The organism is Candidatus Methylomirabilota bacterium (assembly GCA_035315345.1).
Taxonomy (GTDB): domain Bacteria; phylum Methylomirabilota; class Methylomirabilia; order Rokubacteriales; family CSP1-6; genus CAMLFJ01.
Map to the genome: position 1 here is coordinate 1 of DATFYA010000016.1, position 55,841 is coordinate 55,841.

At 71.2% G+C, this 55,841-nt stretch carries 56 protein-coding genes (1 of these 56 running past the window's edge); 32 read left to right on the forward strand and 24 right to left on the reverse strand.

The window, feature by feature from the left end; translation table 11 throughout:
- Nucleotides 1-292: 292 nt before the first annotated feature.
- Both VKN16_02410 and VKN16_02415 read left to right on the forward strand, forming a co-directional pair.
- Nucleotides 293-994, forward strand: a complete 702-nt coding sequence (locus VKN16_02410; GenBank protein ID HME93056.1) for a hypothetical protein — start codon at nt 293-295, stop codon at nt 992-994.
- Nucleotides 991-2,079, forward strand: coding sequence for a mandelate racemase/muconate lactonizing enzyme family protein (locus VKN16_02415; protein HME93057.1), 1,089 nt, complete (start codon nt 991-993; stop codon nt 2,077-2,079). The genes VKN16_02410 and VKN16_02415 overlap by 4 nt, the downstream gene beginning before the upstream one ends.
- A gap of 28 nt (nt 2,080-2,107) precedes the next feature.
- On the opposite strand, the gene VKN16_02420 is transcribed toward VKN16_02415, so the two are convergent.
- The 4 genes from VKN16_02420 to msrA form a co-directional block, all read right to left on the reverse strand.
- A complete protein-coding gene (locus tag VKN16_02420; protein HME93058.1) occupies nt 2,108-2,455 on the reverse strand; it encodes a hypothetical protein in 348 nt (115 codons plus the stop codon).
- A gap of 167 nt (nt 2,456-2,622) precedes the next feature.
- Complete coding sequence (locus VKN16_02425) at nt 2,623-2,922, reverse strand: hypothetical protein (GenBank protein ID HME93059.1); 300 nt, start codon at nt 2,920-2,922, stop codon at nt 2,623-2,625.
- Entirely contained in the window at nt 2,919-4,130 is a 1,212-nt protein-coding gene (locus VKN16_02430; GenBank protein ID HME93060.1) for a CaiB/BaiF CoA-transferase family protein, read from the reverse strand. Before VKN16_02430 ends, VKN16_02425 begins: the two co-directional genes overlap by 4 nt.
- Nucleotides 4,131-4,169: 39 nt before the next feature.
- A complete protein-coding gene (msrA, locus tag VKN16_02435; protein ID HME93061.1) occupies nt 4,170-4,820 on the reverse strand; it encodes a peptide-methionine (S)-S-oxide reductase MsrA in 651 nt (216 codons plus the stop codon).
- A gap of 75 nt (nt 4,821-4,895) precedes the next feature.
- Between msrA and VKN16_02440 the strand changes: the two genes are divergently transcribed.
- Nucleotides 4,896-5,570 (forward strand): HAD-IA family hydrolase, encoded by a 675-nt coding sequence (locus tag VKN16_02440; GenBank protein HME93062.1) that lies wholly within the window; start codon nt 4,896-4,898, stop codon nt 5,568-5,570.
- An 11-nt stretch (nt 5,571-5,581) separates the two neighbouring features.
- Here VKN16_02440 and mtgA read toward each other — a convergent pair whose 3' ends face one another.
- Nucleotides 5,582-6,298 carry a monofunctional biosynthetic peptidoglycan transglycosylase gene (mtgA, locus tag VKN16_02445; protein ID HME93063.1) on the reverse strand — a complete coding sequence of 239 codons (717 nt, stop codon included), beginning with the start codon at nt 6,296-6,298 and terminating at the stop codon, nt 5,582-5,584.
- A 23-nt stretch (nt 6,299-6,321) separates the two neighbouring features.
- Between mtgA and VKN16_02450 the strand changes: the two genes are divergently transcribed.
- Both VKN16_02450 and VKN16_02455 read left to right on the forward strand, forming a co-directional pair.
- Nucleotides 6,322-7,488: an amidohydrolase gene (locus VKN16_02450; GenBank protein ID HME93064.1), complete on the forward strand. Its 1,167-nt coding sequence runs from the start codon at nt 6,322-6,324 to the stop codon at nt 7,486-7,488.
- On the forward strand, nt 7,485-8,789 hold the full coding sequence (locus VKN16_02455; protein ID HME93065.1) for a TAXI family TRAP transporter solute-binding subunit: 1,305 nt from the start codon (nt 7,485-7,487) through the stop codon (nt 8,787-8,789). The genes VKN16_02450 and VKN16_02455 overlap by 4 nt, the downstream gene beginning before the upstream one ends.
- Here VKN16_02455 and VKN16_02460 read toward each other — a convergent pair.
- From VKN16_02460 to VKN16_02495, 8 genes are all read right to left on the reverse strand, one after another.
- Nucleotides 8,786-9,439, reverse strand: a complete 654-nt coding sequence (locus tag VKN16_02460; GenBank protein ID HME93066.1) for a hypothetical protein — start codon at nt 9,437-9,439, stop codon at nt 8,786-8,788. The two genes, VKN16_02455 and VKN16_02460, sit on opposite strands and share 4 nt — an antisense overlap.
- Nucleotides 9,440-9,447: 8 nt before the next feature.
- Nucleotides 9,448-10,302, reverse strand: coding sequence for a hypothetical protein (locus VKN16_02465; GenBank protein HME93067.1), 855 nt, complete (start codon nt 10,300-10,302; stop codon nt 9,448-9,450).
- 13 nt (nt 10,303-10,315) lie between these two features.
- Nucleotides 10,316-10,606 carry a hypothetical protein gene (locus VKN16_02470; protein ID HME93068.1) on the reverse strand — a complete coding sequence of 97 codons (291 nt, stop codon included), beginning with the start codon at nt 10,604-10,606 and terminating at the stop codon, nt 10,316-10,318.
- Nucleotides 10,607-10,803: 197 nt separating this feature from the next.
- Complete coding sequence (locus VKN16_02475; GenBank protein HME93069.1) at nt 10,804-11,517, reverse strand: ABC transporter substrate-binding protein; 714 nt, start codon at nt 11,515-11,517, stop codon at nt 10,804-10,806.
- A 128-nt stretch (nt 11,518-11,645) separates the two neighbouring features.
- On the reverse strand, nt 11,646-12,041 hold the full coding sequence (locus VKN16_02480) for a response regulator (GenBank protein HME93070.1): 396 nt from the start codon (nt 12,039-12,041) through the stop codon (nt 11,646-11,648).
- A 121-nt stretch (nt 12,042-12,162) separates the two neighbouring features.
- The gene (locus VKN16_02485) at nt 12,163-13,257 is read right to left on the reverse strand and encodes a heparan-alpha-glucosaminide N-acetyltransferase domain-containing protein (protein ID HME93071.1); all 1,095 of its coding nucleotides are present in this window, start codon (nt 13,255-13,257) and stop codon (nt 12,163-12,165) included.
- Nucleotides 13,258-13,288: 31 nt separating this feature from the next.
- Nucleotides 13,289-14,926 (reverse strand): thiamine pyrophosphate-dependent enzyme, encoded by a 1,638-nt coding sequence (locus VKN16_02490; GenBank protein ID HME93072.1) that lies wholly within the window; start codon nt 14,924-14,926, stop codon nt 13,289-13,291.
- A gap of 26 nt (nt 14,927-14,952) precedes the next feature.
- Nucleotides 14,953-16,161: a CaiB/BaiF CoA-transferase family protein gene (locus VKN16_02495; protein HME93073.1), complete on the reverse strand. Its 1,209-nt coding sequence runs from the start codon at nt 16,159-16,161 to the stop codon at nt 14,953-14,955.
- A gap of 56 nt (nt 16,162-16,217) precedes the next feature.
- Here VKN16_02495 and VKN16_02500 point away from each other — a divergent pair, with 56 nt between their 5' ends.
- Genes VKN16_02500 through VKN16_02515 form a run of 4 tightly spaced genes read left to right on the forward strand, consistent with a single transcriptional unit; the run spans nt 16,218 to nt 20,008 of the window.
- Nucleotides 16,218-17,012: an aldolase/citrate lyase family protein gene (locus VKN16_02500; protein HME93074.1), complete on the forward strand. Its 795-nt coding sequence runs from the start codon at nt 16,218-16,220 to the stop codon at nt 17,010-17,012.
- Between the two features lie 19 nt (nt 17,013-17,031).
- Entirely contained in the window at nt 17,032-18,342 is a 1,311-nt protein-coding gene (locus tag VKN16_02505; GenBank protein HME93075.1) for an ABC transporter substrate-binding protein, read from the forward strand.
- Nucleotides 18,339-19,196 (forward strand): sugar ABC transporter permease, encoded by an 858-nt coding sequence (locus tag VKN16_02510; protein HME93076.1) that lies wholly within the window; start codon nt 18,339-18,341, stop codon nt 19,194-19,196. The genes VKN16_02505 and VKN16_02510 overlap by 4 nt, the downstream gene beginning before the upstream one ends.
- Complete coding sequence (locus VKN16_02515; protein HME93077.1) at nt 19,193-20,008, forward strand: carbohydrate ABC transporter permease; 816 nt, start codon at nt 19,193-19,195, stop codon at nt 20,006-20,008. The genes VKN16_02510 and VKN16_02515 overlap by 4 nt, the downstream gene beginning before the upstream one ends.
- Before the next feature lie 59 nt (nt 20,009-20,067).
- Here VKN16_02515 and VKN16_02520 read toward each other — a convergent pair whose 3' ends face one another.
- Nucleotides 20,068-20,496, reverse strand: a complete 429-nt coding sequence (locus VKN16_02520; protein HME93078.1) for a YbaK/EbsC family protein — start codon at nt 20,494-20,496, stop codon at nt 20,068-20,070.
- A 123-nt stretch (nt 20,497-20,619) separates the two neighbouring features.
- Here VKN16_02520 and VKN16_02525 point away from each other — a divergent pair, with 123 nt between their 5' ends.
- Together VKN16_02525 and VKN16_02530 are read left to right on the forward strand one after the other, a co-directional pair.
- Nucleotides 20,620-22,539 (forward strand): acyl-CoA dehydrogenase family protein, encoded by a 1,920-nt coding sequence (locus VKN16_02525; protein HME93079.1) that lies wholly within the window; start codon nt 20,620-20,622, stop codon nt 22,537-22,539.
- Nucleotides 22,540-22,601: 62 nt separating this feature from the next.
- Complete coding sequence (locus VKN16_02530; protein ID HME93080.1) at nt 22,602-23,396, forward strand: enoyl-CoA hydratase; 795 nt, start codon at nt 22,602-22,604, stop codon at nt 23,394-23,396.
- On the opposite strand, the gene VKN16_02535 is transcribed toward VKN16_02530, so the two are convergent.
- Entirely contained in the window at nt 23,383-24,093 is a 711-nt protein-coding gene (locus VKN16_02535) for a hypothetical protein (GenBank protein HME93081.1), read from the reverse strand. The genes VKN16_02530 and VKN16_02535 overlap by 14 nt on opposite strands.
- A 167-nt stretch (nt 24,094-24,260) precedes the next feature.
- Between VKN16_02535 and VKN16_02540 the strand changes: the two genes are divergently transcribed.
- The 9 genes from VKN16_02540 (at nt 24,261) to VKN16_02580 (ending at nt 33,784) form a co-directional block, all read left to right on the forward strand.
- Nucleotides 24,261-25,646 (forward strand): ABC transporter substrate-binding protein, encoded by a 1,386-nt coding sequence (locus tag VKN16_02540; protein ID HME93082.1) that lies wholly within the window; start codon nt 24,261-24,263, stop codon nt 25,644-25,646.
- Between the two features lie 167 nt (nt 25,647-25,813).
- On the forward strand, nt 25,814-28,048 hold the full coding sequence (locus VKN16_02545; protein ID HME93083.1) for a hypothetical protein: 2,235 nt from the start codon (nt 25,814-25,816) through the stop codon (nt 28,046-28,048).
- Nucleotides 28,049-28,069: 21 nt separating this feature from the next.
- Nucleotides 28,070-28,951: a branched-chain amino acid ABC transporter permease gene (locus VKN16_02550; GenBank protein HME93084.1), complete on the forward strand. Its 882-nt coding sequence runs from the start codon at nt 28,070-28,072 to the stop codon at nt 28,949-28,951.
- Complete coding sequence (locus VKN16_02555) at nt 28,948-29,937, forward strand: branched-chain amino acid ABC transporter permease (GenBank protein HME93085.1); 990 nt, start codon at nt 28,948-28,950, stop codon at nt 29,935-29,937. Before VKN16_02550 ends, VKN16_02555 begins: the two co-directional genes overlap by 4 nt.
- Nucleotides 29,938-29,939: 2 nt before the next feature.
- Nucleotides 29,940-30,692 carry an ABC transporter ATP-binding protein gene (locus VKN16_02560; protein HME93086.1) on the forward strand — a complete coding sequence of 251 codons (753 nt, stop codon included), beginning with the start codon at nt 29,940-29,942 and terminating at the stop codon, nt 30,690-30,692.
- 5 nt (nt 30,693-30,697) lie between these two features.
- On the forward strand, nt 30,698-31,411 hold the full coding sequence (locus tag VKN16_02565; GenBank protein ID HME93087.1) for an ABC transporter ATP-binding protein: 714 nt from the start codon (nt 30,698-30,700) through the stop codon (nt 31,409-31,411).
- On the forward strand, nt 31,411-31,758 hold the full coding sequence (locus VKN16_02570) for a hypothetical protein (GenBank protein ID HME93088.1): 348 nt from the start codon (nt 31,411-31,413) through the stop codon (nt 31,756-31,758). The genes VKN16_02565 and VKN16_02570 overlap by 1 nt, the downstream gene beginning before the upstream one ends.
- Complete coding sequence (locus VKN16_02575) at nt 31,758-32,882, forward strand: NAD(P)/FAD-dependent oxidoreductase (GenBank protein ID HME93089.1); 1,125 nt, start codon at nt 31,758-31,760, stop codon at nt 32,880-32,882. Before VKN16_02570 ends, VKN16_02575 begins: the two co-directional genes overlap by 1 nt.
- Nucleotides 32,879-33,784 (forward strand): cyclopropane-fatty-acyl-phospholipid synthase family protein, encoded by a 906-nt coding sequence (locus VKN16_02580; GenBank protein HME93090.1) that lies wholly within the window; start codon nt 32,879-32,881, stop codon nt 33,782-33,784. The genes VKN16_02575 and VKN16_02580 overlap by 4 nt, the downstream gene beginning before the upstream one ends.
- Nucleotides 33,785-33,801: 17 nt before the next feature.
- Here VKN16_02580 and VKN16_02585 read toward each other — a convergent pair whose 3' ends face one another.
- Nucleotides 33,802-34,413 carry a haloacid dehalogenase-like hydrolase gene (locus VKN16_02585; protein HME93091.1) on the reverse strand — a complete coding sequence of 204 codons (612 nt, stop codon included), beginning with the start codon at nt 34,411-34,413 and terminating at the stop codon, nt 33,802-33,804.
- A gap of 13 nt (nt 34,414-34,426) precedes the next feature.
- Nucleotides 34,427-34,885, reverse strand: a complete 459-nt coding sequence (locus VKN16_02590; GenBank protein ID HME93092.1) for a maleylpyruvate isomerase N-terminal domain-containing protein — start codon at nt 34,883-34,885, stop codon at nt 34,427-34,429.
- Nucleotides 34,886-34,996: 111 nt separating this feature from the next.
- On the opposite strand from VKN16_02590, the gene VKN16_02595 reads away from it, so the two are divergent.
- The gene (locus VKN16_02595; protein ID HME93093.1) at nt 34,997-36,526 is read left to right on the forward strand and encodes an AMP-binding protein; all 1,530 of its coding nucleotides are present in this window, start codon (nt 34,997-34,999) and stop codon (nt 36,524-36,526) included.
- Nucleotides 36,523-38,130, forward strand: a complete 1,608-nt coding sequence (locus tag VKN16_02600) for an adenylate/guanylate cyclase domain-containing protein (GenBank protein HME93094.1) — start codon at nt 36,523-36,525, stop codon at nt 38,128-38,130. Before VKN16_02595 ends, VKN16_02600 begins: the two co-directional genes overlap by 4 nt.
- Here VKN16_02600 and VKN16_02605 read toward each other — a convergent pair whose 3' ends face one another.
- Together VKN16_02605 and VKN16_02610 are read right to left on the reverse strand one after the other, a co-directional pair.
- A complete protein-coding gene (locus tag VKN16_02605) occupies nt 38,131-38,523 on the reverse strand; it encodes a hypothetical protein (GenBank protein ID HME93095.1) in 393 nt (130 codons plus the stop codon).
- A 29-nt stretch (nt 38,524-38,552) separates the two neighbouring features.
- Nucleotides 38,553-39,770: an MFS transporter gene (locus tag VKN16_02610; GenBank protein ID HME93096.1), complete on the reverse strand. Its 1,218-nt coding sequence runs from the start codon at nt 39,768-39,770 to the stop codon at nt 38,553-38,555.
- Between the two features lie 119 nt (nt 39,771-39,889).
- Between VKN16_02610 and VKN16_02615 the strand changes: the two genes are divergently transcribed.
- The 4 genes from VKN16_02615 to VKN16_02630 all read left to right on the forward strand — a co-directional run bounded on the left by VKN16_02615 (nt 39,890) and on the right by VKN16_02630 (nt 43,537).
- Nucleotides 39,890-40,894, forward strand: coding sequence for a class 1 fructose-bisphosphatase (locus tag VKN16_02615; protein HME93097.1), 1,005 nt, complete (start codon nt 39,890-39,892; stop codon nt 40,892-40,894).
- Between the two features lie 27 nt (nt 40,895-40,921).
- On the forward strand, nt 40,922-41,848 hold the full coding sequence (locus VKN16_02620) for a class I fructose-bisphosphate aldolase (GenBank protein HME93098.1): 927 nt from the start codon (nt 40,922-40,924) through the stop codon (nt 41,846-41,848).
- A gap of 17 nt (nt 41,849-41,865) precedes the next feature.
- Nucleotides 41,866-42,822, forward strand: a complete 957-nt coding sequence (locus VKN16_02625; protein ID HME93099.1) for a cyclase family protein — start codon at nt 41,866-41,868, stop codon at nt 42,820-42,822.
- 70 nt (nt 42,823-42,892) lie between these two features.
- A complete protein-coding gene (locus VKN16_02630; GenBank protein ID HME93100.1) occupies nt 42,893-43,537 on the forward strand; it encodes a hypothetical protein in 645 nt (214 codons plus the stop codon).
- A gap of 136 nt (nt 43,538-43,673) precedes the next feature.
- Here the strand turns inward: VKN16_02630 and VKN16_02635 are convergent, their stop codons facing one another.
- The 5 genes from VKN16_02635 to VKN16_02655 all read right to left on the reverse strand — a co-directional run bounded on the left by VKN16_02635 (nt 43,674) and on the right by VKN16_02655 (nt 48,472).
- A complete protein-coding gene (locus tag VKN16_02635; protein ID HME93101.1) occupies nt 43,674-44,891 on the reverse strand; it encodes an ABC transporter substrate-binding protein in 1,218 nt (405 codons plus the stop codon).
- A gap of 58 nt (nt 44,892-44,949) precedes the next feature.
- A complete protein-coding gene (locus VKN16_02640; protein HME93102.1) occupies nt 44,950-45,906 on the reverse strand; it encodes a branched-chain amino acid ABC transporter permease in 957 nt (318 codons plus the stop codon).
- A 98-nt stretch (nt 45,907-46,004) separates the two neighbouring features.
- Nucleotides 46,005-46,886, reverse strand: a complete 882-nt coding sequence (locus VKN16_02645) for a branched-chain amino acid ABC transporter permease (GenBank protein ID HME93103.1) — start codon at nt 46,884-46,886, stop codon at nt 46,005-46,007.
- Between the two features lie 138 nt (nt 46,887-47,024).
- A complete protein-coding gene (locus tag VKN16_02650) occupies nt 47,025-47,738 on the reverse strand; it encodes an ABC transporter ATP-binding protein (protein HME93104.1) in 714 nt (237 codons plus the stop codon).
- A complete protein-coding gene (locus tag VKN16_02655; protein ID HME93105.1) occupies nt 47,738-48,472 on the reverse strand; it encodes an ABC transporter ATP-binding protein in 735 nt (244 codons plus the stop codon). The genes VKN16_02650 and VKN16_02655 overlap by 1 nt, the downstream gene beginning before the upstream one ends.
- Before the next feature lie 121 nt (nt 48,473-48,593).
- On the opposite strand from VKN16_02655, the gene ettA reads away from it, so the two are divergent.
- The 6 genes in view from ettA to VKN16_02685 are tightly spaced (at most 52 nt apart) and all read left to right on the forward strand, a layout consistent with a single transcriptional unit that may run on beyond the window.
- Entirely contained in the window at nt 48,594-50,273 is a 1,680-nt protein-coding gene (gene ettA / locus VKN16_02660; GenBank protein HME93106.1) for an energy-dependent translational throttle protein EttA, read from the forward strand.
- Nucleotides 50,274-50,298: 25 nt separating this feature from the next.
- Nucleotides 50,299-50,931 carry a pyridoxamine 5'-phosphate oxidase family protein gene (locus tag VKN16_02665; protein ID HME93107.1) on the forward strand — a complete coding sequence of 211 codons (633 nt, stop codon included), beginning with the start codon at nt 50,299-50,301 and terminating at the stop codon, nt 50,929-50,931.
- Nucleotides 50,932-50,938: 7 nt separating this feature from the next.
- The gene (locus VKN16_02670) at nt 50,939-52,090 is read left to right on the forward strand and encodes an FAD-binding oxidoreductase (GenBank protein ID HME93108.1); all 1,152 of its coding nucleotides are present in this window, start codon (nt 50,939-50,941) and stop codon (nt 52,088-52,090) included.
- Between the two features lie 52 nt (nt 52,091-52,142).
- Nucleotides 52,143-54,839 carry a GAF domain-containing sensor histidine kinase gene (locus VKN16_02675; GenBank protein ID HME93109.1) on the forward strand — a complete coding sequence of 899 codons (2,697 nt, stop codon included), beginning with the start codon at nt 52,143-52,145 and terminating at the stop codon, nt 54,837-54,839.
- Nucleotides 54,836-55,492 carry a response regulator transcription factor gene (locus VKN16_02680; GenBank protein ID HME93110.1) on the forward strand — a complete coding sequence of 219 codons (657 nt, stop codon included), beginning with the start codon at nt 54,836-54,838 and terminating at the stop codon, nt 55,490-55,492. Before VKN16_02675 ends, VKN16_02680 begins: the two co-directional genes overlap by 4 nt.
- Nucleotides 55,493-55,532: 40 nt before the next feature.
- Nucleotides 55,533-55,841: the 5' portion of a response regulator gene (locus VKN16_02685; protein HME93111.1), read on the forward strand. 75 nt of this gene lie beyond the right edge of the window; 309 of the gene's 384 nt are visible here — the first part of the coding sequence; its start codon is at nt 55,533-55,535; its stop codon lies beyond the right edge, outside the window.

The window sequence follows — 55,841 nt, forward strand, 5'->3', positions numbered from 1 at the left end:
TCACCGACATGTACGCCAAGGCCGTCCAGGGCATGAAGGCGGAGGACGCGGTGCAGTGGGCGGACACGGAGCTGAAGAAGATCTACGGAAGCTGAGCCCGATGCCGGCGGGCTCCTGACCATCGGGGCCCGCCGCGCGTGATGTCGCCCCCGCTCCGATCTCGACCGACCGAGGCCGTCCGATCGATTCGTCCGCCCTGATCCTGCTGGCCGCGAAGATCGCGGCGTCGGCCTTCTTCGTCCTCGGCGGGACCGCGGCCGCCGAGTGGCTGGGGCCGCGGCTCGGCTCCATCGTGGGCTCGACGCCCCAGCTGGCGATCCTCTCGCTCATCTTCTTCACCATCGAGCAAGGTCCCGCGTTCGCCGCGGAGAGCGCATTCTGGACCATTCCCGGCATGGGCGCGGCGGTGCCGGTCTACCTGGGCTATCTCGCGGCGACGCGGCTGGTTCCGGCCCCGCGCCTCCGCTCGGTGGCCACCGCGGTGTCGGTCGGCACCGCCACCTTCGTGGCCGCGACGCTGCTGCTCAGCGCGCTGCCCCTCGGGCCGCTGACCGCGGTGCCGTTCGCGGCCGCGGTCTGCCTGGGCGCGGGCGTCCTCGTGCGGCACCTGCCGGACACCGCCACGCTGCGGCGCGGACCCACGTCGATCCCGCTGCTGGTGATCCGGGTGGCCGTCTCGGCCCTCACCGTGCTGGTGGTGACGTCGGTGGCGCATCTGCTCGGGCCCAAGTGGTCGGGGCTGGTGGTGGGCTTTCCGGTCAACGGCCTGCCGGTGATCGCGCTGCTGCACGCCCGCTACGGCCCCGAGGTGATCATGCCGTTCATCCGCATGTTCCCCATCGGGGCGTTCGGCATCTGTCTGTTCAACCTGGTGGCGTGGTGGACGCTGGTGCAGATCGGGCTGCCGGCCACGATCGCGCTCGCATATGCGGTGGACGTCGCGTATCTGGCGGCGGTAGCCTGGCTGCGCCGGCCTCGCCCGGTCACGACATGAAGATCCGAGACCTCCAGGCCGATCACTATCGCATCACGCTGCCGGTGGCGCTCTCCGACTCGACCCACGGGATCATCGAGGACTTCGAGCTGCTCACCGCGCGCGTGCGCGACGCCGACGGCGTCGAGGGCGTGGGCTACACCTACACGGTGGGCACCGGCGGCGCCGCGGTGCGGGCGCTGCTGGCGCGCGATCTGGCCCCGCGGCTCGCCGGCCGCGAGGCCGAGGACATCGAGGCGCTCTGGCAGCTCATGTGGTGGGCGCTGCACTACGGCGGCCGGGGCGGGGCCCAGGCGCTCGCCATCTCGGCGGTGGACATAGCGCTGTGGGATCTGCGCGCGCGGCGTCAAGGCGCGCCGCTCTGGCGCGTGCTCGGCGGGTTCGATCCGCGCGTGCCTTGCTACGCCGGCGGCATCGATCTCGAGCTGCCGCTCGACGCGCTGCTGCGCCAGACCGAGGACAACCTGGCCCGCGGGTTCCGGGCCATCAAGATGAAGGTGGGCCGGGCCGCGCTTCGGGAAGACGTCGAGCGGGTCCGGGCCATGCGCGCGCATCTAGGCCCGGATGTCCCCCTGATGGCGGATGCCAACATGCGGTGGAGCGTCGACGAGGCCATCCGCGCGGCGCGGGCGCTCCGCGATCAGGACCTGGTCTGGCTCGAGGAGCCCACGATCCCCGACGACGTGCCGGGCCACGTCCGCATCGTGCGCGAGGGCGGGGTGCCCATCGCGGCGGGGGAGAACCTCCACACCCTCCACGAGTTCCGCGCGTTGATCGCGGCCGGCGGGGTGACCTTCCCCGAGCCCGACGTCACCAGTTGCGGCGGCATCACCACGTTCATGAAGATCTGCCACCTCGCCGAGGCCTTCAATCTGCCGGTGACCTCGCACGGGGCCCACGACGTGACGGTGCACCTGCTCGCCGCCGTCCCCAATCGCTCCTATCTCGAGGCGCACGGCTTCGGACTGGACCGCTACATCGAGGTCCCGCTCCAGATCCAGGCGGGGCGCGCCATCGCCCCCGACCGGCCGGGCCACGGGGTGGTCTTCGACTGGGCCGCCCTCTCGCCGCTCCGGGTCGACTGAGTCGTCGGCGCCGAGCTCGACCCGGCCGTCAGCGGACGAACGAGGGGCTGGTCTTGTCCGCCTTCGGGGCGGGATCGATCGGACCCGGATCGGTGGGGCTCGGCAGGTGGCGCTCGATCAGTCGCCAATGCCGGACCGCGAGGAGACACGAGGCGAACGCAACCTCGGCGCGTGCGTCGGCGGCCGAGCGCTGGATGTCCACGTGCCCGGTCGTCAGGTCCACGTCCCGCACCTGGGCGTCGAATTGCGGCGACGTCTGACGCGTGTAGCTCACGCACGTGGCGACGTCGGCGCGCGACTGCTCCGCGTAGTCGGGCGGCCAGGCGTAGCCGACCGTCAACACCGCGACACTTCCGAGCACGATGGCCCTGATCATGGCTGGCTCCTCCGCGTACCGGGGGAGCAAGAGGTGGGCCAGCGGAAGAACGAGGGAATCGGGCGGATCGAGGGAGGACGGCGCGCGCCGGGTGCGTCAACGTGGAACCACCACGGAAAATTCTGCCCGGTCAGCGCAGCGGTCGCGTCAGAGCGGCGGTAGCGTCGTCAGGACAGCGCGGGCGGCTCCGGGAACTGCTGGTCCACGAGGCGATGGTTGCGGAGGCCGATCGCCTCGCGCTGGATGATCAGGGTATGGCGGGCCTCGAGGGCCCGCCGCCGCGCGTCGCGGTACCGGGCGAGCGCGGTCTCGCGCGCGATCGCCGGCGCGCGCCCGAGGTCCTCACGCAGCTCGGCGCAGAGGCGCAGCGCGGCCTCCAGGCGCTCCCCCGCGCGCCCCAGCGTGGCCGCCTTCTCCGCGAGGATCTCCTTCTCGGTCCGCTGGAGGGATTCCTCGCGGGCGTTCACGCGGGTCCCTCGATGACGCCGGCGGCGATCAGCTCCTGGATGCGCTCGTCCTTGTAGCCGAGCACATCGCGCAGCACCCGACGGGTGTGCTCGCCCACCCGGTAGGCCGCGGGCGCGCGCGGATGGGTGGGCTGGCCGTCCACGTGATAGGGGCTCGCGGTCACCCGCAGATCCTGGCGGCCCGGATGCGGCAGCACCGGGAAGAACTGGCGCACGGCCAGATGCTCCTGCGCGATGACCTCGGCCGGCCGCAGGACCGGGGCGCAGGGGATGCGGGCCTCGGTCAACGCGGCCAGCGCGGCCTCCGCGCTCGGGAAGGTATCGAGCCAGGCGGTGATGATCTGGCGAAGCGCGCGCCAGTTGTTCCGCCGGGTCAGCGACGAGGTGAAGCGCGGATCGCGGCCCAGCTCGGGCCGCTGCATGAGGCCGAGCAGCCGCTCCCACAGCCGTGGGGCGCCCACGACCTGCATGGCCATGTAGCGGTCGCCGATCTGGTGGACGATCATGCCGGGACGGGGGTTGCCGTGCTCCGCGCCGCCGTTGAGCACCGAGGCGTAGGTGACGCTGTCGGCGCCCACCAGCGCCTCCAGCATCGACACGTCGAGATGCGCGCCCCGTCCGGTGCGCGCCCGTCGCCAGAGCGCGGCCATGATGGCCCCCATCGCGTGCGCGGCGGCCAGCACGTCGGCGGCCTGCAGATTCGAGGCGCGCGGGGCGGCCTCGTCGCCCTGCTCCAGCGCCATCATCCCGGAGGCGGCGTTGATGATGTGGGCGAAGGCAGGCCGCTCCCGCCACGGACCGGTCTGGCCGAAGCCGGAGATGGAGCAGTAGACGATGTCGGGCTTCACGGCGGAGACCGCGGGATAGTCGAGGCCCAAACGGCCCACCACCCCCGGCGCGAAGTTCTCGATGAACACGTCGGCGTGCGTGGCGAGCCCCAGCACGACGTCGCGGCCCTCGGGACGGCTCAGATCCACCGCCACGCTCTCCTTGCCCGCGTTCACCCGTGCGAAGTAGGTGGACTGGTCATCGCGGCCGGGCTCGATCTGGTGCGGGTTGCGGCGCATCTCGTCGCCCTCGACGGGCCGCTCGATCTTGATGACGCGCGCGCCGAGGTCTGACAGCAGGCGCGTGCAGTAGGGGCCGGCCAGGACACGCGTGAGATCGACCACGACGAGGCCGTGCAACGGCAGGGACGAGTCGGACATTTCCCGGCGAGTATACCGTCGGACGCGGAGCGGTGCTCCCTAGGCCGACTGGACCAGTCCCGCCGGGCAGGCGACGCCGGTGCCGCCGATGCCGCAGTAGCCCCACGGGTTCTTGGCCAGATACTGCTGGTGGTAGTCCTCCGCGTAGTAGTATTCGGGCGCCGGGCGGATCTCGGTGGTGATCGGTCCGTAGCCGGCCTTGTCCAGCACGGCCTGGTACGCCTTGCGGGAGGCCTCGGCGGCGCGCTGCTGCGCATCGTCGTAGCAGTAGATCGCGGAGCGGTACTGGGTGCCCACGTCGTTGCCCTGGCGCATGCCCTGGGTCGGATCGTGGTTCTCCCAGAACGCGCGGAGCAGCGTCTCGTAGGAGACCTTGGCCGGATCGAACACCACCATCACGACCTCGGCGTGCCCGGTCGCGCCGCTGCAGACCTCCTCGTACGTCGGATTGGGCGTGTAGCCGCCGGCGTAGCCCACGGACGTCGAGTACACGCCCGGGATCTCCCAGAACTTGCGCTCCGCGCCCCAGAAGCAGCCCATGCCGAAGACCGCGCGCTCCGTGCCCGCGGGGAACGGGGGCGAGAGCCGGGCGCCGCTGACGAAGTGGCTCTCCGGGACCGGCATCTTCTCGGCGCGACCGGGAAGGGCGTCGGCCGGACCCGGCATGGCACGCTTGCGCAGACCGAACATGGGTGTTCCTCCTTGGGCTAGAGCCTACCTCAGGCGGGCCGTCGCAGCCACTCTGCTATGCTCGGAGGAGTCGACATGAGCGACAACGGCGCGGCCGCGCAATCCCGTCCGGGGACGATCCGGGCCGTCATCTTCGACATGGATGGCGTCCTCGTGGACTCCGAGCCCTTCGGCTTCGAGGCCCTGCGTCGGGTGATGACGCGTCATGGCCTGCCCTACTCGGAGGAGGAGAACGCCGAGTTCCTCGGCCGCACCACGCTCGATTCCTGCCGGATCCTGAAGGCGCGGCACGGCTTCGCCGCATCGGCCGAGACGCTGGCCGACTGGTACGTCGAGCACATGCTGGAGCAGATCGGGCGCGGACCGATCCCGATGGCCGGCGTGCCCGAGGTGCTGCGTCAGGTGCGGGCCGCGGGCTACCGCATGGCGCTGGCGTCCTCCGCGGAGGTCCGCGTGATCGAGGCCAACCTGGTCGCCCTGGCGATCCGCCCGCTCTTCGAGGCCGTCGTCTCGGGTACGCAGGTGGCCCGCGGCAAGCCCGCGCCGGACGTGTTCCTGGCCGCCGCCGACCGTCTCGCGACGCCGCCCGCGCAGTGCCTCGTCATCGAGGATTCGCGGAACGGTCTGCTGGCCGCCAAGGCCGCGGGCATGCGCTGCGCGGTCGTGCCCTGCAGCTACACCCGCGGGCAAGATCTCCGCGAGGCGGATCACCGGCTCGACGCCCTGCCCGAGCTGCTCGCGCTCCTCTAGGAGCGGCGCGCTCAGATCTGCTTCCAGAGGAACGCGGCGCGCCCCATTCGCCGCTCGATCACCGCCACGCGATGCTGGTAGGCCGCGCTGGCCGACCCGGGGCGCCAGGCGGCGGGATTCGGCAGGATCGCGGCCAGCTGAGCGGCCTCGCGTTCGTCCAGGTCCGCCGCCGGCTTGCCGAAGTAGCGCTGGCTCGCCGCGCCCACGCCGTAGATGCCCGGGCCCAGCTCGACCACGTTCAGGTACAGCTCGAGAATGCGCCGCTTGGGCAAGGTCCGCTCGAGCTGCCAGGTGAGCAGCGCCTCCTTCGTCTTGCGCAGCGGGTTGCGGGATCTGGAGAGCCACAGGTTCTTGGCCAGCTGCTGGGTGATCGTGGACGCCCCGCGCGGCAGCTCGCGGTCGCGCAGGGCGTCCTCGAGCGCGCTCTGCATCTCGTCGAGCGCGAAGCCGTGATGGCTGAAGAAGTTGACGTCCTCGGCGACCAGCACCGCCCGCTTCACCGCGGGCGAGATCGCCGCGTAGGGTGTCCACTCCCGGGCCACGCGATCCGGCCGGCCGCGGGCGCGCTGCAGGGCCCGGTACTGCTCGATGAAGGCGGTCGTCGCGGGGCGCTCGATGGCGAGGCGACGGACCGACGGCCAGGCCCAGATCTCGACGGCCAGCCATCCGGCGATCGCCAGCATCGCGATCACCGCCAGGCGCCCGGCCCACCCGCGTCGGCTGCGCATGACCCATGGTATCGTGGGGCCCCATGAACGCCCTCAAGCAGCGCGTCGCGGGCGCGGTGGATCGGCTCGGTGACGAGCTCACCGCGCTGTCGCACCGGATCCACGCGCATCCCGAGCTGGCGTTCGAGGAGACGCGGGCGAGCGGCTGGCTCCGCGAGTTCCTGGACACGCAGGGCTTCCAGGTGGAGCCGGGCGTGGGCGGCGTCGGCACCGCGTTCCGGGCGACCCTCGAGACCGGCCCGGGCCCGACCCTGGCGATCCTCTGCGAGTACGACGCGCTGCCCGGCGTCGGTCACGCCTGCGGTCACAACGTGATCGCGGCCGCGGGCGCCGGGGCGGGCGCCGCGCTCATGGCTGCGCGCGACGGCCTGCCGCCCGGACGCATCGTGGTGATCGGCACGCCGGCCGAGGAGCGGGGCGGAGGCAAGGGCGTGCTCGTGGAGGCCGGCGTCTTCCGGGACGTGGACGGGGCGATGATGATCCACGGCTTCGATCGCACGCTGCTGCATCAGGACCTGCTCGGGGTCGTCCGCGCGACGTTCGAGTGGGCGGGCAAGGCCGCGCACGCCTCGGCCGATCCGTGGGAGGGCGTCAACGCGCTGGACGCCTGCGTGCAGACGTTCAACGCGGTCAGCATGCTGCGGCAGCAGATGCGGCCGGACTGCCGCATCCACGGCGTGGTCGCGGACGGCGGCGCGGCCGCCAACATCATTCCGGAGCGCGCGGTGGCCGACTTCAACGTGCGCGGGCCGAGCCTCGCGTCGATGTGGGCCCTCTACCGCCGCGTCGTCGCGTGCGCCGAGGCGGCCGCGGTGGCGACCGGCGCGCGGCTCACGGTGACGCAGCACCGGGACGTCTACGAGCCGCTGAAGCGCAACCAGGCGCTGCTCGACGTCTTCGCGGACAACCTCGGCGCGGCCGGGCTCGGCGAGGGGCCGCCCGCGCCCGACCGTCTGGCCTCCTCGGACATCGGCAACGTGAGCCAGGTCACGCCGACGATCCACGCGTGGATCGCGATCGCTCCGCTCGGCACCGCGATCCACACCCGCGAGTTCGCGGCGGCCGCCGCGGCGCCGGGGGCGCGCGCCGGACTGCTGGCCGGGGCCAAGCTGATGGCCCTCAGCGCGGTGGACCTGCTGGCTGACCCGGCCCGGCTGGCCGCGATGAAGGAGGAGTTTCGGGGCCGGTGAAGAGCCGGTTCACGCGCTGGACCCTCGCGGTGGTGCTCACCGTCGCGGTCGTCTGGGTGAGCCTCCTCGTCATGGATCCGTTCCCGCCGCGGCGGATCATCGTCGCGACCGGCCAGCCCGACGGCACCTACGACGCGCTCGGGCGGGAGTATCAGCGGCGCTTGCGCCGCGAGGGCCTCACCGTCGAGCTGCGGCGCACCGCGGGCTCGGTCGAGAATCTGGATCTGCTCCGGCGCGGCGGGGCCGACGTGGCCTTCGTGCAGGGCGGCATCTACCAGCCCGCCGAGGATCCCCAGCAGCGCCTGCGGGGCATGGCCGCGATCTACCGCGAGCCGCTCTGGATCTTCTACCGGGGCCAGCCGATCGGCGACGGGCTCGCGTCGCTCGCGGGCCGGCGGCTCTCGATCGGGGCGCCGGGCAGCGGCACCGAGGCGGTGGCGCGCGCGCTCTTCGACGCGCTCGGGCTGTCGACGGGCGGAGCGAACGTGGAGCGCCTGACCTCGGCCGAGGCGCGCCGCGCGCTCGAGGAGGAGCGCATCGACGCCGCCTTCTTCGTGGCCTCCTACGCCGACGTCAACGTCGTCGCGCTGCTCCATCGCCCGGACGTGCACCTGCTGGGCTTCACCCGCGACGTGGCCTTCGCGCGGAACTTCCGCTATCTCACTCCGGTCCGCCTGGACCAGGGACTGCTCGACCTGAAGGTGGACCTGCCTCGCCATGAGGTCACGCTGATGGCGCCGGCGGCGTTGCTGCTCTGCCGCGAGTCCCTACATCCGCGCGTGGTCGAGCAGATCCTCACGATCGCGCGCGACGTGCACGGGGCCGGCAGCCTCATCGATACGCCCGGACGCTTCCCGACCCGCGAGGGGGTGGACGTCCCGCTGCACGACGCGGCCGACTCGTTCCTCACCCGGGGCGAGTCGCTGCTCTCCCGCGTGCTCCCGTACTGGGCGCTGCGCTGGTTCCTCCAGATGCGCCTGCTGGTCCTGCCGCTGTTCGCGGTGTGGGTGCCGCTGTTCGGGATCATGCCGATGCTGCTGAACTGGCGGGGCAACCGCGTGCTCCAGCAGCTCTACGCGGCCCTGCGCGACGCGGAGGCGGAGGTCGCCACCGCCGGCGGAGAGGCCGCGCTGCGCGACGTCATCGCGCGGATCGAGGCGCTGCGCAATCGCATCGAGGGGCTGGCCCAGCGGCTGCCCCTGAAGCACCAGCGGGATCTCTATCACTGCCGCCTGCACGTCTCGCTGGTGCTGGCGGAGGCGCGGGAGCGCCTCACCGGAATGGTGCAGCAGCCCTTCTAGCGGGGACGGACGCGCGTGGATCTGGCTCCCACGGGCACCGCGCGCGCCCGCCGCCGGCGGCCGCCCCGCCCGGTCGCGCGACGCCGGACGCGATCGCTCACGAGAATGAGTGCGAGCCCCACGCAGAACCCGCCGACCCCGATCCAGACCGTGGGGAGGTGACCGGCGAGCCGCAGGCCCATGTAGTCGACGGTGCGCTCTCCGCCGGTGCCCGCGGACCCGGCCAGCCGCGCGCCGGCCACCACGAACGACGCGAGCGCGGCCAGGGGGAGCAGCACGCCCTGGAGACCGACCACCAGGCAGGTGCGGGCGACCACGTGGCGGATCAGGGGCGCCCGGCCGATGAAGAGGATGGCCAGGACCGTGGCCATCGCCCACACGCCCCACTTGATCGGCTCGCTCATCGTGCCGGGCTTGCCCGCGTTGACGATGACCGCGATCAGCAGCAGCGACACGCCGCCCGACGCGGCGCCGCCGAGCGCGCTGGCGACCCCCTTGGCCAGGCGGATGGGCCAGTGGCGCGGTCTCGTGCTCCGCCCCGGCCTCGGAGTCAGGCGGGGCGGCTCCTTCAGCAGCAGGTTCCACAGGAGCAGGCTGGCCCCGAGATAGAACAGGAGGCCAAACAACACCAGCAGGTTGGTGCCGGGCATGCGCGCGTCTAGGGAGCCTTCCAGATCACCCGCTCGGCGGCGTCGCCGAGGGCCACGGTGGGCACGCCGCCCTGTCGCAGCAGCATCGCGACACGCTGCTTGCCGTCCCGGTCGTGCAGGCTGAGGAACGGCAGCTGGAAGTCCGAGCTGACCCGGAGCCAGAGACGTCCCTTGCCGCCGCTGTCGGTCAGGTTCAGCGTGGGCTGACCGTCGCCGGTCACCGCGAGCATCGCGCGGCCGTTGCCCTCGCCGTCGTACAGCCAGATCGCGGGCGGCCCTGCGGGCTCGAGCCCCATGGCGGTGCGGCGACGGCCGTTGCGATCGTAGAGGGTGAGGCCGGTCGCGCCCTCGGCGGTGAGGGCCAGGAGCGAGCGCGGCCGCCCGGCCTGGTCGAGCAGGGTGAGGCTCGGGCGGCCGTCGCCGTACGCGCGCAGCTCGACGCGCGGCCGATCGGCCTGGTCGAGCAGGGCGAGCTGCGCGGTGCCGTCGGCGCGCACGGTGAGCCCGGCGCGCACGCGGCCGCTGGCGCGCTCGGACAGCTCCACGCCGGCCTGTCCGTCCCGGCTGACGCTCAGGAGCGCGCGCTCCTGCTGCGTGTCGTCTGCGAGCGCGAGGGCCGCGGTGCCGTCGGGCCGCAGCCCCAGGGTGGCGCGTACGTTGCCGGCGCTGTCGCGCAGCACGAACCGCTCCGCCTCGACGGCGTTGCCCACCGGGGCGGGAGCGGTCTGGCCCATCACGAGGAGCGCGGCCAGGCCGACGACGGTCAGGGTGCCGTACCGCCGCAGGCGCCGGTTCTCGCGCTCGAGTCGGTCGATTCGGCGAGTCAGGGCATCGGTCACCGCTTCGCTTCGGGTGTCGCTCACGGTCCTGTTCCTCCTACTTCTGGTCGGTCTTCTTGTCTGTCCTCTTGTCCGGCACCGCCGCCTGCAGCGTGACCGTGTCGCCCACGATGAGGAACACCACGGTGCCGTTCGAGGCCTGGTAGGTCCATTGCTCCACCGGGCCCAGCTTGTTGACCTCGCTCGGCTTGCCCAGCGCCCGCTCGAGGTCGGCGCGCGCGGTGATCCCGCGCGACTTGTCGAGGAGATCTTCCTTGCTGCGGCTACAGCCGGTGACGAGGCCCATCGCAAGCATCCACAGCAGCACCGCCGTCATCACGCCGCGCATCGTGCGCTCCTCTCGGTCGTCGGGCCGGGGCCCCGCCGAGTCTATCAGAGTGACGAGCGGCAGCAACCGGCCGGGGGCCTTCGGGGAGGAGCAGAGGAAGGGACGCGGTGGGCCGGCGTCAGCGACCGGCGGGCGAGCGGGGGGGCGCGCACCGAGGCGGGGCCGTCCGGGCCCGCGGCTCGGGGAGACCCCGACGGCTAGGGCGTCGTCTCGGCGGGACTCTGTTCGGGGTCGGCGGCCGGCGCCGTGGGAGCGATGGACGCGGGCATCGCGGGCGCGGCGGCGGTGGGCGCCGGCGCGGGCGCCGGGCGGGCGGCCCGGGGCGCGTCCGCGTACTTGCTCTTGAGCTCGCGCACCAGCGCCGCGTACGACGAGGCGCGAATGATCTTGTCGAACTGGCCGCGATAGTTCGCCACGAAGCTCACGCCCTGAACCGCGACGTCATAGACCATCCAGCGCGAGCCGACCAGGTGCAGCCGGTAGTCCACCCCGATCTCGGTGCCGCGGCCGGTGACGATCTTGGAGCGGACCGTCGCGAACTCGGCATCGACCGTCTCGCCCAGGTACACGATCTGCTCGCCCGTATAACCTTCGAGCCGGCCGATGTAGGCGCGGCCCAGCAGCTGCTTGAACACCGCCACGAACTCGCTCTGCTCCTGCGGGGAGCGCTCGCGCCAGTGCAGGGCCAGCGCCCGGCGGGCCATCTCCGGGAAGTCGAAGAGGCGGTCGGCGATGCGCTGCACCTCCGCGCGTCGCCGCTCCTGGCTGATTGGTGCAGCTAGCTGTGAGTCCTGCACGATCTGCAGCACCCGGTCGGTCGCGCTCTGCACCACCTGGAGCGGGGCCGCGTCCGGCTGAGTAGCGCCACCGCCGGCCGCGAGCATGAGCCACATCGCGAGGGCTTTCTGCATGGCCGCATGGGGAGCATGGCCCATGCCACGCAGTGCCGCCGCCAAGCGTCAGATTTCGTGAAGGTCGGCGCACCGGCCGCGACGCGGATTCGTCAGCGGCGGGACGTTCGTCAGGAGCCCGACGGGGTTCAGGGGAGCGAGATGGAGAGTGTCTCCCGCGCGACGCGTTGCAGCTCGGTCAGGTCGAACGGCTTGGTGAGCACCGGCACTGGCACGTCGCCGATGACGCCCGAGCCGTCGGCGTACTCCGACGCGCCGGTGATGAAGACGAGGCGCCGGAGCAGATCCGGCCGCTCCTGCTCGAGCTCGTGATAGAAGCCGAAGCCGTCGAGCTCGGGCATCCGCAGATCGCTCAGGATGAGATCGTAGTCCCGGCCGGCGATCCGCTCGAGGGCCACGATGCCGTTCGGGGCGGTGTCGACCTCGTAGCCTTCGCCGCCCAGCATGTCGGCGATGAGCCGGGCGATGATCGTCTCGTCGTCCACGACGAGAACCTGCGGGCGACGGGCCGGGCGCTCGGGCATGCTCTCGTGGTCAGCAAGAGCCGCGCCAGACATCATTCGCCGTGAAATCGTCCGCTTGCCGGGCAGACGCCCGCCCGCGGCACACAAATCGTCAGCGCCTCGTCCCGGAATGAGCAGCGACTCAGCGCCAGGCCGGCTGCAGGCGGCGCGAGGCCGCGCCGCGGATGCCGAGCCAGAGCTTTCCCAGGAACACGAGGAGGACCATGAGGACCGCATTGGCCAGCGAGTACTGCCACCAGTCGTTGAGCTTCCAGCCGAGCCATTCGCTGGTGAGGGAGAAGACGATGAAGTGGTGGAGGAAGTAGAGCATGAGCGAGGTGCGCCCGAGGATCACGAGCCAGCCCGCGGGCAGTCGGCGCACCTCGACCAGGTAGTAGGCGAGGCCGAGAGCGCAGAACACGGCCCCGAAGCCCAGCAGATTGGTGACCCCGCGCGGGGTCCAGTGATTGTTCAAGATGAAATCGCGCTTGAAGGCGAGCGAGAGATGGACCGGCGTGCCGTGCGCGGCGTCCCAGGCCGCGAAGGCGAGCAGGAGCGCGACGCCGGCGCCACTCATGAGCCAGAGATAGCGCGCGCGCCGCTGCGCGGTCTCCTGGTGGGCCCACGCCCAGCCGAGGACGAGGCCGACCCAGACCAGCGAGATCCACGGCCACGGCGGGAACTCGAAGAAGAGGGTCCGACCGATCACCGGATGGGCGGGCAGCCAGCCGACGAGCGCCGGGAACGAGACCGAGAACAGCACGTACAGCCCGATCGCCACCGCGAGCAGCGCGTAGCGGGCAACCCGGTGATGGAGCAGCCGCATCGGCGGGAAGCCGAAGATGATGCCGAGGCCGATGGTCTGCAGCACGCCGCCTTCCCAGAAAGGCTCGTCGCGGAATACCAGGAAGTTCAGGAGCCACGAGGCGAGCACGAGCCGCGCCCCGCGCTGGAGGAACTTGGCGGCGACTCCGCGGTCCATCGACGCGCCGCCGCCCGCGGCGGCCCGCCGCGCGTAGGACAGCGGCAGGCAGAAGCCCACCAGGAACAGGAAGAGCGGCGCGCCGACCGCCATGCTCGTGTAGATCAGGTTGTAGCGCGGCCAGCCCATGGTGCCGTCCTGCCACCAGCGCCCGGTGTGGTTGACGATCATCAGCACCAGCGCGAAGCCCCGCACCGCGTCCAGGAACTGCAGACGCTCCGCCGGGGCGCGCTCCACGAGGGCCGGCGCCGCCATGGCTCCCGCTCCTTCGTCCGAGCCGCTCCGGTTACCGCGGGACCTTGACCGGGCTCCGCCGCGGGGTGAAGAACTTCGGCCGATCCATCCGCCCCACCGGTACCTCCACCAGGGCCGGCCGGTCTCGGTCGATCGCCTCGCGGACCAGCCGTCCGACCTGCGTCGGCTCGGTGGCGCGCAGGCCGAGCACGCCGAAGGCGTCGGCCAGCTTCATGAAGTCGGGGTTGGCCAGCTCGGCCCCGTACTGTCCGCCCCAGGATTCGTCGAGGTCGCGCGCCACGTTGCCGTACGAGCCGTCGTTGAAGACCACCGCGACCACGTTGATGCGGTGGCGCACCGCGGTCGACAGCTCCTGGGCGTTGAAGAGAAAGCCCCCGTCGCCCGACACCGACACCACCGGCCGATCCGGGCGCGCCACCTTGGCGCCGAGCGCCACCGGGTAGGCGTAGCCCAGGTTGCCGGAGTACGACGACGACAGGTACGTGCGCGGCTCGTACACCGGCCAGAACGGCCGCGAGTAGTAGCCGATCTGGGTCATGCCCGCGACCAGGATGGCGCGCTCGGGCATGCCCGCGCGCAGCGACCGGAGGATCGACGCGTTGGGCTCCATCGTGTCGTCGGCGGCGATGCGCGCGCGCAGCGCCTCGTGCTCGGCCTTGCGCGAGGCGCGGGGCGAGAACGCGGCGCGCAGCCGCTCGAGCAACGCCTCGAGCGTGGCCCGCGCGTCGCCGACCAAACCCAGGGTGTCCGGGTGGCTGCGGCCGATCTCACGCTCGTCGGCGTCGATCTGGACGATGCGGGTGCCGGGCTTGAACGACACGGTCGCGAGACGGCTGCCCACCGCCAGCACCACGTCGGCCTCGTGGATGTGCGCGCGCAGCGGCGACTCGCGCCAGAACGCGGCGCCCAGCGAGAGCGGGTTGTGATCGCTCACCGCGCCCTTGCCCTCGGCGGACTGGGCCACTCCGGCCTGCAGGTGCTCGGCCACCGCGGCGAGGGCGTCGTGGGCTCCGGAGAGATGGACGCCGCCGCCCGCGTAGATCAGCGGAGCCCGCGCGGCGAGCAGCAGCTCGGCCGCCCGATCGATGTCCCGCGCGGCCGCGGCGGGCCGCTCGATCTCGGCGGGCGGCAGCAGCTCGGCCAGGCCCTCGTCCTCCATGGTCTCGGGCGGCATCTCGATCTCGACCGGGCGCGGCCGTCCCGAGCGGAGCTGCCGCGCCGCCTCGCGAACCGCGGCGGGCACGTCGGCCACCGCGAGGATCCGCCGCCGCCACTTGGTGACCGGGGCGATGCAGTCCTGCTGATCGTTGACCTCGTGGAGGAGGCCGATGTCCCGGCCGATGCTGTCGCGGGGGATCTGACCGGAGAGCATCAGCACCGGGGAGGAGGCGGAGTACGCGGTGGAGAGGCCGGACAACGTATTGAGAAGCCCTGGTCCGGGCACCACCAGCGCGGTGCCGAAGTCGCCGCCCGCGCGCGCGTAGCCGTCCGCCATGAAGCTGGTGGCCTGCTCGTGGCGCGTGGTGATGAAGCGGATGCGCGGCTCGTCCCGCAGCGCGGCCATCACGCCGTAGAGCTGGACGCCGGGCAGCCCGAAGACCACCCGCACGCCCTCGTTGTAGAGCGAGCGCACGAGCGCCTCGCCGCCGGTCATGGGTGTCGCCGCCATGGTCGCTGCCTCCTCCCGGCTGCGCCTCAGGGCGCCTCGATGGCGCCGGCCTGGGCCAGCTCGTCGATGTCGCGGTCCTTGTAGCCCAGCAGCTGCGTGAGCACCGTGCGGGTGTGCTCGCCGACCCGATACGGGGCGGCGCCGGCCGGCGCGGTGGCCCGGCCGTCGATCTGGAACGGAGTGGCGGTCACGCGCACCTCGCCGCGCCCCGGGTGCGGGACGGTGGGGAAGGCACCGCGCGCCTTCAGGTGCGCGTGCTCGGCGACCTCCTGCGGCATGAGCACCGCCGCCGCGGGAATGCGCGCGCCGCGCAGCGCGTCCAGCGCCTCGTCCACGCTGGCGAACCGCGCGAGCCACTCCCCGATGATGTCGCGCAGCGCGGGCCAGTGGCGCCGGCGCTGATCCGGCGTCGCGAAGCGCGGGTCGGTGGCCAGGTCGGGCCGGTCGAGCAGCGCCTGCAGGCGCGGCCACAGCGCGGCCGCCCCGCCGGTCTGGAGCGCCAAGTGACGCCCGCCGACCGCGAAGACGCCCATGGCCGGCCGGGGCGAGCCCTGCGACTCGCCGCCGTTGAGCACCGCGGCGTACGAGACGTCGTCGGCCGCGATGAGCGCCTCCAGCATCGAGACGTCCAGGTACGCGCCCTGCCCGGTGCGGTCGCGGCGGCGCAGGGCGGCCAGGATGGCCCCGAAGGCGTGGGTGCCCGCCAGCACGTCGGCGGCCTGGAGGTTCGACGCGCGCGGGGCGTCCAGATCGCCCTGGTCGAGGTGCATCATCCCGGACGCCGCGTTGATGATGTGGGCGAAGGCCTGCCGCTCGCGCCACGGGCCGGTCTGACCGAAGCCGGAGATCGAGCAGTAGACGAGGTCGGGCTTGATCGCGGCCATCGCGCCGTAGCCGAGGCCGAGCTTGTCCGCCACCCCGGGGGCGAAGTTCTCCACGAAGACGTCGGCCACGCGGCAGAGATCCGCGATCACCCCGCGGCCCTGCGGGTGGCTCAGATCGACCGCCACGCTCTGCTTGCCCACGTTGATGCGGATGAAGTAGGTGGACTGATCGGCGCGGCCGGGCTCGACTTGCAGGTGGTTCTTCCGCATGTCGTCGCCCTCGCCAGGGCGCTCGATCTTGACGACGCGCGCGCCGAGGTCGGCGAGCAGGCGCGTGCAGTAGGGGCCGGCGAGCACGCGGGTGAGATCGAGGATCACGAGGTCGGCGAGGGGACCGGCGACGTCGGGCACCGGCAGAGTATAGCGCGCGGATTGACGGGGCGCATCCGCCCCCCTAGACTCGCCGCATGCGACGCAATCGACTGCGTGAGCGGCTGCGGGCGGGCCGGCCCTCGCTCGGCACGCACGTCCACTCCGCGTGGCCGGCGGTGGTGGAGCTGGTCGGCCACACCGGCCTCTTCGACTACGTGGAGTTCGTGGGCGAGTACGCGCCCTACGATCTCTTCGCCCTCGAGAACCTCGCGCGGGCGGTGGACACCTTCGACCACATGACCGCGATGTTCAAGGTCGAGCAGCAGCCGCGCACGTATCTGGCCGTGCGCGCGATCGGGGCGGGGATCCAGAACCTGCTCTTCGCAGACCCGCGGACCCCCGAGGATGTGCGCGAATGCGTGCGCAGCGTGCGGGCGGAGACGCCGGAGGCCGGCGGCCTCCACGGCGTCGGCATGCGCCGCGACGTCGGCTACGTGGTCGACGTGGGCTCGCCCGCGTTTGTCCAGGCCCTCGACGACGCGGTGGTGGCGATCATGATCGAGAAGGCCTCCGCGGTGGACAACCTAGAGGCGCTGCTGTCGGTCCCGGGCGTGGACATGGTGCAGTTCGGGCCCGCCGACTACTCGATGAGCATCGGCCTCGCCGGGCAGTGGAATCATCCGCGCGTCGTCGAGGCGGAGCGTCACGTGATCAAGACGGCCCTGGCCATGGGCATCGCCCCGCGCGCGGAGATCTCGCATCCGAGCGAGGCGAAGGCCTATCTCGACCTCGGCGTCCGCCACTTCTGCATGGGCTGGGACGTGAGCATCCTGTTCGACTGGCTCAGGAGCGAGGGCCGCGCCCTGCGCGATCTGCTCGGCGCGGGCTGACCCGCCGAGCCACCCGACCATGATCCCCGGCCCGGGGCGCTCCGTCGTCTCGCTCGGCCGCCCGACCCTCCTGCTCCTGCTCGCCCTCGGCCTGCTGTCGAGCGGCTGCGGCGAGCGCCCGGCCGCCGGGGCCCCGGTGACCCTGGTCTTCAAGCACGCCAAGATCCTCGGCCCGAGCGATCCGGTGCCCGGTCTGCTGCGGCGCTTCGAGGCGGAGCATCCGGGCGTGCGCGTGGTCAGCGAGGCGCTGACCTGGAGCAGCGACGAGCAGCACCAGTTCTACGTGATCAACCTCGAAGGTGGCACGCCGCCCTTCGACGTGATGATGCTCGACGTGATCTGGGTGCCCGAGTTCGCGCGGGCGGGCTGGATCCTGGAGCTCACGCCCTTCGTCCCGCCGGCCGAGATCGACGCGCATTTTCCCTCGGCCATCGAGCCCGCGCGGGAGAACGGTCGCCTCTGGGCCCTGCCGTGGTTCATGAACGTGGGCTTGCTCTACTACCGGAGCGATCTGCTCGCCCGCTACGGCTTCGCGCCGCCCCGCACCTACGACGCGCTCGTCGAGCAGGTCCGCCACATCCGCGCGCGGGAGAGCGACGCGCGCCTCGACGGCTATCTCTGGCAGGGCAAGCAATACGAAGGCGGCATGGTCAACGTGCTGGAAGCGCTGTGGGCCAACGGGGCGCGGCTCCTGGACGACGCGGGCCGCCCCTTCCCGGACCGGGAGCGCGCGCGCGAGTCGCTCGCGTTCCTGCGCGGGCTCATCGAGAGCGGGATCAGCCCCGCGTGGGTGACCGCGGCCGACGAGGAGCTGACGCGCCGCCCCTTCGGCGACGGCCGGGCCATCTTCCTCCGGAGCTGGCCGTACGCGCTCGACCTCTTCGAGCTGCCGGACTCGCGGGTGCGCGGCAAGGTCGGGGTGACCGCGCTGCCGCGCCTCGCCCACGGCCCGGTGGGCGCCGCCTCGACCGGCGGGGCCCATCTCGCGGTGAGCGCGGGGAGTCGGCATCCGGCCCTCGCGGTGGAGCTGGTCCGCTTCCTCACGAGCGAGGCCGCCCAGCGCGCGATGACCGAGGGGGCGGCGCTGCGGCCCTCGCGCCCGGCCCTCTATCACGACCCCGCGCTGGTCGCGCGCGACCCGAGCCTGCCCGCGCTGCTCGGCCTGACCGAGCGGGGGCACCCGCGCCCGATCACGCCGTACTACCTGATGCTGTCGACCACGCTGCAGCCCGAGTTCTCCGCGGTGCTGGTGGGCCGCAAGTCGCCCGAGCGGGCCATCGCGGACGCGTCGGTCCAGATCGATCACCTGCGGCGGGCCATCCGCCCGTGACCGATCGCCGCCTCGGCTGGCTCCTGCTCGCGCCCGCGCTGGCGGTCCTGGGCGGGCTCACCGTGTATCCGGCGCTCTGGGTGATCTGGCTCTCGCTGCACTACCGCATTCCGGTGTTCTCGATCTCGCGCTGGGCCGGCCTCGATCACTACGCGTTCCTCGCGGTGGACCCCCGCTTCTGGAGCGCGGCGTGGGTGACCGCGGTCTTCGCGGTGGTCTCGGTCGCGTTGGAGTGCGCGCTCGGCCTGGCCATCGCGCTCGGCCTGCGCGGCCAGCGCCGCGCGCGCCGGGTCGCGCTCGGGCTCCTGCTCCTGGCCTGGGCCCTGCCGTCGGTGGTGACCGCAAAGATGTTCGAGTGGCTCTACCATCCGGCGGGCGGCCTCGTGAACTTCATGCTCGGCGGCCGGCTCATCAACTGGCTGGGCGACCCCGCCCTGGCCCTGCCGGCGCTGATCGGGGCCGACGTGTGGCGCTCCAGCCCGTTCGTGGCGCTGCTCTGCTACGCGCGCCTGCTCACCATCCCCGGCGAGTTGTACGAGGCCGCCCACGTGGACGGCGCGGCGGGCTGGCAATCGTTCGCGCGGATCACGTGGCCGCTGGTGCGCCCCCTCCTGCTGGTTGCGTTGCTCTTCCGGACGCTCGACGCCCTGCGGGCCTTCGACATCATGTTCGTGCTCACCGGCGGCGGGCCCGCCGGGAGCACCGAGACCCTCACGGTCTACGCCTACCGCTCGCTCTTCCAGACGCTGCAGGTGGGCTTCGGCTCGGCGATCGGGGTCGTCGTGTTCGCGCTGGTCATGCTGGTGGCGGTGGCCTACCTGCGGCTGATCGACGCCGAGGAGCGTCCCGCGTGAGGTCGGGCCGCCGGCGCGACGGCCTCGTGCTGGTCGCCCTCGCCCTCTATGCCGCGCCCTTCTTCTGGCAGGCCTTGACCTCGCTGCGCCCGGACGCCGAGCTGCTGCCGCTGACGCACCTCTGGCCGAGTCGGCTCACCCTCGTCCATTACGACGCGGTGCTGCGCCAGAGCATGATGCCGCGCGCGCTGCTGAACAGCTTCGGCATCGCCCTGCTCAGCACCGCGCTCGCGGTGGGGCTCGGCGCGCTCGCCGCCTACGCGCTGGCCCGGCTGCCGGTGCCGGGCCGCCGCGTCATCCTGCTCGGCATGATCGCGGCCACCGCGTTTCCGCAGATCGCCACCGTGAGCCCGCTCTACCTGCTGCTGCGCGCCCTCGGTCTCCGCGATACGTGGCTCGCGCTGGTGCTGGCCGACGCGTCGTTCACCCTGCCGCTGGTGATCTGGCTGCTCGCCGGGTTCATCCGGGAGATTCCGCGGGCCCTCGAGGAGGCGGGCGCGGTGGACGGCGCCGGCCGGCTCGGCGTCCTGCGCTGGGTCGTGCTGCCCCTGGTCGCGCCGGGCATGGCCTCGGCGGGGCTACTGGCCTTCCTGTTCTCCTGGAACGAGTTCCTCTTCGCCTACAGCTTCACGGCCAGCGAGGCGAGCCGGACCGTGCCGGTGGCGCTGGCGCTCTTCCCGGGCGTGTTCGAGGTGCCCTGGGGCGACATCGCGGCTGCGTCACTGCTGGCCAGCCTGCCGCCGATCGTCATCGTGGTCGCCTTCCAGCGCTACCTGGTACGCGGCCTCCTCGCGGGCGCGCTCCGGGAGTAGCTCGGTGGCGAGACCGAGCTCGGTGACGACGGCCGGACCCAGGTCACCCCGGGCTGCGGCTACGGCTCGGGAGCCAGCCCCGGGACCACCGAGGCGTTGGGCAGCGCGCGAAAGACCTCGGGCGCGATCTTCACCTTGAGCGACCGGCTGCCTCCGCCCAGGATGATCCAGGGCAGGGGCATCAGGCCCTCGTCGACGTAGATCGGCAGGTCCGGGGGCAGCGCGAACACGGTCACCCCGCCCAGCATCATGCCGGTGAGGGCGCGCGTCTCCTCCGGATCGGCGAAGGATAGGCGGGAGACGCCCAGCAGCTTGCGCACGGTGTGATTGACGTCCACCCGCTTCGTGGCCCGCACCACGCAGGCGCAGTAGCGCTTCGGCTCCTTCTTGGAGCCGACGATGATGGTGTTGGCCGACTGCTCCATCGGATAGCCGTACTGCGCGCAGAAGGCCGCGGTGTCGGCGTACTGGGGGTCGATCTCGACCATCTCGTGAGCCAGGCCGAGGCCCGCGAGTGTCTGGCGAACGCGCTGCTCGATCAGATCGTCGGCGATGATGGATCCTCCGAAGGGAGAATACCGCCGGCTGGGCGCATCCGCTAGAATGGAAGGATGGAGACACACGAGACGCAGGCGGCGAGCGAGTCGGAGTCCCGACGGGTAGCCGAGCAGTCGCGTCAGGAGGCCTGGGAGGGCCGCGGCTTCCTGCGCGAGCTCTTCCTGGGCCGCCTGGCCCTCGATCTCATCCATCCGTTCCCGGACGCGGGCAAGGAGCGACCGGAGTTCGCGCGCTTCGTCGACGGCCTGCGCACGTTTCTCCGGGAGGAGGTCGATCCGGTCGTGATCGACCGGAGCGGCGAGTACCCGCCGCCGGTGCTGGACGGGCTGCGCCGCCTCGGCGCCTTCGGCATGAAGATTTCGAAGGAGTACGGCGGCCTCGGCTTCACCGTCTCCGAGTACTGTCGGGCCATGGAGCTGGTCGGCAGCTACGACGGCAACATCGCCGCGGTGCTCTCGGCGCACCAGTCGATCGGAGTGCCCCAGCCGCTGAAGCTCTTCGGCACCGACGCCCAGAAGGCGCGCTATCTGCCCCGCTGCGCGGCCGGGGCGATCTCGGCGTTCGCCTTGACCGAGCCCGGCGTGGGCTCCGACCCGGCGAGCCTCTCGACCACCGCGGAGCGCCAGGGCGATCACTACGTGCTCAACGGCGAGAAGCTCTGGTGCACCAACGGCACCATCGCCGAGCTGCTGGTGGTGATGGCGCGCGATCCCCAGACGCGCCGGATCAGCGCGTTCATCGTCGAGACCGGGTGGGAGGGCGTGCAGGTCGAGTACCGCTGCCGCTTCATGGGGCTCCGCGCCCTCGCCAACGGGATCATCACCTTCCGCAACGTGCGGGTGCCGCGCGAGAATCTCATCGGCCGCGAGGGGCAGGGGCTGAAGATCGCGCTGGTCACGCTCAACACCGGCCGGCTCACACTGCCCGCGGTGTGCGCGGGCGTGGCCAAGCGCTGCCTCGAGATCTGCCGTGGCTGGGCGGCCGCCCGCGTGCAGTGGGGGGCGCCGATCTGGAAGCACGAGGTGATCGGCCAGCGCATCGCCGACATGGCGGCCACCGGCTTCGCGATGGACTCGGTGGCGCGCCTCGCCGCCGCGATGGCCGACCGCGGCGGCTACGACATCCGGCTGGAGGCGGCCGCGGCCAAGGAGTGGAACACGGTGCGCGCCTGGGAGCTGGCCGACCAGACCCTGCAGATTCGCGGCGGGCGCGGCTACGAGACCGAGTCGTCGCTGGCCGGCCGCGGCGAGGCCCCGATCGGCGTCGAGCGCATGATGCGCGACCTGCGCATCAACCTGATCTTCGAGGGCTCGAGCGAGATCATGCATCTGTTCATGGCCCGCGAGGCGGTGGACAAGCACCTGGAGGTCGCGGGCGCCCTCATCGATCCCCGTCGCGCCGCGGCGGAGAAGCGCGCGGCGCTGCCCGGGGTGGCCGCCTTCTACGCCCGCTGGTACCCCATGCTCTGGCTGCGCGGCCTGGCCGCGCCCGGTCGCTTCGGCGAGTTCGGAGCGCTGGCGCGCCACCTGCGCTTCGTGGAGCGCAGCGCCCGGCGCCTCGCCCGGGCCAGCTTCCACGGCATGCTGCTCTACCGCGCCCGCATGGAGCGCAAGCAGGCGTTCCTCTTCCGCAGCGTGGACATCGTCATGGAGCTGTTCGCGATGGCCGCCGCGGTCACCCACGCGGCCCGGCTGGCCGACGGCCGGTATCCGGAGGCCGAGCGCGCGCGCGAGCTGGCCGATCTGTTCTGCCGGAACGCGGAGCGCAAGGTGCGGCGGCTCTTCGCCGATCTCTGGCGCAACGACGACGCGCTCAAGAACCGGCTGGCCGCGTCGGTCATGGAGGGCGGGCACGCCTGGCTCGAGCGCGGCATTCTCCCGCTCGGCTTCTCGCCGGCCGACTTCCGGCCCCGCCCGTACACCCCGCCCGCGGCGGCGCCCGAGCCCGAGCGCGTCCCCGCCGCGCGCGGCTGATCGCCGGCCCCTCTCGGCGGACTCGGGGTACAATCGCCGCTGCTCCGAGAGGAGGGGCGCCGATGACCACCGACCTGCTCGAGAACGTGAAGGATGGAGTGGCCGTGCTCACCCTGAACCGTCCCGAGCGCCTCAACGCGATGTCGCGTCCCATGCTCGACGCGCTGCTGGAAGCTCTGCCGCGGCTCGCGGACGACGCGTCGGTCGGCGTCATCGTCCTGACCGGCGCCGGGCGCGGCTTCTGCGCCGGCGGTGACGTCAAGGCAATGGCCGAGGGTACCGAGCTGGGTGGGCAGACCATGGAGGAGAAGGCCCAGGCGCTGCGGTCGCGCATGGAGGCCTCGCGCTGGCTCCACGAGCTGCCGAAGCCGACCATCGCGATGATGCGCGGGCCGGCGGCGGGCGCGGGCCTCTCGCTCGCGATGGCCTGCGACATGCGGATCGCCAGCGACACGGTGCGGCTCGGCACCGCCTTCGCGCGGGTCGGCTACTCTGGCGACTTCGGCGGCAGCTACTACCTCACGCAGCTCGTGGGCACCGCGAAGGCGCGCGAGCTGTACTTCACCGCGGACCTGCTGGATGCGCAGGAGGCCCTCGGCCTCGGGCTCGTCAATCGCGTCGTGCCCGACGCGCGGCTCGAGGAGGAGACCATGGCGCTGGCCTCCCGGCTGGCCCGCGGGCCGCGCGTGGCCTATCGCTACATGAAGCGGAACATGAACGCGGCGGAGAGCGCCTCGCTGAAGGACATGCTCGACCTCGAGGCCTGGCACCATACGCGCACCGGCATGACCGAGGACCACCGGGAAGCCGCCCGCGCCTTCGTGGAGAAGCGCGAGCCCCAGTTCAAGGGCCGCTGAGCCGTGTCACTCCCTCTCCCCGACTCATGCCCGGTCCCCCCAGGGGAGTGGGCAGGGTGAGGGCCCGCCGGGCCCCGACCTTCCACGCGAGATACACCATTCCCGCCGTCATCCCCACGATGACGGCGGTGGTCGCCACCACGGAGAGCTGAGACAGCCACACCAGCGTTCCGCTGGACAGCCCGACGAATGCCAGGCCGACCACCGGGATCACCGGCGCCCCGCAACCCATGACGGTGCAGCCGCCCGTGGCCAGCCCGCAGACGCTGCCCGCCGCGCCCAGCGCCCCGCCTTGCCGGCCGAGACGGAGGCCCCAGCCGGCGGCGCCCGTCTGGTCGCGGCGGTAGCGCCACAGGGCGAAGTAGGCCCCGATCAGGAGCGCCATCAGGGCGAAGCGGGCCAGGTCGGCCGTGGTCACCGCGAAGCCCCAGTCGATGCCGAAGACGCCGTCGGCCGAGAACCAGAAGAGGGCCAGGCCCCACGCCTTGTCCAGGCGCTCGGAGAGCGGGCCCTTCCCCGAGGCCAGGTACCCCGGCAGACTCGGCAGCCAGGGATTGAACGTGAAGTAGTCGACCGGCTTGCGGGCCAGGGAGAGCACGACGACCGGGACCAGGACGTCCAGGGCCAGGACGACCGAGGTGACGGCGGCGAAGATGCCCCAGTGCGCCCGGAGCGCCCACCCGATGCCTGTCGACACGCGTCCGAGGCTGCCCATTCGGCCTGCCGGGCCGATTATAGCGGGCCTCCGGCCGCGCCGGAACTCCTTGCGATCGGCTCGGAGTGTGGGGCAGTATGGCGGCGGATGATCGGAGCGGTTCCGCACCTGGGGTTCCCTACCGTCCCCCCAACGAGGAGGGCAGACACATGACGCAAGAAGTGAGTCGGCGCGATTTCCTGGCCCGTCTGGGTGTGACCGTCGGCACGGCCGCCGCCGGCGCGGCGGCGGCCGCCGGCGTGCCGCTGGCCGCGGTGCCGCTCGTCTCGCAGGCGCACGCACAGCCGAAGGGCAACATCCCGGACACCCCGTACAAGATTGCCCACATGACCTTCTTCACCGGCGCCGCCGCGGTCCTGGGCGAGCCGTCCTTCAAGGGGCACACGCTCGCCGCCGAGGAGATCAACGCGCAGGGCGGCCTGCTCGGCAAGCGGAAGATCGAGACGCTGAAGGCCGACGAGAACGCGGGCACCGACGCCAACGTGAAGGAGATGCGGCGGCTCAAGCTCTCCGAGAAAGCCGACCTCTTCACCGGCGTCATCTCGAGCGGCAACACCCCCGCGCTCGGGCCGGTGGCCGAAGAGCTGAAGATGCTCACGATCTTCGTCGACGGCTGCACCGACTTCCTGTTCGACAAGGCGGTGCCGAATCCGCACTACATCTTCCGCATCACCAACATCCAGTCGGCCGACGGCGTGACCTGCGCCCTGGCCGCGGCCATGACCTGGGGCAAGTCGATCAAGCGGATGGCCCACATCCATCCCGACTACTCCTACGGGCGCAACGCCTTCGACCACTTCAACATCGTCATGAAGAAGATGGTGCCGGGCGCCCAGACCGTCTCGGAGGGCTGGCCCAAGCTCGGGACGACCGACTTCACTTCGCACATCACGAAGGCCATCGCCTCGAAGCCGGATCTGCTGGTGTCGTCGGTGTGGGGTGGCGACTACGTGGCGCTCTACAAGCAGGCCCTCCGCTACGACATGTTCAAGAAGATGAAGTTCGCGAGCACGATCGCCTTCGGGGTCGCTCCCCACGCGATCGGCAAGGATCATCCGGAGGGCGCCATCGCGGGCGTGCACTCCAACTACTACTTCAACTATCCGCCCAACAATCGCTGGCCGCTCAACACCGAGTTCGTGAAGAAGTACTTCGACCGGTGGAAGGAGTACCCGAACTTCCAGTCCGAGGGCGCGTACTCCACCCTGTACATGCTGAAGACCGCGGTGGAGAAGGCCAACCGGCTGACCGGCGGCTGGCCCGACGACGACGCGCTCATCAGCCAGCTCGAGGGCATGATGCATCCCGGGCCGGCGGGCTACGTCTACATCCGTCCCGACACCCACCAGGGCTACAAGGACGCGATGACGGGCTTCAGCATCAACTCGCCCGACTATCCGTTCCAGATCCTGGATCCGACCCGCATCATCACGATCCCGATCCGCAACATCACGGCGCCTCCCGGCTGGCCCAAGGGTGAGCCGACCTCGACCTACACCTGGATCGACAAGACCTGGCCCACGGTCAAGGCCTGAGCCGCTCCCCCCTCTCCCTCTCCCCCGCGAGGGGGAGAGGGCAGGGTGAGGGGGCGGGTGCTGAGGCGGCGGGCCGGGAGGGGGCCGGCGGCGACAGGGCAGGCGGTGAGGCTGGTGCCGAGATCGCCAAGCGCCTCCATCTCCCGCTCGGCCTCCTCCTCCTGCTCGTGCTGCTCGCCCGACCCGCGCATGCGGGGCACGAGCTGCCGTTCTACCCGGGCTACTACCCGCAGGAGATCCGCCTCGAGACGCTGACGCCCGCCGCGGCGGCCGCCCAGCTCCGCAACAGCACCCTGCACGCCTACATCGGCGCCGATCCCTTCGCCGGTTCGCGTCTGCCCTCCAACGTGACGGGAGTCGAGTCGCTCCAGGGCTACCTGGTCGCCACGCCCGCGGCCGGCTCATCCGGCGAGTCGCGCTGCCTGGCCGCCCAGCGTATCGGCAAGCGTCTCGGCGCCGCGCGAGCCGGCTTCGTGGCGCACCCGTATCCGGTCACGCCCCATCACGCCGACTACCTCCAGCAATACGACCTGGCCCAGGCTGCCAAGAAGGCCGTCGAGGGCGTGCCGGCCGGACCGCCCCCACGCCTGTCCCTACGCGGAGTTGTAGCCGAACGTCTGCTGGCGCAGTCGAAGGAGAAGACCGAGGCGAAAGAGCCCGCCGTCGCCGTCGAGGAGGTCGATCTCCGGACCCTGCTCGCCGCACAGGGAATCGGGACCGGTGAGTTCCCGGGCCCGCCGTGGGCGAAGGAGGGATGGTTCCACGCCTACCTCCTGCTGTCGCCGTCGATGGCCGACCCCGCCGCCCGACAGGTCGCGGATGATCTCTATCGCCGGCTGACGACCGGGGCCTACGCGGGCGCCGCCGAGCGCGCCGATCTCGAGCGACGCCTCGTCTCCCATCTGACCGCCGGCTGCGAGCGCGCGGTGCTCGGCTACACCCTCCGACGCGAGCCGTTCAACTCCGAGTTCTCCCAGGGCGTGGAGAACATCGCCTGGGACTCCCAGGCCGGCTTCGACTCCGAGATCTTCGTGCGCACGGTGAAGCTCAAGGACTTCCCCTGGAACGGCTGGCTCAAAGTCGCCATCGGCTCGCGGCCCGTTGCGGCGTGGAACCCGGTCGCGGGCTTCACCGACCCGGCCGGGCGCCTCATCTGGGCCGCGATGGGCGATCCCGCGCTGCTGCCCGCCCCCTACGCGGCCTCCGCCGTCCCGCATCGCGCGGTGCCCGCCGGAGTGCAGGTCGCCGGACCGGCCGGCCTCGAGATTCCCGAGGACGCGCTGCTGCCCGAGCCGGGCACGGGCCTGCTGCAGCCGGTAGGCAAGGGCAAGACGGCGCGCGCCCGGGTCACGTACCGGCTCTGGGGCTCGGCCGCTCACGACAACACGCGGGTCACGCCGGCGGACGCGCTCTATCCGTACAGCTTCGCGGCGCGCTGGGGCACGCGGCGCGCCGGCGCCGCCGACTACGACCCGGCGGTGGACGCGGCCACCGCGGTCTCCCGCGCGGCGCTGGCCGCCGTCCGCCTGGTCGGCGTGGAGAGCGAGGTTCGGCGCTACAGCGACATCACATTCACCTACGTGATCCCGGTGATCGAGGTCTATCTCAAGACCGGGTCGACCGATCCGCAGGAGCTCGCGGCGCTGGCTCCGCCCTGGAGCGCGGTGCCCTGGCACGTGACCGCGCTGATGGAGGAGGCGGTGCGGCGCGGGGTCGGCGCCTTCTCGGCCGCCGAGGCCAGGCGCCGCAGGGTGCGCTGGCTCGACCTCGCGCGCGATGCCCGCACGCGGGAGGAGCTGGGGCGCGTGCTGGACGGCCTCGCCGGTGCCAACCACATCCCGGAGCCGCTCCGGCGGCTGGTGGGCGCCGACGAGGCGCAGACACGCTGGGCGGCGCTCCGCCAGTTCGCCCAGCGGCGGGGGCACTACCTGGTCACCAACGGCCCCTATCAGCTCGAGAAGTGGACCGAGGGCGCGGTGGTCCTGCAGGTCTTCCGCGACATGAACAATCCGCTCGGGGTGGGGAGCTACGACCGCTTCGCGATCCCGCGGCGTGCCTACGTCTCGCGCATCACCGCGCGCGGCGACCGGCTGGAGGTGAGCGCGGAGATCGAGCGCACCGAGAAGTTCCTGCGGGACTTCCGCCTCGTCCGCGAGCCCCTGGGCTCCCCCGACGAGGACAAGGTCGACGTGCCGGTCTGCCGCTACGTGATCCTGGGCCCGGACGGCGGGGTGGTGGCGGCGGGGGTCTCGCGCGAGGTCCAGGCCTCCCGCCTCATCATCGACCTGAAGGGCCGGCTCAAGCCGGGCCGCTACACCGCGCTGGTGGCGCTGGCCCTGGGCGACAACCTGGTGGGGCCGGAGATCGCGACGGCCCAGTTCCGGGTTGATGGCGCGCCATGAAGTAGGGCATCTTATCGGCCGATGGACACCCTGGTCGTCCACCTCCTCAACGCGCTGCTGTACGCGTCGGTGATGTTCCTGATCGCGGGCGGGCTGAGCCTCATCTACGGGGTCATGCGCATCGTGAACATGGCCCACGGCAACCTCTACGCCTTCGGCGCCTACGTCACCGCGTGGGCGGTCGGCCGCGCGCTCGGCGGCGCCACCGAGGCGAGCCTGTGGCTGTACCTGTTGCTGCCGGTGGGCGCGCTCGGGGCGGCGGCGCTGGGCGCCCTGCTCGAGCCGACGCTGCTGCGGCCGCTGTACCGCCGCGCCGAGGAGTATCAGCTGCTGATCACCTTCGGCCTGCTCCTGATCCTGGAAGACCTCATGCGGCTCCTGTGGGGCCCGTACCCGCTGCAGGTGAGCGCGCTCTACGAGGCGCTCGGCAGCCTCACCATCGGCGAGTCGATCTACCCGACGTACAACCTGCTCGTCATCGTGGTCGGCGGCATCGCGGCGGCCGGGCTCTGGGCCTTCGTCTACCGGACCCAGTTCGGGGTGGTGCTGCGCGCGACCTCCCAGAACATGCGCATGGCCTCCGCCCTCGGCGTCAACGTCAACCGCGTCTACGTGCAGGCCTTCACGCTGGGCTGCTTCATGGCCGGTCTCGGCGGCGCGGTGATCGTGCCGCAGCAGGGCGCGGTGCTCGGCATGGGCGTCGACGCCCTGATCCTCGCCTTCGTGGTCGTGGTCATCGGCGGCCTGGGCAGCCTGGAGGGGGCGCTGATCGGGGCCCTGATGGTCGGCATCGTGCGCGAGGCGGGCATCACCTTCTTCCCGGAGATCGAGCTGGCGGTGCTCTACCTGATGGCCGCGGTCGTGCTGCTGGTGCGACCCGCGGGCATCCTGGGACGCGCGTGACCGCGGTGGGCACGCAGCCGGCTCGCGTCGCCGCCTGGTCCGCCCCGGTTCTCCTCGCCCTGATCGTGCTGCCGTTCGTGGTCCCGCCGTACCAGACCGTGCTGCTCTCCTACGGCCTCGTCTTCGCGATCGCCGCCCTCGGCTTCAATCTGCTCCTGGGCTACACTGGCCTGCTCTCGTTCGGCCACTCCGCCTATTTCGGCGCGGGAGCCTACGCGGTCGCCTTCATCGTGAAGTACGCCAAGCTCGACTCGATGGAGGCCTTCGTGCTGGGCGGCATCGTGGCCTCGGGCGCGATCGCCGCGCTCTTCGGGCTGCTCTGCGTCCGCTACACTCGGATCTTCTTCGGCATCCTGACCATGGCCCTGTCCCAGGTGCTGTGGAGCCTCGCCTTCAAGTTCTTCTGGGTGACCGGCGGCAGCGACGGCCTGCGGGTGCCCACCCCCACGCTGCTCGGCGGCTACGTCCGGGCCGGCAACGACAAGTTCGAGTTCCTCTCGCACCGCTACTACTATTACGTGCTCGCGATGTTCGTGATCTGCGTGGCCGTGATGTGGGTCATCGTGCACTCCCCCTTCGGCAAGGCGCTCCAGGCCATTCGCGACAACGAGACGCGCGCCGAGTTCGTCGGCGTGCAGGTCTGGCACTATCGCTGGGTGGCCTTCGTCATCTCCGGCGTCTTCACCGGCATCGCGGGGGCGCTGTGGGTGCCGCTCAACGGGCTCACCACGCCCGACATCCTGCACTGGACCTTCTCGGGCAAGATGGTGTTCTTCACGGTGCTGGGCGGCTTCCAGACCTTCTTCGGCCCCATCGTGGGCGCGGTCATCTACAACTACCTCGAGACCTACGCGGTGGGCCACACCGTGTACTGGCAGATGGTCCTGGGCATCGTGCTGGTGGTCCTCGTGCTGGCGCTCCCCGCGGGCATCGTCGGCACCCTGCGACGGCTGGCCCTGCGGCCGGCCAAGGTGGAGGCGGCCTGAGCGTGGACATCCTCAAGACGAGCGGGCTCGCCAAGTCCTTCGGGGACACCCACGCGGTCGACCACGTGGACTTCCGGGTCAGCGCGGGCGAGGTGCTGGCCCTCATCGGTTCCAACGGGGCGGGCAAGACGACCCTCATCAACTTGATCAGCGGCCTCATCCCACCCGACTCGGGGGTGGTCGAGTTCGAGGGGCACGACATCACGCGCGCGTCCATCCACCGGAAGATCGAGCTGGGCATCGCGCGGAGCTTCCAGCTGGTCAACCTGTTCGACCAGCTGAGCGTGCAGGACAACGTGGCCCTGGCCATCTTCTCGCGGCAGGGCCGCACGCGGCGGCTGCTTTCCCTCGCGGCTTCTGACCGAGAGGTCCGCGACGAATCCGCCGCGGTGCTCCGGGACTTCGGGCTGGTGAGCCGGGCCGGGATGTCCGCGGGCGGGCTGTCCCAGGGCGAGCGCAAGCTGCTGGACGTGGCGGTGGCCTATGCGCTGCGGCCCAAGCTGCTCTTCCTGGACGAGCCGACCAGCGGAGTCAGCACGCGCGAGAAGACTCCGATCATGGACATCATCAGCCAGGTGGTGCGCTCGGGCGGCATCACCGCGGTGATCGTCGAGCACGACATGGACGTGGTCTTCACCTACTGTCCGCGGATCGTCGCGATGCACCAGGGCGGCATCCTGGCCGACGGCACCCCCGACGAGATCCGCAACAACCCGCAGGTCACCGCCAACCTGCTCGGCACCCAGGCGACCTGACCCGCATGCTCGAGCTCGAGCGGCTGAACGTCTTCCGCGGCCCCGCCCAGGTGCTCCGCAATCTGTCGATGGCGGTCGCCGATCGCGAGTCGGTCTGCCTGGTCGGCCGCAACGGCGCGGGCAAGACCACCACCATCGACAGCATCATGGGACTCCTGGCCATCCGGAGCGGGCGCATCGTCTTCGGCGGACGCGACATCACGAAGCTCGCCACGCACCGGCGCGCGCTCTCCGGGATTGGCTACTCCCCGGAGGACGCCGGGATCTTCCCGGACCTCACGGTGGCCGAGAACTTCCTGATCAGCCAGTCGCTGGCCCGCGCGGCCGGCAAGCCGGTGCGGGGCGACAACGGCATCGACGAGCGGGTGCTCGCGCTCTTCCCGGAGATCGCCCAGTTCACCGGCCGTCGGGGTCTCTACCTCTCGGGCGGGCAGAAGAAGATGGTGGCCATCGGCCGTGCCATGACCCTGTCGCCGTCGATCCTGCTCCTGGACGAGCCCTTCGAGGGCCTGGCCCCGGTGGTGGTCAGCCGGTTCATCGACGCGGTGAAGCAGATCAAGGCGATGGGCATCTCGCTGCTGATCGCGGAGTCCAACCTGATGACCGCCTCGCGGGTCGCCGACCGGCTGTACGCGATCGACCGCGGCGAGATCATCTTCGAAGGGGAGCCCAGGCGTGCCTTCGAGAACCCCGACGTCATGAAGACCATCCGCGGCTGATGCTGGGCTCGCTCCTACCGACGCCGACCCCCGGGCGCGCCGCCGCCATCCTCCGAGAGGTCTTCGGCGGACTGCCCGCGTCGTTCGCCTTCCGGCTGTGGGACGGCCAGGAGGTGCGCTTCGGCGCCCGCGCCCCGGTGTGCACCGCGGTCATCAAGAGCCCGGAAACCTTCCTCTCGCTGATCCGCGATCCCTCGCCGTACAATTTCGCGGAGGCGTACGTGCAGAGCCGGCTCGATCTCGAGGGCGACCTCTTCGCCACGATGGAGGTGGCGAACGCGGTGGAGAGCCTCCAGGTCACGCCGTTCCGGAAGCTGTCCATCTTCCTGTCGCTGTGGAGGCGGTGATGGATCACGACGTGATCGTGGTCGGCGGAGGGCCCGGCGGCAGCACCGCGGCCTGGCGGCTTGCCGGCGCGGGGCTCCGGCCCCTCGTGCTCGACGCGGCGGTCTTCCCCCGCGTGAAGATCTGCGCCGGGTGGGTGACGCCGGAAGCGCTCGCCGACCTCGAGGTGGACCCCGACAAGTACCCGCTGACCATCCAGCCCTTCGACCGCTGCGTGCTCGAGTTCGCGGGCTCGCGCCACGAGACGGGCTGGCGGCGTCCGACCAGCTACGGCATCATCCGGCGCGAGTTCGACCACTACCTGCTCGAGCGCGCCGCCGCCGCGGGGGCCGACGTGCGCTGGGGCATCCGGGTCACCGGCGTCAGCGAGCGGGCCGACCGGGTACGGGTCGAGACCGACCGCGCCGCCTTCGAGGCGTCCGCGGTGATCGGCGCGGGCGGCCACCGCTGTCCGGTGGCCCGCGCGCTCGGTGAGGTGGACGAGCGCGAGGAGGTGGTGGTGGCGCAGGAGAGCGAGACGCGCCTGTCGCCTCGGTGGACCGAGCGCCTCGAGCCGTTCCTGCGCGCGCCGGAGCTGTACCTGGAGCCCGACCTGCGCGGCTACGGCTGGTACTTCCCGAAGCGCGACTTCGTCAACATCGGGGTGGGCTGCACCCGGGGCAGCGACGGCAGCCTGCCGCGCCGGCGCGAGGCGCTGCTGACCGCGCTGCGCGCCTCCGGCCGCCTGCCCGACGGGCTGGCGATCGAGCCATTCAAGGGGCATTCCTACGTGGTGCGCCGCCGGGCCCCGCGGCGCCTGCACGGCGCCCGTTTCTGTCTCATCGGCGACGCGGCGGGGCTGGCGCGCGACATGTCGGGCGAGGGGATCGGCCCCGCGATCCGCAGCGGACGGCTGGCCGCGGAGGCGGTGGCCGGGCTGATCCGGCTCGGCACGCCGCTCGACGGCTACGCGCGGCAGATCGTGGAGCGCTATGGTCCCGGCGAGCTCGGCTGGCTCTCCCGCAAGCTCTCGGGCCTGCCCGACTCGCTGGCGCGCCTCGGGGTGCGGGTGATCGTCGGCTCCGAGGCGGCGCGGCGGCGCATCGTCTTCGACTCCATCTTCGGCATGCGAGAGGTCGCCTCATGACGCGACGCCCCCGGTCCAAGGAGTACGACGCCAGGTCCATCGCGCACCACTACGACGTCTCCAACGACTTCTACGCCCTCTTCCTCGACCCGCTGATGGTCTACACCTGCGCCTACTATCGCGATCCGGACGGCAAGCTCGAGCAGGCGCAGGCCGACAAGCTCGACCTGGTCTGCCGCAAGCTGCGCCTGCAGCCGGGCGAGCGCGTGCTCGACATCGGCTGCGGCTGGGGCGGCTTCAGCATCTGGGCCGCCCAGCACTACGGCGTCCGGGCCCACGGGGTGACACTGTCGCGCCGGCAGGCGGAGTGGGCCGCGGCGCGGATCAAGCGCGAGGGACTCGAGGGCCGCTGCCTCGTCGAGTACCGGGACGTGCGCGACCTGCCCCCCGACGCCCGCTACGACAAGATCGCGGCGATCGGGGTGATCGAGCACGTCGGCATCCCGAACTATCCCGCGTTCTTCGGACGCGTGAAGGAGATGCTGGTGGACGGCGGCCTCTACCTCAACCACGGCATCCACCACGAGTTCCACTGGGAGCGCACGAGCCAGACCGACTTCCTGTACCGTCACGTGTTCCCCAACGGTGACCTCTCCGGGGTGACCGAGACGCTCACCGAGATGGAGCGCGCGGGGTGGGAGCTGCTCGACCTGGAGAACCTGCGCAAGCACTACGCGCGAACCTGCCGCCACTGGGCCGAGCGCTTGAAGGCCCGGGCCGACGAGGCGCGCGCCATCGTGGGCGAGCAGATCTACCGGACCTGGCTCCTCTACCTCACGTGCTCGTCGGTCGCCTTCACCAGCGGGTCCATCGGGCTCTACCAGATCGTGATGCAGAAGCAGTGGGACCGCGCCACCGGCGACCAGCCCACCACCCGCGAGGGGATCTACACCGGCTGGTAGCGGTTGGCCGATCCGCCTCACAGCGCGAGGATCGCACGCGCGATGGCGGAAAGATCGCCGTGCGGACAGTGCCGGACGTGACCGAGGTCCGGCGGGCGGTCGAGACCGACGTAGAACGCGTGACCGGCCGCCTGGAGCAGCGAGGCGTCGCGAGGACTATCACCGACCGCGGTGACCTCGTGCCGGCCCACGCCCTCGGCGGCCATCAATCGCTCGAGCCACGGACCCTTGTCCTCGGGCCACAACGGGACGACCGTCCCGTCGGGCTCCAGACGCGTGGCTCCCCAGTGAGCGGCGCCGAAGCGGTTCGCGAACCATTCGACGTGGAAATCCCACGCGAGCGAGACGATCGCGGTGCTCACGCCTCGACGGTGCAGGAGGACAAATGCCTGCTCGACGCCCGGAGCGAGGAGCGCGCCTGCCGAGGCACGGCCGAGCTCGGTGCGCGACAACCGTCGCCAGGGGGCGACGCGCTCGGCCATCACGGCGGCCGACACGCCGCGCATCGACAGGATCTCCATCTGTTGTTCCCATTCCGGATGGCCGAGGGCCGCGCCCATCACCGCCAGGGCATTCGGCCCGCGGATCAGCGTCCCATCGAGATCGAAGGCGACCAGCCGGATGGACACGCGCCCGCTTCGACTAGCGCCGCGACAGCGCCCGGTCGATCTCGTCGAGGTGCTCGCGCCGGTGCTCGGCCCGGTGCACGTTGATTGGATTGCCGGCGGCCGCGTTCGCGGCGATCAGGGCCTCGGAGAGGCCGGCCACGCGCTGATCCGCGGCCTTCCCCGCCGCGACGGCGAGGCGGGCGGCCTCGCGCGGGGGCAGGGCCAGGCAGAGCGGCTTGCCCGCGTCGTTGACCCAGTCCACCGAGCTCTCGCCGAAGGCGGGCGGCGCGGTTCCGTGTCCGTCGGTGCCCCAGCCGTCCAGCAGCACCACGATACGGTAGTCCCAGAAGGCGAGATGGGCCAGCACGCCCGACACCGTCCAGCCCGCGTCCATCGGGCGCGCCAGGTCCTGATCGCTCAGCCGGGCCACCAGCGTCTCGAGCCGCGTGAGCTGTGCCTGGTTCTCCGTCACGTACGATCGGTCCGCCGCCATGGTTCGCCTCCTCGCGTCGATCGGGTTGACCCTCTGACCCCGGCGGGCCCGCGCCCGTGAAACGCGCGGCCGTTGCCGCCCCCGCCCGATTCATGTTACACACGCATCGCGATGGATGTCCTCGCCGCGCACGCCGCCCGGCACCCCGACAAGCCCGCGCTCATCGAAGGCGAGCGTGTCTGGAGCTGGGCCGAGCTCGTCTCCCGGCGGAACCGGCTCGGCCACGGGCTGGTCGGCCTCGGGCTGCCCACCGGCGGCCACGTCATCGTATACGCCGAGAACTCCCTCGAGCACTATCTGGCCAGCGCGGCCGCGCGGGCCGCCGGGCTGATCCCCGCCCCGATGAATCATCGGCTGGTGGCCGAGGAGGTCCTCTACATCCTCGATCATTCCGACGCGCTGGCGGTGCTGGTGAGCGACCGTTTCGTGCCGATGGTCGAGGCGGTGCGGAGCGAGGCGAAGAAGGTGCGGCAGTGGATTCTCCTCGGCGCGGAGCGCCGGCCGTGGGCCAGCCACGTCGACGACCTGATCGCGTCGGGCCGGCCGGATCACGTCGAGCCGCCCGGCGGTCCGGGCTTCGGCGCGTCCATCATCTACACCGGGGGCACCACCGGCCGGCCGAAGGGCGCCCTCCGGCGCGGCGTGAACCCGCAAGATCTGATGGACACGCTGCGGGCGCTCGACCTGCTGGATCCCGGGCACGTCCACCTGGTGGCCGGGCCCATGTACCACTCGGCGCCCGGCGGGCTGGCCCTCTACGCGCACCTGGTCGGGGCCACCGTCGTCATCATGCCGAAGTTCGATCCCGAGCAGGCGCTCGCCCAGATCGCCCGCCATCGCTGCAGCAGCACCTTCATGGCGCCCACGCTGCTCAAGCGGATCGTCGAGCTGCCCAAGGAGATCCGGGCGCGCTACGACGTCTCCTCGATGCGCGCCATCATCATGGCGGCGGCCCCGTGCCCGATGAGCGTCAAGGAGGCGGTGGTGGCCTGCTTCGGGCCCGCCCTCTACGAGTTCTACGGCTCGAGCGAGCTGGGGGTGAACACGATCCTCAAGCCCGAGGACGTGCTGCGCAAGCCGGGCTCGTGCGGCCGGGCCGCGCCGGGCAAGGAGATCGCGCTGCTCGACGACGACGGCCGGCCGGTGCCGCCGGGCCAGCCCGGCGAGCTGTTCGTGCGCCGCGGCCCGGGGATCCTCGACGAGTACTACCGCGATCCGGAGGCGACCGCGCGGATGCACCGTGGCGAGTGGTACAGCGTCGGCGACGTGGCCTACGTGGACGCCGACGGCTTCTACTACATCTGCGACCGCAAGCGCGACATGATCATCTCGGCGGGCGTCAACATCTATCCGGCCGAGATCGAGGACGTGCTGCATCGCCATCCCAAGGTCCTGGACGCCGCGGTCTTCGGCGTGCCCGACGAGGAATGGGGCGAGCGCGTGCACGCCGCGCTGCACGTGCGGCCCGACGAGACCCTCACCGCGGACGAGATCGCCGCGTTCTGCCGGCTGCACATGGCCGGCTACAAGGTGCCGCGCGAGGTGTCCTTCCACGAAGTGTTCCCGCGCGACGCGGCGGGCAAGCTGCTGAAGCGGCAGCTGCGCGAGCCCTACTGGGCCGGCCGCGTCTCGCGGGTGTGACGGGCCCGGCCGTGCGGGTGCGCCTCACCGCGCGGATCACCGTCCTCATCATCCTGGTCCTGGTCATCGGCTTCGGCGTGTCCACCATCCTCACCATCCAGCGCGAGAGCGCGCTCCTGGTCGAGCAGAACAAGATGGCGGCGCGCCAGCTCATCGGCACCCTGGTGTCGAGCATCGAGACCGCGATGCTCTCGGAGCGGCCGGACATCACCCGCGGCCTCATCGACGACCTGCGGGGCTCGAAGCTGGTGCAGGGGCTCGTGGTCTATCGCCGCAACGGCGTCGAGGCGTTCACCGACCTCGCCACCCTGCGCGAGGTCTCCAAGGAGGCCGAGCTGCCCCAGGGGGTGATGGCCTCGATCATGAAAATGAAGCGCGAGCCCGGCCGCACCATGGCCGGTCCGCTCTTCACCCGCGCGCTCGAGACCCTGCAGACCCAGGAGGCGCTCGAATCGCACGACGGGGCCACCGTCTTCACGGTCTACCAGCCCATCCCGAACCAGGAGCGCTGCCAGGGCTGCCACGGCTCCGACCACAAGGTGCGGGCGGTGATCCAGGCCGCCACCTCGATGGAGCCGGTCATGGCCGAGGTGCGCATGCAGCGCAACCGCCAGATCATGATCGGGCTCCTCACCATCGTGGCCGCGGCCGCGGTGCTCGCGGTGGCCATGCGCCAGGTGGTGGTGCGCCCGATCCACGAGCTGGCCACGGTGGCCCGGCGCATCGGCGAGGGCGACTTCGCGGTGCGGGCCCCGACCCGCTCGGGCGACGAGGTAGCCGAGCTGGGCCAGGCCTTGAACGACATGACCTCGCACCTGGCCAAGGCGCAGCAGGACCTGGCCTCCCGCAACACCGAGCTGGCCACCGCGCTGGAGAACCTGCAGGCCTCTCGCCAGCGGCTCGAGGTGCTGGAGCAGCTCAAGGGCGAGCTGTCCAAGTTCGTGCCGGACGCGGTGAAGGAGCTGCTCGAGCGCGACCCCACCGCCACCAGCCTCGAGAAGCGCAACGAGGAGGTCTCGGTGCTCTTCCTCGACATCGCAGGCTACACCCGGCTCAGCGAGCAGCTCGAGGCCAAGCGGCTGAACCAGCTCGTGCAGACCTACTTCTCGAGCTTCCTCGAGATCATCCGCCAGCACCACGGCGACGTGAACGAGACCGCGGGCGACGGGCTGATGGTGATCTTCCAGCGGCAGCGGCGCGGGGAGCAGAGCGGCGACGAGGACCACGCGCTGAACGCCACCCGGGCCGCCTTCGCCATCCGCCAGAGGACCGCCGCGCTCAACGACGAGTACGCGGGGGTGTTCCCGGCCATCGCGCTGCACATGGGGATCAACACCGGCACCGCGCTGGTGGGCGCGACCAAGCTGAGCGGGGCCGGCTCCCAGCGCTGGACCTTCACCGCCACCGGGCCCACCACCAACCTGGCCGCGCGCTTCGCGGGAGCGGCGGAGGGCGGCGACATCGTGGTGGGCGCGGTGACCGCGGAGCGGATCGCGAGCCTGTTCGTCCTGGAGTCGCTCGGGGAGCGAACGTTCAAGAACGTCTCGCAGCCGCTCCCGGTATATCGGGTGATCCCGCCGGGCGTTTACAGCAAGGTCACCTAGCTACATCCCGGCCCCGCCGCCGCCCTTCCAGTCCAGCGCGGTCACCGACACGCGGTAGGACGCGCCGGCCGCCCTCACCGGTATCTCGAAGTACGCGCGATCCGTGATCTGCACCACGCCACGGATGAAGCCGTAGGTGTGGCCGACGACGGCCCCGGAGCCGTCGAGGCTCTCCACGTAGAGGACCACGTCACTGGCCGGCCGACCGTAGTCGTTGTAGACGTAGCCCAGGATGAGCGGCCGCCCGCCGCGTCCGGTGCCGACCTGCCAGTCGAGACGGATCCGCGAGTCGACCGTGGCGGTGGCGCTGAGCGCCGCCGCCGGGCCGGACGGCCCGAGCGTGGCCAGCGCCAGGATGGCCGCAAGCAGAACCGAGCCTCTCGTCGTCTTCATCGTCGTCTCCTCCCGCGACGCGCCGGCCATCAGCGGCGGCCTCCGGCCATGAGGCTGGCCTCGGGCAGCGCCCGGAGCCGGGCCATGGCCAGCACGCCCAGGGCGGGACCGACCGCGAGCATCGCGAAGGCCCAGCGCCAGCCTACCAGACTCACCGCCGGCGGAATGGCCCAGATCGAGGCCATGGTGAGCGCGAAGCCGAGGCAGGTCTGCGTGGTGAGCGCGGTGCCCACGTAGGCGGCGGGCGCCAGCTCGGTCACCGCGGTCGAGAACTGGGCGGAGTCCGCGATGACGGTGACGCCCCAGACGATCGCGACGACCAGGGTGATCACGGGCGGCCCGCCGAAGGTGAAGCCGATGAGGACCGCGCAGAGCCCGGAGAAGGCCATCGCGGCGATGGTCAGCGTGGTCCGGCCCCAGCGGTCGGCGAGGGCGCCCCCCGCGTAGGCGCCGAGGCCGCCCGCCAGGCCGACACACACGAAGGTGGCCTCGCTGGCATTGAGACCCGCGTACCCACCGCCGCCGCGGGCCTCCACGCTCGCGGCCAGGAACGCGGCCAGCCACGTCCACATCGCGTACAGCTCCCACATGTGGCCGAAGTAGCCGAGGCAGGCCAGGCGCGCGCCCCGCTCGCGCAGCACGGCCGTGGCCATGCGCACGTCGAAGCGGGCGGGCGGGAAGCGGTAGGGGCCCTCGGTCACGCGGGTGACGACCAGCGCGGCCAGGACGCCCAGCGCCGAGGCCGCGAGCAGGGTGTGCCGCCACGGCAGCTCGGTGAGGCCGCGGATGAGATGCGGCGTGGCCGAGCCGACGGTGAGCGCGGCGACCAGCAGCCCGATGGCGAGCCCGCGGCCCTCGCGGAACCACGTGGCCGCGATCTTCATCGCGGGCGGATAGGTGCCGGCGAGGAACACGCCGGTGAGGAAGCGGAGCGCCAGGGCGGAGCCGAGGTGGTCGGCCCAGAGCGCCAGCGCCGCGTTCACCGCGGCGGCGGCCAGCGCGCCCCACCGCATGAGCGAGCGCGAGGGCAGCACGTCGGGCAGATTGGCGAGCGCGGCGAGCAGAGTCCCGACGATGAAGCCGGCCTGCACCGCGATGGTGAGCCCGGCGCGTCCGCCGTCGCCGAGCGCCCACTCACGCGACAGCGCGGGCAGGACCGCGGAGGCGCTGAACCAGAGCGACAGCGCCAGCATCTCGGCGAGAGAAAGCAGGACGAGGGCGCGCCAGCGCGCCGATCCGTCGGTCATGACTCGTGCATCTAATCACATGTCGGACGCCTCGGTCGGTTGACTGAGCAAGGTCGATCGTCTAGCATCCGATGAGGCGCTCGTGCATGGCGCCATCCGATCACCGACGAGAGGATTCCATGGCCGATTCGCCGATGACGCTATCGGAACACCTCGCCGGCCAGTCCGCCTCGCTGCCCGCCTCGCACGCCCCAGGGGTCGCCACCGTCGTCGGCCGCATCGGGCGCGTGGCCGCGGTCATCGCGCAGGAGCTGGCGCACGCGGCCCTGCGTGACCGGCTCGGCTACGTCGGCGGGACCAACGTCACCGGCGACCAGGTCAAGAAGCTGGACGTCTGGGGCCACGACGTCATGACGTCCGCGCTTCGCGAGACACGCGCCTGCGCGGCCCTGGTCTCCGAGGAATCGCCCGATCCGATCGAGATGAGCGAGGCGGGCGGGCCCAACGCCCTGGTGGTCTGCGCGGATCCCGTCGACGGCTCGTCCAACCTCGACGTCAATGGCGCGGTGGGGACGATCTTCTCGTTGCGGCCGTCCGGTGGGAAGACCCCGGCGGCGCCCGCCGCGCTCGGCCGCGGCTCCGAGCAGATCGCGGCGGGCTACGTCATGTACGGGCCTGCCACCACGCTGGTCTACACGGTGGGAACGGGGACCCACGGCTTCACGCTCAACCCGGAGACCGGCGAGTTCTTCCTCACCCATCCCGACATTCGCATTCCTCGGCGCGGCAAGATCTACGGGATCAACGAGGGCAACGTGCACACGTGGCATCCCGGTCAGCAGGCCTTCGTGGCGCACCTGAAGGGGAAGGACAAGGCGAGCGGCCGGCCCTACTCGCTGCGCTACTCGGGCGCGATGGTGGCCGACGTGCACCGCACGCTCCTGGACGGGGGGCTGTTCATGTACCCGGCCGACTGGAGCGATCCACAGAAGCCCAAGGCCAAGCTGCGCCTGCTCTACGAGGTCGCCCCGATGGGTATGATCGTCGAGCAGGCGGGCGGCGGCGCGACCACCGGACTCGAGCGCGTGCTCGACCTGGTCGCGGCGGACTATCACCAGCGATCGGCCGTCATCCTCGGCAGCCCCGAGGACGTCGCGATGGCCGAGGAGTTCTACCGTCGGTAACCACCGACCCAGGAAAGGACGGCTATCATGGAATCGCGAGTGAAGGAGATCCTGAGCTGGTACGGCAGCGACAGCCCCGGCACCCGCACCAACATCGCCCGGCTCCTGAATCACGGCCGCCTGGCCGGCACCGGCAAGCTGGTGATCCTGCCGGTGGACCAGGGCTTCGAGCACGGCCCGGCCCGTAGCTTCGCGGTCAACCCGGCCGGCTACGACCCTTCGTATCATTTCCGCCTGGCCATCGACGCCGGCTGCAACGCCTACGCGGCGCCGCTCGGCTTCCTGGAGGCGGGCGCGGCCGAGTTCGCGGGCGAGGTGCCGCTGATCCTCAAGATGAACAACCACGACGTGCTCCACGACGAGAAGGATCCGCTCTCCGCGGTGACCGGCTCGGTCAAGGACGCGCTCCGGCTCGGCTGCGTGGCGGTGGGCTTCACGATCTACCCCGGCTCCTCGCAGGCCCAGATCATGTACCAGCAGTGCCGCGAGATGATCCAGGAGGCCAAGGCCAACGGTCTCGCCGCGGTGGTGTGGTCCTACCCGCGCGGCTCCGACGTGAGCAAGGCGGGGGAGACCGGCCTCGACGTCGTCGCCTACGCCGCGCAGATCGCGGCCCAGCTGGGTGCCCACGTCATCAAGGTGAAGCCGCCCACCGAGCACATCGAGCAGGCCGAGGCCAAGAAGGCCTACGAGAAGGCCAGGGTCCCGATGGCCACGCTGAGCGAGCGGGTGCGTCACGTGGTGCAATCCTCCTTCGACGGACGGCGCATCGTGATCTTCTCGGGCGGCGCCACCAAGGAGAACGACGAGGCGATCTTCGACGAGTGCCGCGGCATCCGGGACGGCGGCGGCTTCGGCTCGATCATCGGACGCAACTCGTTCCAGCGGCCGCGCGATCACGCGCTGCGGTTCCTGGACACCGTGATGAAGATCTACTCGGGCGAGAAGAAGTAGCCCCGGCCCGCTGCATCGTGCCCGCTCGCCCGGCGGTCCCGTCGGAGGCTCAGGTCCGCGAGTACCTGACGACGCTCTCCAACTGGGGCCGCTGGGGCCGCGAGGACGAGCTGGGCACGATCAACCTCATCACCCCCGCCAAGCGTCAGGCCGCGGCTCGCCTCGTGACCCACGGCGAGAGCGTGTCCTGCGCGCGTCCGATCAGCACCGAGATCACCGCCGACACCACCGTGCAGCCCCTGCGCTTCATGGTGGACTCGGGCGAAGGGCGCGACACCGTCTCGGCCGAGCGCGCCCTGCAGCGGCGCGGGGCGGCCGAGTTCATCGGCATGGTGTTCCACGGCTACACGATCACCCACGTGGACGCGCCGGCGCACTACTTCTGGGACGGCAAGCTCTACAACGGCCGCTCCTGCAACACGGTGACCTCGCGAGAAGGGGCCACCGTGAGCTCGGTCGAGGTGCTGCGCGACGGCGTGGTGAGCCGCGGGGTGCTGCTCGACGTGGCGCGGGCCCGCGGCGTCCCGTGGCTCGAGGCGGGAGTCGGCGTCATGCCCGAGGACCTCGAAGCCGCCGAGGAGGCCCAGGGCGTGCGGGTGGAGTCGGGCGACATCCTCCTGGTGCGCACCGGCTACTACGGGCGGCGGCTCGCGGAAGGGCCGGTGAATCCGCTCAAGGCCGGCAACCCGGCGCTCCACGCCGCCTGCTGCCCGTGGCTGCGCGACCGGGGCGTGGCCATGATCGGCACGGACACCCACAACGACGTGAACCCGTTGCCGTACCCGTCGATGGGCAACTCCTTCCACGTGGTCTGCCTGGTCGCGATGGGCCTCTGGCTCATCGACAACGCCAATCTCGAGGACCTGGCCCGCGTGGCGGCCCGCCTGGGCCGCTGGGAGTTCCTGCTGACCGTCGCGCCCCTGCGTCTACACAACGTGACGGGCTCTCCGGTCAATCCCATCGCGGTCTTCTAGCGAACCGAGACGCAGCGCGGCAGCCGAATTCGCTCCCGGGCCAAAATCTCGCTGACTTATACTCGGGGGCATGGAGCGGCACGCCTCCTGGGTCCCCGTGGTGGCCGTCATGCTGATCGTCGTCGGCCTTGTCACGCTGGCCGCGCCGGCTCCCGCCCAGGCCTTCGATCCGCAGCTCGCGCTGGCCCTGGCCTCCGCGGCCGGCGCGATCACCATGATCACCGTCTACCTGATCGTCTCCAACTCGCGCGAGAAGGATCGGGCCGCCTCGATGAACGGCATCTACAACTGCCGCGAGCCGGAGTCTTCCGGACCGATGGGCTGTGCCGGGCCCTCGCGGCCGGTCCCCGGCGCGTCGGCCATCGCGGAGGGCCCGATGGGCGCGGAGAGTCACGCTGGAGCGGGCGGGGTGCCGATGTCGACCGAAGGGCCCATGGCCTCGGTCGGTCTGATGCCGACCGCAGGGCCGATGGCCTCGGTCGGTCCGATGCCGACCGCCGCCGATGCGGCGCTTCAGAGCGCGGCGTCTCCGATGTTCGCCGACGGTCGCCGGGCGGCCGAGCTGCGCTCGGGTCGGAGCCTCGTGTGCCCGGGTGGCCAGGCGGCCGGCCCGATGGGCTGCGACGGCGCGATGGCCCCGGCCGCGGGCCACTCCACGCGGGGGTCCAGCGCCTCCGCTCCCGCGTCGACGTCCTCGCCCTACCTGGGCCAGTAGCCCCAGCCGAGGCCGGTTCTCCCGCTCACGCAGCGCCCCGCTGCGCAATCCGTCCGCTCGCGAAGGGTGCACCTGAAACAAGAGAGCCGGCGGGGTCTCCGCCGGCTCTCTTGCTCCGCGTCCGCGTTTCGCGCGTCTACTTGCGAACCGCCTCGATGACCTCGCCGAAGAGCGCCCACTTCTCACCGTCGAACTTGGCGAGCTGCTCCTGCTCGATGGGCGCGAAGTCGGTCGGGCTCGTATTGACCTTGATGCCGGGCAACAGCAGCGGCAGCTCGAAGTTCTTCACGCTCGCCGCCTGCTTCATGATGTTCTCGCGGGAGAAGTCGTTCCCGCACTGCTTCAGGACCTGGGTCATGAGGATCGCCACGTTGTAGCCGAAGCCGTTGGCCTGGTCGTCCAGCGCCCCTTCCGGATAGTACTTCTTCATGAAGGCCACCCAGTCGGTGAAGCCCTTGTCGTTCCGCCACTGGGGATCGGTCACTTCCTTCATGTACAGCGCGGTGATCAGATCCTTGGAGGCGTCGAGTCCCGCCGGCTTCAGCACCGTACCGAGCGAGCTCGACACGTTGTTGAGGAAGTGCAGCGGCTTCCACCCGATCTCGTGGGCCTTCTTGATCGCCTGCACCGCGTACTTCGGGATCGTGATGTTGAAGAAGACGTTGGCGCCGCTGTTCTTGAGATTGACGATCTGGGAGTCGATGGTGGGATCGGTCACCTCGTAGGTCTGCTTCAGCACGATCTGCTTCTTGGCGTCGCCGAGCCCGTCCTCGAAGCCCTTCAGGTAGTCCTTCCCGTAGTCGTCGTTCTGGTACAGGATGCCGATCTTGGCGTCCTTGACGTGGCTGAGCGCGTAGGCCGCGTAGACCCGGCCCTCGGTCTGGTAGTTGGGCTGGTATCCCATCGTCCACGGGAAGTTCTTCGGGTCGTTCCACTTGGTGGCGCCGGTGGCCACGAAGAGGTGCGGCACCTTCTGCTGGTTCACGTACTTGTGGATGGCGCTGTTCGGCGGCGTGCCCAGGGTCTGGAAGAGGAGCGCCACCTGGTCTTGCTCGACCAGCTTGCGAATCATCTCCACCGTCTTGGGCGGGCTGTAGCCGTCGTCGTAGCTGATGAAGTTGATCTTGCGGCCGTTGACTCCGCCCTCGTCGTTGACCTTCTTGAAGTAGGCGGCGATGGTCTTGCCGATGGTTCCGTAGGCGGAGGCGTTGCCGCTATACGGATTGGTGTTGCCGATCTTGATCTCGGTGGCGGTGACCCCGACGACCGTCTGGGCCGTGACCGCAGCCGCGGGCACCAGGGCCGTCAGGCCAGCCAGCAGGACACCTGCGATGAACCGCGTCAGCAAACTCATGAGCTCCTCCCGTTCAGGTTGAGTGTGGAACACCCAGGCCGGGCCAGGACCGCCCGCGTCACCGGCCCTCGCCCTTTGAAACCGCTGGCCTGGTCAGCCGGATCCACAGGATCTGCAGGAATCCGGCGATGCCTCGCGGCATCACGTACATGAAACCGATCAGGAATGCGCCGAAGATGGCCCAGGGCGCCGCCTTGGAGATGTCCTGGGCCCAGTTGGGAACGAACTGGATGAAGAGGGCCCCGTAGATGGGGCCGGAGATCGTGCCGAAGCCGCCGATGACGATCCCGGTCAGGAGCGTGATCGACAGGAAGACGTCGAACGAGTCGGGAGCGACGAAGGCAATCACGATGGCGCTGAGCGCGCCCGCGACGCCGGTGTAGGCCGCGCTCACCCCGAAGGTGACCGACTTGTAGAGCGCGTTGTTGACCCCCATCGCTTCGGCCGCGATGTGGTTGTCACGGATGGCGACGAGAGCCCGTCCCGTCCGACCGCCGAGCAGGTTCGCGGCCAGGACGAAGAGCACGATGGTCACCGCGAGGGTCAGGAAATAGAGCCACTGATCCTCGGTGAGGCGCAGGTGGAACGGAGCCTTGGGCTTGCTGAGGACGATGCCCTGGGAGCCGCCGGTCCATTCCTCGAAGTACTTCAGGATCTGCGGGACGGCCAGGGCCAGGGAGAACGTGGCCAGGGCCAGGTAGAGGCCCTCGAGGCGCAGGGCGGGCCGGCCGAACAGAAAGCCGACGATCAGGCACACGATCCCCGCCGCGGGGATGGTCCACCCGTAACCGATGCCCCATCGATCGATCATGATGGCGCTGGTGTAGGCGCCGATCCCGTAGAAGGCCCCGTGACCGAGGGAGAACTGCCCGTTGTAACCGGTGAGCAGGTTCAGTCCGAGGAGCGCGATGGCGTAGATCAGGACCTGGGTGAACTGGAACAGCCGGAAACCGCTCACGAAGAGCGGCAGCGCCGCCGCGAGCGCCAGCACCACGAGCAGAACCGTCACCTGCATGGCGCGGGAAGTCACCCGCGACCGCGGCGCGGCCGCCGACTGCGGACGGCCTTCCGCGGCCCTCGCGGCCGCCCCGGTGCCGGAGTCCGCGGCCATCGCTAGACCCGTCGCACGATGGTGCGGCCGAAGAGGCCGGTCGGCCGGACGAGCAGCACGATGATGATCATGGCGAGAGCGACCGTCAGCTTGAGCTCGGTGCCGATGAAGGAGACGTAGGTTCCGACCAGGTTCTCGGTGACGCCCACCAGGAGCCCGCCCACGACCGCGCCGAACGGGCTCGTGAAGCCGCCCACCGTCGCGGCGGCGAAGGCATAGAGCTGGATCCCGCCCATCATGTTGGGATCGAGGAACACCACCGGAGCCACCATCATGCCCGCCACCGCGCCGAACGCGGCGGCCAGCCCCCAGCCGAGGCCGAGCATCCAGCTCACCCGGATGCCGCAGAGTCGGCTCGAGACCGGGTTCTGGGCGGCCGCGCGCATGGCCAGGCCGAGCGTGGTGAAGCGGAAGAACAAGAAGAGCAGCACCAGCATGACGAGGGTCACGCCGATGGCGCCCAGATCGTGCGCGCCGAAGACGATCTGGCCGATCCGAATGGGCTTGTCCGGGAAGGGGCTGGGGAACGGCTTCTGGATGTACGAGTAGATCCAGCCGGCCACGCTGGTGAAGATCACGAGCAGGCCCAGCGTGACGATCACGATGGTGAGGATCGGCGCGCCCTCCACCGGGCGGATGATGATCCGCTCGATCAGGAGGCCGCCCACGAAGGCCACCACCACGGTGATCGCGAAGGTCACCCAGTAGGGCAGGCCCGCCTGCAGGAGGGACCAGGCCAGATACGTGCTGAACATGGCCATGTTGCCCTGGGCGAAGTTCACCACGTCGGTGGCCTGATAGATCATCACGAGGGCGAGGGCCAGGCTGGCGTAGATGCCCCCGGTCGCGAGGCCGGATACGATCTGCTGGATCAGGATGTCCATTTTAATTGGGGGGGAGCGAGCGCCGCTCCGCCCCCAAGCCCCCCCACCGCTCTTGGCGCGTGATCGGTCGGGTCTGCGGTCGGCTCGGATTGGTCGTCGCGGTCGAGGTTCGTGGGCTCATGGGTTGGCCGGGGGTCCTCAGTATCCGAGATAGGAGCGGCGGATGGCATCGTTCTTTTTCAGCTCGGCGGCGGGACCCGACATCACGACCCGTCCGGTCTCGAGGAGGTAGGCGTGATCGGCGAGGTCGAGTGCCATCGCGGCATTCTGCTCCACGAGCAGGACGCTCACGCGTTCTTGCTGGTTGACGGTCCGCACGATATGGAAGATTTCCCGGACCACCAGCGGCGCCAGCCCGAGCGACGGCTCGTCCAGCAGGAGCAGCCGAGGGCGTGACATGAGGGCCCGGGCCACCGCGAGCATCTGCTGCTCGCCGCCGGAGAGCGTGCCGGCTTGCTGTCGGCGCCGCTGCGCCAGCACCGGGAAATACGCGAACACCTTCTCGTAGTCTTGACGGACGCCGGACTTCTCCCGCCTCGCGTAGGCCCCGAGGCGCAGGTTCTCCTCCACGGTCAGGTCCACGAATGTCCCGCGGCCCTCCGGCGTGTGGGCGATGCCCAGGCGCACGATCTCCTCGGTGGCCTTGCCGTCGATCCGCTGGCCATCGAAGCGCACCTGGCCGCTGGTCTTCACCATGCGGCAGACCGCCCGCAAGGTGGTGGTCTTGCCGGCTCCGTTGGCGCCGAGGATCGTGGTGATGCCGCCCGCCTCCACCGCGAACGACAGCCCGTGGAGGACCTGAGTCCATCCGTACTGAGCCGCCAGGTCTTGCGCCTCGAGCAGGGCCGGCATCAGATTTCGCTTCCCAGATAGGCTCGGATGACCTCGGGATCACGCTGGACCGCCGCCGGCGGACCGTCCGCGATTCGCCGGCCGAAGTCGAGCACCACCACCCGGTCGGAGACCTGCATGACCAGGCTCATGTGATGCTCGACGAGGAGGACGGTCACGCCGCGCCGATCCCGGATCGACCGGAGGATCTCGCCGAGCCTCGCGACCTCCTCGTGATTCAGGCCGCCGGCCGGCTCGTCCACCAGCAGCAGCTTGGGGTCACCGGCCAGCGCGCGCGCCAGCTCCACCCGCTTGAGCGTTCCGAACGGAAGCCCGGCGGCGGGATGCCCCGCGAACGCATCGAGGCCGAGAAAGGAAATGGCCTCCATCGCGGCCTCGCGCATCGTGCGCTCCTCGCGTCTCACCCAGGGCAAGCCGAGCGCGTTGCTCAAGAAATCGCTCCGGGTGCGTGCGTGCACGCCCACCATCACGTTCTGCAGCACGGTCATGGATGGGAACAAGGCGAGGTTCTGGAAGGTGCGGCCGATACCGAGCGCGGCCACGCGGTCGGGCGTGTGCTTGATGATCGACCGTCCCTCGAAGACCAGGTCGCCGCTGTTCGGGGTGTAGAGCCGGCTGACGCAGTTGAACAGCGTGGTCTTTCCCGCCCCGTTCGGGCCGATGAGCCCGACGATGTGGCCCGCCGCCATGTCGAACGACACGTCGTCCAGGGCGATGATTCCCCCGAAGCGCATGGAGATGTTTCGGACGGACAGGAGGTCGGCTCCCACGGCCGGCGTCACGGATGGTACTTATAGGGGCGGGGCCTGCTTTTGTCAATCCTCAACTGGACTTCGCCGGTATAATTCCGGGTCTATGGCTCATCAGTTCATCTTCGTGATGAAGGACCTGAAGAAGATCGTCCCGCCCAAGCGGGAAATCCTGAAGGGCATCTGGCTGTCGTTCTATCCGGGCGCCAAGATCGGGGTCATCGGCGCCAACGGGGCCGGCAAGAGCAGCCTGCTGCGGATCATGGCCGGGGTCGACCGGGACTTCCTCGGCGAGGCCTGGCCCGCCGACGGCGTCCGGGTCGGCTACCTGCCCCAGGAGCCCCGCCTGGATGCCGCAAAGGATGTGCGCGGCAACGTGGAGGACGGCGTGGCGGATGTCCGCTCGCTCCTCACCCGATTCGACGAGATCAACGCCCGCCTCGGCGAGCCGCTCGACGCCGACGAGATGGACAAGGTCCTGGCCGAGCAGGGCCGGGTGCAGGACGCGATCGAGTCGGCCAACGGTTGGGACCTCGACCGCACGGTCGAGATCGCCATGGACGCCCTGCGCTGCCCGCCCGGCGACGCCGACGTGGCGACCCTGTCCGGCGGAGAGGTGCGCCGCGTGGCCCTCTGCCGTCTGCTGCTGCAGAAGCCCGACCTGCTCCTCCTCGACGAGCCCACGAACCACCTGGACGCCGAGAGCGTGGCCTGGCTCGAGCGCTTCCTCAAGGAATACCCGGGCACGGTGGTGGCGATCACCCACGACCGCTACTTCCTCGACAACGTGGCGGGCTGGATCCTCGAGCTGGACCGCGGCGCGGGCATCCCGTGGGAAGGTAACTACTCCTCGTGGCTCGACCAGAAGAAGCAGCGTCTCGCCGTCGAGGAGAAGCAGGAGAGCGCGCGGCAGCGCACCCTCGAGCGCGAGCTGGAGTGGGTGCGCATGTCCCCCCGCGCGCGGCAGGCCAAATCCAAATCCCGTCTGCAGGCCTACGAGGAGCTGCTGGCCGAGGGCGGGCGCGACCGCGAGGGCCAGGCCGAGATCGTCATCCCCACGCCGCCGCGCCTGGGCGATCTCGTGGTGCAGGCCGAGCATCTGGCCAAGGGGTACGGCGACCGGCTCCTGATCGAGGACCTCTCGTTCAGCCTGCCCCGCGGCGGCATCGTCGGGGTGATCGGCCCGAACGGCGCGGGCAAGACCACCCTGTTCCGCATGATCACCGGCCAGGAGAAGCCGGAGCGGGGCTCGCTGCAGGTGGGCGAGAGTGTCCGCCTGGCCTACGTGGACCAGAGCCGCGACACGCTCGATCCGGCCAAGAACGTGTGGGAGGAGATCTCGGGCGGAGCCGAGCAGCTACAGCTGGGCTCGCGCCAGATCGCCTCCCGCGCCTACGTGGCCTCGTTCAACTTCAAGGGCGCCGACCAGCAGAAGCGGGTGGGCGATCTCTCGGGCGGCGAGCGCAACCGCGTGCACCTCGCCACCATGCTCAAGAGCGGCGGCAACCTGCTGCTGCTCGACGAGCCCACCAACGATCTGGACGTCGATACGCTGCGCGCGCTCGAGGACGCGTTGCTGTCGTTCGCGGGCTGCGCGGTGGTGATCAGCCACGACCGCTGGTTCCTGAACCGGGTGGCCACCCACATGCTCGCCTTCGAGGGCGACAGCCGCGTGGTGTGGTTCGAGGGCAACTACGAGGACTACGAGGCCGATCGCCGCAAGCGCCTGGGCGCGGCCGCCGACACGCCGCATCGCATCCGCTACAAGCCGCTGACCCGCGGATGAGCCGGATTGCGCCGGGAGAACGGACATGTTCAAGGACACGGTGACGAGTCGCGAGGAGCTGCGCGCCATCTTCGGGGCGCCCATGGAGCGGGCCCGGCTGAAGGAGCGGGCGAGCCTCGACCAGCACTGCCGCGCCTTCATCGCGAGGGCGCCGTTCGTGCTCCTCGCGACGTCGGGCGCGGCGGGACGCTGCGACGTGTCGCCCAAGGGTGACGCTCCCGGCTTCGTGCAGGTGCTCGACGACCATCACCTGGTGATCCCGGACCGGCCGGGCAACAACCGCATCGACGGCTTCACCAACATCGTGGAGAACCCTCACGTGGGGATGATCTTCCTGATCCCGGGCCGCGAGGACACGCTTCGGGTCAATGGACGCGCCTGCATCGTGCGCGACGGGGAGATCCTGGATCGGCTCGCGGTGCAGGGCAAGCGGCCGAAGGTGGCGATCGGAGTGGAAGTCGAGGAGTGCTTCCTCCACTGCGCGAAGGCCTTCAAGCGCTCCGGCCTGTGGGAGCGGGAGCGCTGGCCGGACGTGAGCGCGCTGCCCTCGATGGCGCGCATGCTGTGGGACCAGATCGAGGCCAAGCCGGCCGGCCACGCCTGCGTCGAGGACTACGAGCGCGCGCAGCAGGAGGGCCTGCGCCGGACCCTCTACTGATCCCGACGTGAGCGATTCGCTCCCGCGCACCGCCGGCGTCGTGGTCATCGGGGCCGGCGCCATCGGCGCCAGCATCGCCTACCAGCTCGGCCGGCGCGGCGCGCGCGACGTGGTCGTGCTCGAGCGCGACACGGTGGGCGCGGGCTCCACCAGCAAGGCGGCCGGCGGCATCCGCGTGCAATTCTCCACCCGCGTCGAGATCGAGTTCTCCCAGCGCGGCATCGCGTTCTTCAAGCGCTTCGAGGACGAGATGGGGGTGCCGTGCGATTTCCACCAGGAGGGTTACCTCTTCGTGGTCACCGACGAGCCGACCCTCGCCCGGTTCCGCGCCAGCGTCGCGCTCCAGCGGAGCCTGGGCGCCGACGTGCGGGTGATCGCGCCGGACGACGCCCGCGCTCTCGTGCCCTCGCTCAACGTGGACGACGCGCTCGCCGCGGTGTGGGGGCCGACCGACGGCTACGCCTCGCCCAACGACGTGGTGCAGGCCTACGCGGCCCGGGCGCGCGCCCTCGGGGTGCGCATCGTGGAGGAGACGCCGGTCACCGGCATCCGCCTCGAGGGCGGACGCGTGGTCGGGGTGGAGACGCCGACCGGCGCGATCGCCACGCCTCTGGTTGTCAACGCGGCCGGGCCCTGGGCTCCGCTGGTCGGGCGCATGGCCGGCCTCGACCTGCCGGTGGATCCGCGGCGCCGCCACATCTTCGTCACCGACGCGTTCGACGGCGTTCGCCATCCGTTGCCCCTGGTCACCGACTGCGGCAGCGGCTTCTACTGCCGGAGCGAGCAGGGCGCGGTGCTGATGAGCCCCGGCGACATCGGCAGCGCGACCGCCTACGAAGCGCAGGTGGACTGGAGCGTGCTCGAGACGGCGGTGGAGAAGGCGGTGCGCCGCATTCCCGCCCTCGAGGGCGCCCAGGTGCGCCACGCGTGGGCCGGTCTGCGTCCGCTCACCCCGGACGGCCGCGCGATCCTCGACTGGGCCCCCGGCGTCGAGGGCCTGTTCCTGGCCGTCGGGTTCTGCGGCCACGGTTTCCAGCACTCGCCCGCGGTCGGCGAGGTGGTGGCCTCGCTGCTGCTGGACGGCCGGTGCGCCGACGACCTCTCCGACCTGCGTCTCGACCGGTTCCCCCGCCTTGACACCGTCGCATCCGGTCGCTAACGTCGCAGGCCTGAGCCCCGCCGCCTCGGCTCGGTAAGGGGGTTTCCGCGTCATGCCGGATGTCTCGCTCGCCCGCCTCCGTCAGGTGGCGAGCCTCGCCCGCTCCGTCGCCAGCACCCTCGATCTCGATCGGGTGCTCCATCAGGTGGTCGAGGCCGTCACGTCGCTGCGTCCGGGCGTGTTCTGCGCGGTGCGCCTGGTGGACGCGGAGCAGGGGGGCTACCGGCTCGCCGCCATGGGGGGCGACGATCACCACGGGCTCGCTGACGTGATTCCCTTCGGCCACGGCATGACGCACGCGGTAGCCCAGAGCAACCAGCCCATGCTGCTGGCCGATGCCATCGGCGACCCGCGCCTCTTCTCCGCGATGTGGCGCGAGGACCACGGGCTGAAGGTCTACTACGGGGTGCCGATCAGCGCGGGCGACGACCTGATGGGCGTGCTGAGCGTGGCCCTCGCCGACGCGGCCGAGCCGACCGAGGAGGAGCGCGAGATCGTCGATCTGCTCGCCAGCCACGCCGCGGTGGCCATCGGCAACGCGCGGCTCTTCGCAGAGAGCGAGGCGCGCCGGCTCACCGCGGAGGCGCTCGCCGAGGTATGGCGCTTCCTCTCCGAGACGTTCGACGTGGCTGCCCTCGGCCAGCGCATCGCCGACGTCATGCTCCGGGCCATGCGGGTGCGGGGCGCGGCCCTGTTCCGGCTGGTGCCGGGATCGGGCGATCTCGAGGTGATCGGACGCGCCGGCGAGTTGGTGCGGTTTCTCGCCCCCGGCACCGTGCTTCCGTCGGGGCGCGGGGTGGTCGGGCTGGCGGTCACCCGGCGCCAGCCGGTGATCACGCCGGACGCCCTCGCCGATCCGCGTGTGGACTCGACGCCGGTGATGCGCGTGGCGCAGGCCCGCTGCCCGGCGACGCTGTCGCTGCCGCTGGTGGTGAAGGGGCAGGTGGTGGGCGGCTTCTCGGTGTGCGACGTGCTGGGACGCGTCTACCCCGACGAGGATCTGCGGCTGGCTGAGACCTTCGCGGACCAGGCCGCGGTCGCCCTCGAGAACGCGCGCCTGCTGCAGGAGGCGGAGGCGCGGCGGCGGGAGACCGTGGCCCTGGGGCGAGTGAGCCAGACCCTGGCCCAGTCGCTGCACCCGGTGGTGGTGGCGCAGCGGGTGGTGGATTCGGTGCGCGAGCTGCTGGGCGTGATGTCGGCCTTCGTCTACCGGGTGGCGCCTGCCACCGGGGCGCTCGAGGAGACGGCGCGCTCCGGCCAGTGGCCGCGTCTCGATCGCCCGCTTCGTCACCCCGCCGGCACCGGCGCGGTCGGCCTCGCGGTGGCCGAGCGGCGCGCGGTGGTGTCGCGCGATGTGCTGAGTGACCCGCGGTTGACCCTCGCGCCCGAGGCCCGCGCGGTCCTCGAGGGCTCCCCGATCCGCGCGGTGCTCGCGGTCCCGCTCACCGTGAAGGCGCAGGTGATCGGAGCGCTCGCCCTCTTCGACGGAGACGGCCGGGCCTTCACCGCCGAGGACGCCCGGCTCGCCCAGGCCTTCGCCGATCAGGCCGCGGTGGCGCTGGAGAACGCGCGCCTCTACACCGACGCGGAGCGGAGACGAGCCGAGTCCGACACGCTCGCCGGGCTGGTGCGCACCATCAGCGCGACCCTCGATCTCGAATCCGTCCTGCGCCACGTGGCCGCGGCGGCCCGCGAGCTGTGCGGCAGCGACCTCGCCCACATCCTGCTGCGCGATCCCGAGTCCGACACCATGTTCGCGCGCTTCGGGGTCGGCTTCACGAGCGGGGGGGCCGAGCATCCGCGCATCCAGCGCGGCCGGGGCGCGGGCGGGATCGCGTGGGCCACCGGCCGTCCGTTCCAGACCTCGGACCGGCTCGGGGATCCCCGCGTGCGCGACGCGTACTCCGACGCGGTGGAGCGGGAAGGCGTGATCGCCACCCTGGTCGTGCCGATCTGGATCACCGGCCAGGTCGAGGGGCTGCTCTACGTGTCGAACCGCTCCGCGCGCGTCTTCACCGAGCGCGACGAGGCGGTCCTGATCCGCCTCGCCGACCACGCGGCGATCGCGATCCAGAACGCCACCCTCTTCAGCCGGCTCCAGGGTCTCTCGGGCCGCCTGATGGAGGTGCAGGAGGCGGAGCGCCGTCACCTGGCCCGCGAGCTCCACGACGAGATCGGCCAGCTCCTGACCGGCCTCCGGCTCACCCTCGAGGTGCCGGAGCCGCCGTCGCCGGTGGTGGCCGAGCGCCTGGCCCTGGCCCAGAGCCTGGTGGCCGAGCTGCTCGACCGCATCCGCGCGCTGTCGCTCGACCTCCGGCCGAGCATCCTGGACGACCTGGGGCTGCTGCCAGCCCTGCTCGGTCACGTCGAGCGCTACACGAGCCAGACCAAGATGCGGGTGCACCTCGAGCACAGCGGCCTCGACCGGCGCTTCGCCGCCGAGACCGAGACCGCGGTGTACCGCATCGTGCAGGAGGCTCTGACCAACGTCGCCCGCCACGGCCGCGTGGAAGAGGTGACGGTGCGTCTGTGGGCCACCGACGACGTGCTGGGCGTGCAGGTGGAGGACCACGGCGCCGGCTTCGATCCGGAGACGGTGAGCGCGGGGCGAACCGGCGGGCTCGCCGGCCTCCGCGAGCGCGCCGCGCTGCTGAACGGACATCTCACCGTCGAGACCCGGCCCGGCCGCGGGGTGCGGCTCACCGCGGAGGTGCCGCTGCACGGCTCGCTGCGACGGAGCGCCGAGTGAAGACGATCAGCATCGTGCTGGCCGAGGACCACCACGTGGTGCGGCAGGGGCTGCGGGCCCTGCTCACCGCCGAGCCCGACTTCACGGTGGTCGGCGAGTCGGCGAGCGGCCTCGAGGTTGCGGACCTGGTGGAGCGCGTGAAGCCGGACGTGCTCGTGCTCGACTTCGTGATGCCCGGGCTCAATGCCCCCGACATCGTGCGCCGGGTCCTGCGCGTCTCCCCGCACACGCGGGCCCTGGTGCTGTCCATGCACGCCAATCCCGCCTACGTGGTGGAGGCGATGCAGAGCGGGGCCGCCGGCTACGTGCTGAAGGGCTCGAGCGCGGCCGAGCTGGTCCGGGCGATCCGGGCCGTCGCGGAGGGCGCCCGGCACCTGAGCCCGCCGCTGTCCGAGGAGATGGTGGAAGCGTACTCGAAGCGCGCGGTGCCCACCGGTCTCGATCTCTACCGCACGCTCACCCAGCGCGAGCGCGAGGTGCTCCACCTGGCCGCGGAAGGGCAGACCAGCGGGCAGATCGGCGCCCGCCTCAACATCAGCCCGCGCACGGTGGAGGTCCACCGCGCGAATTTCATGCGCAAGCTCGGGCTGCGCGGACAGAGCGATCTCGTGCGCTACGCGGTGGGGCGCGGGATCCTCACGGTCGACGGCTGACCCGACGTAGCTCGATCCCGCCCTCGCGCCCCGGCCCCCCGTGGCTGATCCCGCGTCGCCCGCCACCGTCCTGATCGTGGAAGACGAAGACGAGGTGCGCGCGTTCGTCCGCGACGTCCTCGAGATGGGCGGCTACGCGGTCCTGGAGGCGCCGAGCGCCGCGCGCGCGCTCGAGATCGGCGAGGCGCACACCGTCGCGATCGACCTGCTGGTCACCGACGTGCTGATGCCCGGCATGACCGGCCCCGAGCTGGCCCGCCGGCTGCGAGCGCGCCGGCCCGCGCTGCGCGTGCTCTGCATGTCGGGCTATCCGGAGAGCGTCGACCGCCGCGCCGGGGGTGAGAAAGGC

Bases quoted from the DNA above. Each gene is read 5' to 3' on its own strand.
- VKN16_02415 (HME93057.1), top strand. From the start codon at position 991: ATGAAGATCCGAGACCTCCAGGCCGATCACTATCGCATCACGCTGCCG.
- VKN16_02420 (HME93058.1), bottom strand. From the start codon at position 2,455: ATGATCAGGGCCATCGTGCTCGGAAGTGTCGCGGTGTTGACGGTCGGC.
- VKN16_02430 (HME93060.1), bottom strand. From the start codon at position 4,130: ATGTCCGACTCGTCCCTGCCGTTGCACGGCCTCGTCGTGGTCGATCTC.
- msrA (HME93061.1), bottom strand. From the start codon at position 4,820: ATGTTCGGTCTGCGCAAGCGTGCCATGCCGGGTCCGGCCGACGCCCTT.
- VKN16_02440 (HME93062.1), top strand. From the start codon at position 4,896: ATGAGCGACAACGGCGCGGCCGCGCAATCCCGTCCGGGGACGATCCGG.
- mtgA (HME93063.1), bottom strand. From the start codon at position 6,298: ATGCGCAGCCGACGCGGGTGGGCCGGGCGCCTGGCGGTGATCGCGATG.
- VKN16_02450 (HME93064.1), top strand. From the start codon at position 6,322: ATGAACGCCCTCAAGCAGCGCGTCGCGGGCGCGGTGGATCGGCTCGGT.
- VKN16_02460 (HME93066.1), bottom strand. From the start codon at position 9,439: ATGCCCGGCACCAACCTGCTGGTGTTGTTTGGCCTCCTGTTCTATCTC.
- VKN16_02470 (HME93068.1), bottom strand. From the start codon at position 10,606: ATGCGCGGCGTGATGACGGCGGTGCTGCTGTGGATGCTTGCGATGGGC.
- VKN16_02475 (HME93069.1), bottom strand. From the start codon at position 11,517: ATGCAGAAAGCCCTCGCGATGTGGCTCATGCTCGCGGCCGGCGGTGGC.
- VKN16_02480 (HME93070.1), bottom strand. From the start codon at position 12,041: ATGCCCGAGCGCCCGGCCCGTCGCCCGCAGGTTCTCGTCGTGGACGAC.
- VKN16_02485 (HME93071.1), bottom strand. From the start codon at position 13,257: ATGGCGGCGCCGGCCCTCGTGGAGCGCGCCCCGGCGGAGCGTCTGCAG.
- VKN16_02490 (HME93072.1), bottom strand. From the start codon at position 14,926: ATGGCGGCGACACCCATGACCGGCGGCGAGGCGCTCGTGCGCTCGCTC.
- VKN16_02500 (HME93074.1), top strand. From the start codon at position 16,218: ATGCGACGCAATCGACTGCGTGAGCGGCTGCGGGCGGGCCGGCCCTCG.
- VKN16_02505 (HME93075.1), top strand. From the start codon at position 17,032: ATGATCCCCGGCCCGGGGCGCTCCGTCGTCTCGCTCGGCCGCCCGACC.
- VKN16_02520 (HME93078.1), bottom strand. From the start codon at position 20,496: ATGGTCGAGATCGACCCCCAGTACGCCGACACCGCGGCCTTCTGCGCG.
- VKN16_02525 (HME93079.1), top strand. From the start codon at position 20,620: ATGGAGACACACGAGACGCAGGCGGCGAGCGAGTCGGAGTCCCGACGG.
- VKN16_02530 (HME93080.1), top strand. From the start codon at position 22,602: ATGACCACCGACCTGCTCGAGAACGTGAAGGATGGAGTGGCCGTGCTC.
- VKN16_02540 (HME93082.1), top strand. From the start codon at position 24,261: ATGACGCAAGAAGTGAGTCGGCGCGATTTCCTGGCCCGTCTGGGTGTG.
- VKN16_02550 (HME93084.1), top strand. From the start codon at position 28,070: ATGGACACCCTGGTCGTCCACCTCCTCAACGCGCTGCTGTACGCGTCG.
- VKN16_02565 (HME93087.1), top strand. From the start codon at position 30,698: ATGCTCGAGCTCGAGCGGCTGAACGTCTTCCGCGGCCCCGCCCAGGTG.
- VKN16_02570 (HME93088.1), top strand. From the start codon at position 31,411: ATGCTGGGCTCGCTCCTACCGACGCCGACCCCCGGGCGCGCCGCCGCC.
- VKN16_02575 (HME93089.1), top strand. From the start codon at position 31,758: ATGGATCACGACGTGATCGTGGTCGGCGGAGGGCCCGGCGGCAGCACC.
- VKN16_02580 (HME93090.1), top strand. From the start codon at position 32,879: ATGACGCGACGCCCCCGGTCCAAGGAGTACGACGCCAGGTCCATCGCG.
- VKN16_02590 (HME93092.1), bottom strand. From the start codon at position 34,885: ATGGCGGCGGACCGATCGTACGTGACGGAGAACCAGGCACAGCTCACG.
- VKN16_02595 (HME93093.1), top strand. From the start codon at position 34,997: ATGGATGTCCTCGCCGCGCACGCCGCCCGGCACCCCGACAAGCCCGCG.
- VKN16_02605 (HME93095.1), bottom strand. From the start codon at position 38,523: ATGAAGACGACGAGAGGCTCGGTTCTGCTTGCGGCCATCCTGGCGCTG.
- VKN16_02610 (HME93096.1), bottom strand. From the start codon at position 39,770: ATGACCGACGGATCGGCGCGCTGGCGCGCCCTCGTCCTGCTTTCTCTC.
- VKN16_02615 (HME93097.1), top strand. From the start codon at position 39,890: ATGGCCGATTCGCCGATGACGCTATCGGAACACCTCGCCGGCCAGTCC.
- VKN16_02620 (HME93098.1), top strand. From the start codon at position 40,922: ATGGAATCGCGAGTGAAGGAGATCCTGAGCTGGTACGGCAGCGACAGC.
- VKN16_02630 (HME93100.1), top strand. From the start codon at position 42,893: ATGGAGCGGCACGCCTCCTGGGTCCCCGTGGTGGCCGTCATGCTGATC.
- VKN16_02635 (HME93101.1), bottom strand. From the start codon at position 44,891: ATGAGTTTGCTGACGCGGTTCATCGCAGGTGTCCTGCTGGCTGGCCTG.
- VKN16_02640 (HME93102.1), bottom strand. From the start codon at position 45,906: ATGCAGGTGACGGTTCTGCTCGTGGTGCTGGCGCTCGCGGCGGCGCTG.
- VKN16_02645 (HME93103.1), bottom strand. From the start codon at position 46,886: ATGGACATCCTGATCCAGCAGATCGTATCCGGCCTCGCGACCGGGGGC.
- VKN16_02650 (HME93104.1), bottom strand. From the start codon at position 47,738: ATGCCGGCCCTGCTCGAGGCGCAAGACCTGGCGGCTCAGTACGGATGG.
- VKN16_02655 (HME93105.1), bottom strand. From the start codon at position 48,472: ATGCGCTTCGGGGGAATCATCGCCCTGGACGACGTGTCGTTCGACATG.
- ettA (HME93106.1), top strand. From the start codon at position 48,594: ATGGCTCATCAGTTCATCTTCGTGATGAAGGACCTGAAGAAGATCGTC.
- VKN16_02665 (HME93107.1), top strand. From the start codon at position 50,299: ATGTTCAAGGACACGGTGACGAGTCGCGAGGAGCTGCGCGCCATCTTC.
- VKN16_02675 (HME93109.1), top strand. From the start codon at position 52,143: ATGCCGGATGTCTCGCTCGCCCGCCTCCGTCAGGTGGCGAGCCTCGCC.